Origin of the sequence: Sphingomonas ginsenosidimutans (assembly GCF_002374835.1) — a bacterium.
Lineage (GTDB): Bacteria > Pseudomonadota > Alphaproteobacteria > Sphingomonadales > Sphingomonadaceae > Sphingomonas > Sphingomonas ginsenosidimutans.
This window is the reverse complement of sequence record NZ_NWVD01000008.1, coordinates 111551-161460: the sequence shown is the minus strand read 5'-3', so window position 1 is coordinate 161460 and position 49910 is coordinate 111551. Positions and strand designations below refer to the sequence as shown.

General features: G+C 69.8%; 53 protein-coding genes, 2 tRNA genes, 1 other RNA gene and 1 riboswitch (1 of these 57 cut by a window edge). Of the genes, 22 read left to right on the top strand and 34 right to left on the bottom strand.

Annotated features, from left to right (window positions below; genetic code table 11):
• The first annotated feature begins 680 nt into the window (after positions 1 to 680).
• On the top strand, positions 681 to 887 hold the full coding sequence (locus tag COA17_RS15440; RefSeq protein ID WP_096613649.1) for a helix-turn-helix transcriptional regulator: 207 nt from the start codon (positions 681 to 683) through the stop codon (positions 885 to 887).
• A 171-nt stretch (positions 888 to 1058) separates the two neighbouring features.
• Here the strand turns inward: COA17_RS15440 and COA17_RS15435 are convergent.
• Positions 1059 to 1135: transfer RNA gene (locus COA17_RS15435), tRNA-Arg, on the bottom strand.
• 83 nt (positions 1136 to 1218) lie between these two features.
• Between COA17_RS15435 and COA17_RS15430 the strand changes: the two genes are divergently transcribed.
• A complete protein-coding gene (locus tag COA17_RS15430) occupies positions 1219 to 1728 on the top strand; it encodes a hypothetical protein (RefSeq protein ID WP_096613647.1) in 510 nt (169 codons plus the stop codon).
• Positions 1729 to 1734: 6 nt separating this feature from the next.
• On the opposite strand, the gene COA17_RS15425 is transcribed toward COA17_RS15430, so the two are convergent.
• Genes COA17_RS15425 through hemB form a run of 3 tightly spaced genes read right to left on the bottom strand, consistent with a single transcriptional unit; the run spans position 1735 to position 3802 of the window.
• Positions 1735 to 2286 (bottom strand): GNAT family N-acetyltransferase, encoded by a 552-nt coding sequence (locus COA17_RS15425; protein WP_096613645.1) that lies wholly within the window; start codon positions 2284 to 2286, stop codon positions 1735 to 1737.
• Positions 2283 to 2813 carry a GNAT family N-acetyltransferase gene (locus tag COA17_RS15420; protein ID WP_096613643.1) on the bottom strand — a complete coding sequence of 177 codons (531 nt, stop codon included), beginning with the start codon at positions 2811 to 2813 and terminating at the stop codon, positions 2283 to 2285. The genes COA17_RS15425 and COA17_RS15420 overlap by 4 nt, the downstream gene beginning before the upstream one ends.
• Entirely contained in the window at positions 2810 to 3802 is a 993-nt protein-coding gene (gene hemB / locus COA17_RS15415; RefSeq protein ID WP_096613677.1) for a porphobilinogen synthase, read from the bottom strand. The genes COA17_RS15420 and hemB overlap by 4 nt, the downstream gene beginning before the upstream one ends.
• A gap of 77 nt (positions 3803 to 3879) precedes the next feature.
• Here hemB and COA17_RS15410 point away from each other — a divergent pair, with 77 nt between their 5' ends.
• Positions 3880 to 4767 carry a diacylglycerol/lipid kinase family protein gene (locus tag COA17_RS15410; RefSeq protein ID WP_096613641.1) on the top strand — a complete coding sequence of 296 codons (888 nt, stop codon included), beginning with the start codon at positions 3880 to 3882 and terminating at the stop codon, positions 4765 to 4767.
• Positions 4768 to 4777: 10 nt separating this feature from the next.
• Here COA17_RS15410 and COA17_RS15405 read toward each other — a convergent pair whose 3' ends face one another.
• The 6 genes from COA17_RS15405 to COA17_RS15380 all read right to left on the bottom strand — a co-directional run bounded on the left by COA17_RS15405 (position 4778) and on the right by COA17_RS15380 (position 14307).
• Positions 4778 to 6250 (bottom strand): MATE family efflux transporter, encoded by a 1473-nt coding sequence (locus COA17_RS15405; protein ID WP_096613639.1) that lies wholly within the window; start codon positions 6248 to 6250, stop codon positions 4778 to 4780.
• Positions 6251 to 6518: 268 nt separating this feature from the next.
• Complete coding sequence (locus COA17_RS15400; RefSeq protein WP_096613637.1) at positions 6519 to 9311, bottom strand: valine--tRNA ligase; 2793 nt, start codon at positions 9309 to 9311, stop codon at positions 6519 to 6521.
• 65 nt (positions 9312 to 9376) lie between these two features.
• Positions 9377 to 11428, bottom strand: coding sequence for a S9 family peptidase (locus COA17_RS15395; RefSeq protein WP_096613635.1), 2052 nt, complete (start codon positions 11426 to 11428; stop codon positions 9377 to 9379).
• Positions 11429 to 11492: 64 nt separating this feature from the next.
• Positions 11493 to 12065, bottom strand: a complete 573-nt coding sequence (locus COA17_RS15390; RefSeq protein ID WP_176484934.1) for a DUF2497 domain-containing protein — start codon at positions 12063 to 12065, stop codon at positions 11493 to 11495.
• A gap of 46 nt (positions 12066 to 12111) precedes the next feature.
• On the bottom strand, positions 12112 to 13614 hold the full coding sequence (locus tag COA17_RS15385) for a TolC family outer membrane protein (RefSeq protein WP_245857853.1): 1503 nt from the start codon (positions 13612 to 13614) through the stop codon (positions 12112 to 12114).
• Between the two features lie 12 nt (positions 13615 to 13626).
• Positions 13627 to 14307, bottom strand: coding sequence for a protein-L-isoaspartate O-methyltransferase family protein (locus COA17_RS15380; protein ID WP_096613633.1), 681 nt, complete (start codon positions 14305 to 14307; stop codon positions 13627 to 13629).
• A gap of 174 nt (positions 14308 to 14481) precedes the next feature.
• On the opposite strand from COA17_RS15380, the gene COA17_RS15375 reads away from it, so the two are divergent.
• Positions 14482 to 14555 (top strand) — tRNA-Cys (locus COA17_RS15375).
• Between the two features lie 18 nt (positions 14556 to 14573).
• Here the strand turns inward: COA17_RS15375 and COA17_RS15370 are convergent.
• The 5 genes from COA17_RS15370 to COA17_RS15350 all read right to left on the bottom strand — a co-directional run bounded on the left by COA17_RS15370 (position 14574) and on the right by COA17_RS15350 (position 19836).
• Entirely contained in the window at positions 14574 to 15341 is a 768-nt protein-coding gene (locus COA17_RS15370; RefSeq protein WP_096613631.1) for an ABC transporter ATP-binding protein, read from the bottom strand.
• Positions 15338 to 16300 (bottom strand): FecCD family ABC transporter permease, encoded by a 963-nt coding sequence (locus COA17_RS15365; RefSeq protein ID WP_096613629.1) that lies wholly within the window; start codon positions 16298 to 16300, stop codon positions 15338 to 15340. Before COA17_RS15365 ends, COA17_RS15370 begins: the two co-directional genes overlap by 4 nt.
• Complete coding sequence (locus COA17_RS15360; RefSeq protein WP_096613627.1) at positions 16297 to 17136, bottom strand: ABC transporter substrate-binding protein; 840 nt, start codon at positions 17134 to 17136, stop codon at positions 16297 to 16299. Before COA17_RS15360 ends, COA17_RS15365 begins: the two co-directional genes overlap by 4 nt.
• A gap of 17 nt (positions 17137 to 17153) precedes the next feature.
• On the bottom strand, positions 17154 to 19091 hold the full coding sequence (locus COA17_RS15355) for a TonB-dependent receptor plug domain-containing protein (RefSeq protein WP_096613625.1): 1938 nt from the start codon (positions 19089 to 19091) through the stop codon (positions 17154 to 17156).
• A gap of 129 nt (positions 19092 to 19220) precedes the next feature.
• A riboswitch (cobalamin riboswitch) is annotated at positions 19221 to 19410 on the bottom strand.
• On the bottom strand, positions 19411 to 19836 hold the full coding sequence (locus tag COA17_RS15350) for a (deoxy)nucleoside triphosphate pyrophosphohydrolase (protein ID WP_096613623.1): 426 nt from the start codon (positions 19834 to 19836) through the stop codon (positions 19411 to 19413).
• Positions 19837 to 19874: 38 nt separating this feature from the next.
• On the opposite strand from COA17_RS15350, the gene COA17_RS15345 reads away from it, so the two are divergent.
• The 3 genes from COA17_RS15345 (at position 19875) to COA17_RS15335 (ending at position 20773) form a co-directional block, all read left to right on the top strand.
• Entirely contained in the window at positions 19875 to 20066 is a 192-nt protein-coding gene (locus tag COA17_RS15345) for a Flp family type IVb pilin (RefSeq protein ID WP_141397115.1), read from the top strand.
• Between the two features lie 139 nt (positions 20067 to 20205).
• A complete protein-coding gene (locus COA17_RS15340; RefSeq protein WP_066485634.1) occupies positions 20206 to 20385 on the top strand; it encodes a Flp family type IVb pilin in 180 nt (59 codons plus the stop codon).
• A 208-nt stretch (positions 20386 to 20593) separates the two neighbouring features.
• Positions 20594 to 20773: a Flp family type IVb pilin gene (locus COA17_RS15335; RefSeq protein ID WP_066485636.1), complete on the top strand. Its 180-nt coding sequence runs from the start codon at positions 20594 to 20596 to the stop codon at positions 20771 to 20773.
• An 85-nt stretch (positions 20774 to 20858) separates the two neighbouring features.
• On the opposite strand, the gene COA17_RS15330 is transcribed toward COA17_RS15335, so the two are convergent.
• From COA17_RS15330 to COA17_RS19470, 4 genes are read right to left on the bottom strand one after another with little or no spacing between them, the layout of a single operon-like run.
• Positions 20859 to 21809, bottom strand: a complete 951-nt coding sequence (locus tag COA17_RS15330) for an acetyl-CoA carboxylase carboxyltransferase subunit alpha (protein ID WP_096613619.1) — start codon at positions 21807 to 21809, stop codon at positions 20859 to 20861.
• Positions 21810 to 21818: 9 nt separating this feature from the next.
• Positions 21819 to 22739, bottom strand: a complete 921-nt coding sequence (locus COA17_RS15325) for a tyrosine-type recombinase/integrase (RefSeq protein WP_096613617.1) — start codon at positions 22737 to 22739, stop codon at positions 21819 to 21821.
• Positions 22736 to 24517 carry a hypothetical protein gene (locus tag COA17_RS15320; RefSeq protein WP_096613615.1) on the bottom strand — a complete coding sequence of 594 codons (1782 nt, stop codon included), beginning with the start codon at positions 24515 to 24517 and terminating at the stop codon, positions 22736 to 22738. The genes COA17_RS15325 and COA17_RS15320 overlap by 4 nt, the downstream gene beginning before the upstream one ends.
• Positions 24498 to 24635, bottom strand: coding sequence for a hypothetical protein (locus tag COA17_RS19470; RefSeq protein ID WP_169803574.1), 138 nt, complete (start codon positions 24633 to 24635; stop codon positions 24498 to 24500). The genes COA17_RS15320 and COA17_RS19470 overlap by 20 nt, the downstream gene beginning before the upstream one ends.
• Positions 24636 to 24748: 113 nt before the next feature.
• Here COA17_RS19470 and COA17_RS15315 point away from each other — a divergent pair, with 113 nt between their 5' ends.
• The 4 genes from COA17_RS15315 to mtgA all read left to right on the top strand — a co-directional run bounded on the left by COA17_RS15315 (position 24749) and on the right by mtgA (position 28034).
• Entirely contained in the window at positions 24749 to 25303 is a 555-nt protein-coding gene (locus COA17_RS15315) for a shikimate kinase (protein ID WP_066485043.1), read from the top strand.
• The gene (gene aroB / locus COA17_RS15310; protein WP_096613613.1) at positions 25300 to 26421 is read left to right on the top strand and encodes a 3-dehydroquinate synthase; all 1122 of its coding nucleotides are present in this window, start codon (positions 25300 to 25302) and stop codon (positions 26419 to 26421) included. The genes COA17_RS15315 and aroB overlap by 4 nt, the downstream gene beginning before the upstream one ends.
• A 62-nt stretch (positions 26422 to 26483) precedes the next feature.
• On the top strand, positions 26484 to 27308 hold the full coding sequence (locus COA17_RS15305; protein WP_096613611.1) for an alpha/beta fold hydrolase: 825 nt from the start codon (positions 26484 to 26486) through the stop codon (positions 27306 to 27308).
• A gap of 51 nt (positions 27309 to 27359) precedes the next feature.
• Positions 27360 to 28034 carry a monofunctional biosynthetic peptidoglycan transglycosylase gene (gene mtgA, locus COA17_RS15300; RefSeq protein WP_066485051.1) on the top strand — a complete coding sequence of 225 codons (675 nt, stop codon included), beginning with the start codon at positions 27360 to 27362 and terminating at the stop codon, positions 28032 to 28034.
• A gap of 129 nt (positions 28035 to 28163) precedes the next feature.
• Here the strand turns inward: mtgA and COA17_RS15295 are convergent, their stop codons facing one another.
• The 8 genes from COA17_RS15295 to COA17_RS15260 all read right to left on the bottom strand — a co-directional run bounded on the left by COA17_RS15295 (position 28164) and on the right by COA17_RS15260 (position 33768).
• On the bottom strand, positions 28164 to 28400 hold the full coding sequence (locus tag COA17_RS15295; protein WP_066485056.1) for a hypothetical protein: 237 nt from the start codon (positions 28398 to 28400) through the stop codon (positions 28164 to 28166).
• Positions 28401 to 28491: 91 nt separating this feature from the next.
• Entirely contained in the window at positions 28492 to 28815 is a 324-nt protein-coding gene (locus COA17_RS15290) for a YbaB/EbfC family nucleoid-associated protein (protein WP_066485058.1), read from the bottom strand.
• Complete coding sequence (locus COA17_RS15285) at positions 28812 to 30452, bottom strand: DNA polymerase III subunit gamma/tau (RefSeq protein WP_096613609.1); 1641 nt, start codon at positions 30450 to 30452, stop codon at positions 28812 to 28814. The genes COA17_RS15290 and COA17_RS15285 overlap by 4 nt, the downstream gene beginning before the upstream one ends.
• Positions 30453 to 30806: 354 nt before the next feature.
• An RNA gene (gene ffs / locus COA17_RS15280) (signal recognition particle sRNA small type) lies at positions 30807 to 30900 on the bottom strand.
• 63 nt (positions 30901 to 30963) lie between these two features.
• Positions 30964 to 31248: a hypothetical protein gene (locus COA17_RS15275; protein ID WP_096613607.1), complete on the bottom strand. Its 285-nt coding sequence runs from the start codon at positions 31246 to 31248 to the stop codon at positions 30964 to 30966.
• A gap of 68 nt (positions 31249 to 31316) precedes the next feature.
• On the bottom strand, positions 31317 to 31619 hold the full coding sequence (locus COA17_RS15270) for a 2Fe-2S iron-sulfur cluster-binding protein (protein ID WP_096613605.1): 303 nt from the start codon (positions 31617 to 31619) through the stop codon (positions 31317 to 31319).
• Positions 31616 to 32695, bottom strand: coding sequence for a cysteine desulfurase family protein (locus COA17_RS15265; RefSeq protein ID WP_070321842.1), 1080 nt, complete (start codon positions 32693 to 32695; stop codon positions 31616 to 31618). The genes COA17_RS15270 and COA17_RS15265 overlap by 4 nt, the downstream gene beginning before the upstream one ends.
• A complete protein-coding gene (locus COA17_RS15260) occupies positions 32692 to 33768 on the bottom strand; it encodes a cysteine desulfurase family protein (RefSeq protein WP_281253333.1) in 1077 nt (358 codons plus the stop codon). The genes COA17_RS15265 and COA17_RS15260 overlap by 4 nt, the downstream gene beginning before the upstream one ends.
• 83 nt (positions 33769 to 33851) lie before the next feature.
• On the opposite strand from COA17_RS15260, the gene COA17_RS15255 reads away from it, so the two are divergent.
• Positions 33852 to 34508 carry an alpha/beta hydrolase gene (locus tag COA17_RS15255; protein WP_066491109.1) on the top strand — a complete coding sequence of 219 codons (657 nt, stop codon included), beginning with the start codon at positions 33852 to 33854 and terminating at the stop codon, positions 34506 to 34508.
• Positions 34509 to 34725: 217 nt separating this feature from the next.
• On the opposite strand, the gene COA17_RS19465 is transcribed toward COA17_RS15255, so the two are convergent.
• Both COA17_RS19465 and COA17_RS15250 read right to left on the bottom strand, forming a co-directional pair.
• Positions 34726 to 34893 (bottom strand): hypothetical protein, encoded by a 168-nt coding sequence (locus COA17_RS19465; RefSeq protein WP_176484933.1) that lies wholly within the window; start codon positions 34891 to 34893, stop codon positions 34726 to 34728.
• A complete protein-coding gene (locus tag COA17_RS15250; RefSeq protein WP_096613603.1) occupies positions 34890 to 35852 on the bottom strand; it encodes a threonine ammonia-lyase in 963 nt (320 codons plus the stop codon). The genes COA17_RS19465 and COA17_RS15250 overlap by 4 nt, the downstream gene beginning before the upstream one ends.
• Positions 35853 to 36001: 149 nt before the next feature.
• Between COA17_RS15250 and COA17_RS15245 the strand changes: the two genes are divergently transcribed.
• The 4 genes from COA17_RS15245 (at position 36002) to COA17_RS15230 (ending at position 39096) form a co-directional block, all read left to right on the top strand.
• Positions 36002 to 37234: a type III PLP-dependent enzyme gene (locus COA17_RS15245; RefSeq protein ID WP_096613601.1), complete on the top strand. Its 1233-nt coding sequence runs from the start codon at positions 36002 to 36004 to the stop codon at positions 37232 to 37234.
• Between the two features lie 108 nt (positions 37235 to 37342).
• Positions 37343 to 38425, top strand: a complete 1083-nt coding sequence (locus tag COA17_RS15240; protein WP_066491101.1) for a 1,9-bis(guanidino)-5-aza-nonane synthase — start codon at positions 37343 to 37345, stop codon at positions 38423 to 38425.
• A gap of 60 nt (positions 38426 to 38485) precedes the next feature.
• Positions 38486 to 38911, top strand: coding sequence for an MAPEG family protein (locus COA17_RS15235; protein WP_096613599.1), 426 nt, complete (start codon positions 38486 to 38488; stop codon positions 38909 to 38911).
• Entirely contained in the window at positions 38911 to 39096 is a 186-nt protein-coding gene (locus tag COA17_RS15230; protein ID WP_096613598.1) for a hypothetical protein, read from the top strand. The genes COA17_RS15235 and COA17_RS15230 overlap by 1 nt, the downstream gene beginning before the upstream one ends.
• 7 nt (positions 39097 to 39103) lie before the next feature.
• Here COA17_RS15230 and COA17_RS15225 read toward each other — a convergent pair whose 3' ends face one another.
• A complete protein-coding gene (locus tag COA17_RS15225; RefSeq protein WP_096613597.1) occupies positions 39104 to 40510 on the bottom strand; it encodes a helix-turn-helix domain-containing protein in 1407 nt (468 codons plus the stop codon).
• 139 nt (positions 40511 to 40649) lie between these two features.
• On the opposite strand from COA17_RS15225, the gene COA17_RS19460 reads away from it, so the two are divergent.
• The 3 genes from COA17_RS19460 to COA17_RS15215 all read left to right on the top strand — a co-directional run bounded on the left by COA17_RS19460 (position 40650) and on the right by COA17_RS15215 (position 42951).
• Positions 40650 to 40805, top strand: coding sequence for a hypothetical protein (locus COA17_RS19460; RefSeq protein WP_169803552.1), 156 nt, complete (start codon positions 40650 to 40652; stop codon positions 40803 to 40805).
• Between the two features lie 110 nt (positions 40806 to 40915).
• A complete protein-coding gene (locus tag COA17_RS15220) occupies positions 40916 to 42511 on the top strand; it encodes an isocitrate lyase (RefSeq protein WP_096613596.1) in 1596 nt (531 codons plus the stop codon).
• A gap of 197 nt (positions 42512 to 42708) precedes the next feature.
• The gene (locus COA17_RS15215; protein ID WP_096613595.1) at positions 42709 to 42951 is read left to right on the top strand and encodes a hypothetical protein; all 243 of its coding nucleotides are present in this window, start codon (positions 42709 to 42711) and stop codon (positions 42949 to 42951) included.
• 166 nt (positions 42952 to 43117) lie between these two features.
• Here COA17_RS15215 and ald read toward each other — a convergent pair whose 3' ends face one another.
• Positions 43118 to 44203, bottom strand: a complete 1086-nt coding sequence (ald, locus tag COA17_RS15210; protein WP_096613594.1) for an alanine dehydrogenase — start codon at positions 44201 to 44203, stop codon at positions 43118 to 43120.
• 115 nt (positions 44204 to 44318) lie between these two features.
• On the opposite strand from ald, the gene COA17_RS15205 reads away from it, so the two are divergent.
• Complete coding sequence (locus COA17_RS15205; RefSeq protein ID WP_066488927.1) at positions 44319 to 44801, top strand: Lrp/AsnC family transcriptional regulator; 483 nt, start codon at positions 44319 to 44321, stop codon at positions 44799 to 44801.
• Between the two features lie 7 nt (positions 44802 to 44808).
• Here the strand turns inward: COA17_RS15205 and COA17_RS15200 are convergent, their stop codons facing one another.
• Together COA17_RS15200 and COA17_RS15195 are read right to left on the bottom strand one after the other, a co-directional pair.
• Entirely contained in the window at positions 44809 to 45564 is a 756-nt protein-coding gene (locus tag COA17_RS15200; RefSeq protein ID WP_066488934.1) for an SDR family NAD(P)-dependent oxidoreductase, read from the bottom strand.
• Positions 45565 to 45685: 121 nt separating this feature from the next.
• Positions 45686 to 46015, bottom strand: a complete 330-nt coding sequence (locus tag COA17_RS15195) for an SWIB/MDM2 domain-containing protein (protein ID WP_066488930.1) — start codon at positions 46013 to 46015, stop codon at positions 45686 to 45688.
• Between the two features lie 204 nt (positions 46016 to 46219).
• Between COA17_RS15195 and COA17_RS15190 the strand changes: the two genes are divergently transcribed.
• Positions 46220 to 47917, top strand: coding sequence for a LysM peptidoglycan-binding domain-containing protein (locus COA17_RS15190; RefSeq protein ID WP_096613593.1), 1698 nt, complete (start codon positions 46220 to 46222; stop codon positions 47915 to 47917).
• 43 nt (positions 47918 to 47960) lie between these two features.
• A complete protein-coding gene (locus COA17_RS15185; RefSeq protein ID WP_096613592.1) occupies positions 47961 to 48878 on the top strand; it encodes a hypothetical protein in 918 nt (305 codons plus the stop codon).
• Between the two features lie 22 nt (positions 48879 to 48900).
• Here COA17_RS15185 and COA17_RS15180 read toward each other — a convergent pair whose 3' ends face one another.
• Positions 48901 to 49910, bottom strand: the 3' portion of a protein-coding gene (locus COA17_RS15180) for a sensor histidine kinase (protein ID WP_245857850.1). It continues 346 nt past the right edge of the window; 1010 of the gene's 1356 nt are visible here — the last part of the coding sequence; the start codon falls outside the window, past its right edge — the gene reads right to left on this strand; it ends in the stop codon at positions 48901 to 48903.

The window sequence follows — 49910 nt, the reverse complement described above, 5'->3', positions numbered from 1 at the left end:
GTCCGCCTCCGGTGCCCGGATCGCCTTGCGCACCACCTTGCGCGACAGGTGCAGGTCCCGCGCTATCGCCTTGATGGCCTTCCCCGACGCGTGCTCGCGCCGGATCCTCAACACCGTCTCCAATACCAGCATCCCGCTCTCGCCGCCTGACACACCGCCAAGCGAACAGCCTAGACCACCGGGATGAGGGGTCCCTTTTCGACGCCGATCACCCCGCTACCGGGGTCCTTTTTCCACGCCGATCCACAGATATGGAAAGGAGCGCCCGCTTCAGTGCTCAGAATGCGAGGCGCAACTGGCGATCATCGTGCGCAATGTGGCGCCAACGAATATCTGCTTGCTGCGTCACCCGAACAAGCGGCTGCCTGACGAGACGCCGCTAGGAGCGGCTGGACCTTAAACGCCAAGCAGCCGTGTGATCTGCGGCTGGCGCATTCGCTGCGATACTAAGCAGCGCACAATCGCTCTTCTCGATTCACCGCGACAGCTGTCGCGGTCCTCACGCTCGGAGGAATGCCGCCTTCCTTTGAGATGCGACCTGCCGCGAGGGCCTTCGCCGTTGCCGCGACGGCAGGTTCTGAGAGGCGCACCGTGCGTTCCAACGCAGCCTCAAGGCTTCCAATTACGGATGCACGCGACTTACGCTCGAGCTGGAAGGGGTCATCCTGCTGGAGCAGAACATGACCAACGAAGTGCAAACGCCGACTCGACTGATCAGGCTGCCGGAGGTCAAGCTCCGCACCGGGCTTGCTCGGTCTTCGATCTACAGAATGATGGAGGATGGCTGCTTCCCTCGCCCTCGCAAGCTGGGGCCACGCGCCGTCGCGTGGATGGTAAGCGATATCGACCATTGGATCGACAGTCGCCCTTCGAAGCAGGTCCGATAGAACTCGAGGGCAGAGGAAAGAGGGCGTAAGATCGGTGAACTGGAGGCGAACGTGACCGAGTCACTCAGCAAAGCCGCGACACCTCATCTCCCCGCTGGAGGAGGTGTGTTACCTAGAATGTTACCTAGAGCCACTCGGGTGAGGGATGGCCCCTGCTAACCCGTTGAAAAATGGCGCGCCCGGAACGATTCGAACGTCCGACCCTCAGATTCGTAGTCTGATGCTCTATCCAGCTGAGCTACGGGCGCGTTGTGGAGCGGCGCTGTTAGACGGCGAATCGGAGGGGCGCAAGTGCGTTGCGTCATTTTTCTTCACCGCCTACGCCGTTTTCATGAACCGCTTGCCGCTTCGCCCGCTCGCCCCCGTGCTGGTCGCCATCCTGTTCGCCGGATGCGCCGCCGATTCCGCCGTCTATCCCTCGCTCGCGCCGCGTGCGGCCGAGAAAACGGGGTTCGAGGAGCCGGAGACGGCACCGGCACCCCTGGTCGCCGATCCCGCCCTGGATGCACGCATCGCGGCGGCGACGGCGAAGCGTGAGGGGGCGGAGCGGGCGTTCGACACGGCGGCGACGCGCGCGGAGCGGCTGGCGCGGGCAGCGCAGGGCGCGGCGGCGGGGAGCGACCGATGGCTGGACGCGCAGACTGCGCTGGCCGAGCTTGATTCGCTGCGCGCCGCACACGGCGAGGCGGTCGGCGAGCTGGAGGATCTGGCGGCACAGCGCGCGCAGGCGCTGCTGCCGGCCTATCCCGCGCTGGAAAGCGCGCGCGCCGCGGCGCAGGAGGCCGCCGCCGCGCAGACCCGGCGTATCGACGCGCTCACCCGCGCGCTGGCGCCCGCGTGACGCCCGCTACGACATCAGCGGCGACTTGACCGGCCGGGCGATGCGATAGCGGATGTGGTGGCGCAGCGGGTCGCCGCGTGCCATGTCGGGATGGTCGAAATCGCCGCCCGGATCGCGCAGCATCCCCAGCCGCTCCATCAGCCCTCGGCTGCGCCAATTGGCCGGCACCGTCACCGCGGTCGCCGCCGGGGCATCGAGATTGCGCCAGCCCCACGACAGGCTGGCGCGCGCGGCCTCCAGCGCCAGCCCCTGCCCCCATGCGTCGCGCGCCAGCCGCCAGCTGATCTCCAGCTCGCCGGCGATCGGCGTGCCCTTCCGCCCGCGCTTGAGCCCGCAGAACCCGATGAAGGCGCGGTCGCTGCGCCGTTCCAGCGCCCAGAAGCAATGGCCGTGGCGCGCCTGCGATTCGGTCATCCGGTCCTTCAGCCGGCGGCAGTCCGCCATGCTGTCGGGCGGGCCGAGGTAGCGCATGACCTCGGCATCCTGCCCCATCGCATAGAGCGAGGCGACGTCGGAGCGGCGCCACGGGCGCAGGATCAGGCGACGGGTGCCGATCATGCCGGGCGGTCGATGGCGTAGGTGACGCTGGCACGCAGCGGATCGCCCTCGGGACTGGCGGGGTGATCGAAGTCCATGGCGGGCAGATGGCGCATCCCCAGTCGCTGCATCAGCCGCCGGCTGCCCGCATTGATCGACGCGGTGATCGCGACGATGCGCGGTTCGCGGCGCTGCGCCCAGGCCCAGTCGATGCACGCGACCGCGGCCTCGTGCGCATAGCCCTGCCCCCAGCTGTCGGTGGTCAGCATCCAGCCGATCTCCAGCTCGCCCGCGATCGGCGTGTCGGGGGCGCCCGGCTTCAGCCCGCAGAAACCGATCGTCCGCCCGTCGGCGCGGCGCACCACCGCGCGGAAACCCAGCCCGTACGCACGATAGGCGGCATGGCGCGCGATCGTCGCGTCGCTGGCGGCGGTATCCTTGACCGGGCCGAGCTGCGCCATGACTGCCGGGTCCGCCCACATCGCGTGGAGCGGTGCGCGGTCCGCCGGCTCCGGCCAGCGCAGCAGCAGGCGCGGGGTTTCGATCACGCCCCCATCAGCCGCGCGGCATGGGCCGCGTGATAGGTCAGCACGCCCGAACAGCCCGCGCGCTTGAACGCCAGCAACGTTTCCAGCACCATCGCGTCGCGATCCGCCGCGCCGGCGGCCACCGCGGCCTCGATCATCGCATATTCGCCGGACACCTGGTACGCGAACACCGGCACCGCGAACCGGTCCTTCACCTGCCGGATGATATCCAGATACGGCAGACCGGGCTTCACCATCACGCTGTCCGCGCCCTCGGCAAGGTCCAGCGCCACCTCGCGCAGCGCCTCCTGCGCATTGGCGGGATCCATCTGATAGGTCTTCTTGTCGCCTTTCAGCAGCCCGCGGGTGTTCACCGCGTCGCGAAACGGGCCGTAGAAGGCGGAGGCATATTTGGCGGCGTAGGACATGATCTGGACGTTGACGAACCCCTCATCCTCCAGCGCGGCGCGGATCAGGCCGATGCGCCCGTCCATCATGTCGCTGGGTGCGATCACATCCGCCCCGGCGCGCGCCTGGTTGAGGCTTTGCGCCACCAGCGCCTCGACCGTCGCGTCGTTCAGTACGTAGCCGGAGTCATCGACCAGCCCGTCATGCCCGTGCGCGGTATAGGGATCGAGCGCCACGTCGGTCAGCACGCCGATATCGGGCACCGCATCCTTGATCGCACGGGTGGCGCGGCACATCAGATTGTCGGGATTGGCGGCCTCCGCGCCGTCGTGGCTGCGGCGATCGTGCGGGGTATTGGGGAACAGCGCGAGGCACGGGATGCCCAGGTCGCGCGCCTCCTTCGCCCGGGCGACGATGCCGTCCAGCGACCAGCGCGACACGCCCGGCAGCGTGGCGATCGGCTCCTCCACCCCCTGCCCGTCGGTCACGAACAGCGGCCAGATGAGGTCGGCCGGGGTCAGCGTGTTTTCGGCGTGAAGGCGGCGGCTCCAGCCGGAGGCGCGGGTGCGACGCAGGCGGAGTGCGGGATAGGCGGCGGTCATCCCGCGGCTTTCCCGCATCGCGCGCGCCGGTGCAAGCGTTACGGGTCCGAAACCGCCGATCATGCGTTGCGCCCGCCATGAGGGAAATCCGTTCCGCCGCCCTGATCGTCAACGCGCAGTCGCGCCGCGGGCGCAAGCTGTTCAAACATGCCTGTCGCCGGCTGCGCGACCTGCCGTTCAAGGTATCGCCCCATGCGGTGAAGAACCCCGCGCACCTCGACCGCACCGTTCGCCAGGCGCTGGAGGCGAAACCCGATCTGGTGATCCTGGGCGGCGGTGACGGGACGATCAGCGGGCTGGTCGACCTGCTGGTCGGGCATGACGTGGTGCTGGGCGTGCTGCCGTTGGGCACCGCCAACAGCTTCGCACGGACGCTGGGCCTGCCGCTCGACATCGACGGGGCGATCGACGTGCTGGCCAGCGGCGTTCCCCAACGCATCGACCTGGGGATGATCGACCGGGATTATTTCGCCAATTGCGCCGCAATCGGCATCAGCCCGCAGATCGCCGAAACCGTGCCGCACAGGCTGAAGAAGGTGGCGGGGCGCGTCGGCTATCTCGGCTGGGCGGCGTACCAATTGGGCAGGTTCCGCCCCTTCACCCTGTTCGTCGACGACGGCAGCGGCGAGAAGGAATTGCGCGTGGTGGAGGTGCGCATCTCGAACGGTCCCTATCACGGCGGCACCTGGCTGGTGGACGAAGCGTCGGTGACCTCCGGCCTTATCGTCGTGCAGGCGGTGCGCGGCCATTACAAGCGGCGGCTGGTGACGAACTGGGCGTGGAGCTTCCTTGGGCGGCCCGAACGGCATCACGATACGGTCAGCTTCACCGGCACATCGATCCGGGTGCGCACCGACCCGCCGCTGCCGATCTCGATCGACGGGGAAGTGCTGGCGCATACCCCCGTCACCGCGCATGTCGCGCCCGGGGTGATCGAGGTAATGGTGCCGCGCGCGGCGGGGTGACCCCGGCGCCTCACGCGGTCGGCTTCATCGCGCCGGCCGGCTCGACATCGGCGTGACTGCGCTCCTCGCACTCATGATCGTCGGGGACGACCAGCGCGCCCTTTCGCCACGTCCCGCGGGCGTGATAGAGCAGCGAGAGCGACATGCTGCTGAACAGGCTGACCGGAAAGCTCCACCACAGCGCATCGACGCCCAGCGCGGGATGGAGCAGCGCCACCACCCCCAGCCGGATCGGGAACATCGCGACGAACAGAATCGCGAGCGGCCCCCAAACCGCACCGTTGGCGCGCACCGTGCCGAACACCACCATCGTCACGCCGAACAGCACGAACGCCCAGGTGACGATGTGGTTGATATGCCGCGCGATCGGCAGTGCGGCGCTGTCGGCGCCGACGAACAGCGACAGGATCGCACGGTCGAACACCAGCGACAGCGCGATCGCCGCGCCGGTCAGCAGCAGGTTGAACAGGATGCCTGACCGGGTGATCGCGCCCACCCGGTCCCAGCGGCCCGCGCCGATATTCTGCGCGGTCATCGCGCTGACCGCTGCGCCGATCGCCATCGCGGGCATCTGGATATAGGTCCAGATCTGCTGCGCGATGCCGTAGGCGGCGGTCACCTCCACGCCGTTGCGGTTGACCAGCCCGACCATCGCCAGCCCCGCGCCGGAGATGACCAGCATCTGCGCGCCGATCGGCAATCCCTTCGACACGATCAGCCGGGTCAGCGCGCGTTCGGGCAGCAGATAGCGCCACTCCGCACCGCGCAGCCGCAACGGCACGTCGCGGTAGTACAGGTAGCCGAGCAGCACCGCGCAGGAGATCAGGTTGGCGAACAGCGTCGCCGCCGCCGACCCCGCGATCCCCCACGCCGGCGCCGGCCCCAGCCCGAGGATCAGCACCGGGTTGAGCGACGAATCGAGCACCACCGACAGGACCATGAACCACAAAGGCGTCAACGAATCGCCGATCCCGCGCAGCCCCATGAACACCAGCACCAGCAGCATCGACGGCGGCAGGCTGAGGAAGATGACGCGCAGATAGGCCAGCGCTTCGTCATAGGCGCGGCCCGGCGTCGCCAGCAGCGTCAGTATCTCCGGAGCGAAGACATAGCCAGCGATCGCGGTGACGACCGACGCCGCCAGCACCAGCCCGACCGCCGAGCCGAACGCGCGCCGCGCGCCCTCCACGTCGCGGCGCCCCCAGCTTTGCCCGACCAGGATCGTCGCGGCCATGCCGAAGCCGAACACCATCCCGAACATCAGGAACATGATGATATTGGCGTTGCTGGTCGCGGCCAGCGCGTCCTCGCCCAGGAAGCGCCCGACCCAGATCGTGTTGATCGAGCCGTTGAGCGATTGCAGGACGTTCGACCCCAGCGTGGGCAGCGCGAACGCCAGCAGCGTCGGCGCGATGGCGCCGGACGTGAGATCGCGGCCGCTTCGCTGGGGCCGCGAATGTTGCGAATGTTGAGGCGCTGGCATTGTATCCGTCATCTCCAGGCCTCACCGCTCGTCGTCATCGGCACCACCACGGATGTGGCACGACGGATGGGCCGTAGGACAGTTCCGCCGTGGTGGCGAGGGTTGCGCGCTGCAACCATGGGCTCCGGCCCTCGCCGGAGCCCATGGCGAGCGAGCCTCCGCCGCAAACGCCGCCGCGTTCCGGCGCAGGCCGGAAGCCAGGGTGACGGAACGTAACGGCCACCGCCCGCCGCAACCCTGTCCCCCAACCTAAGCCGGAGGACGCGGTTTACCCCAACCGCGCCAGCGCGGCGGTGAAGCGCTCGGCGTCGGCGGATTTTTCCGCATGGTCGGCGCGCGCCTTTTCCACCGCCTCGGGCTTGGCGCGTTCGACGAAGCTGGCGTTGCCGAGCCGGCCGGCGAGTGCGTCGCGCTCCTTCTCCGCCGCGGCCAGCGACTTGGTCAACCGCGCGCGTTCGGCGTCGAGGTCGATCACCCCGTCCAGCGCGAGCGCGAACGTCTCCGCGCCCCACAGGATCGGGGCGCGCGCGCCGCTCGCCTCACCCGCGGTCAGCGTGACGCGCGCCAGTCGCTCGACATAGGGCGCGATATCGGCGGGCACCGCACCCGCGCCGGTGTGGAGCGCGATCTTCGCGCCCGGCGGCACGTTCAGTTCGGCGCGCGCGGCGCGGACGCTCTCGACCAGTTCGATCAGCCGCTCGACCGCGCGGACCGCCGCCGGATCGAGCGCGCGCGCATCGGGCATCGGCCATTGCGCGACGATCAGCTCATGTTCGCGGGGTGCCAGCGCGTGCCACAATTCCTCGGTGATGAACGGCATGAACGGGTGGAGCAGGATCAGGATCTGGTCGAGCACCCAGCCCGCGACCGCCTTCGTCTCGGCGTCGATATTTCCTTTGATCAGTTCCAGATACCAATCGCAGAAGCGGCTCCACACGAACTGGTAGATGGCGTTGGCTGCGGCGTCGAAGCGATAGTCGGCCAGCGCGAGGTCGACCGCCTGCACCGTCGCGACCGTTTCCGCGACGATCCATTTGTTGACCGCCAGCGTCGCGGCGGGCGGCTCGATCGTGTCGGCGCCGCCGATGCCGTTGGCTTGCGCGAAGCGGCTGGCGTTCCACAGCTTGGTCGCGAAGTTGCGATAGCCCTCGACCCGCTTCTCATCCATCTTGATGTCGCGGCCCTGGCTTTCCATCGCCGCCATGAAGAAGCGCAGCGCGTCGGCGCCATAGGTGTCGATCAGGCCGAGCGGATCGACGGTATTCCCCTTCGACTTCGACATTTTCGCGCCGTCCGCCGCGCGGACGAGGCCATGGAGGTAGAGCGTGCGGAACGGCACGTCCTTCATGAAATGGATGCCCTGCATCATCATGCGCGCATCCCAGAAGAACAGGATGTCGAAGCCGGAGATCAGGACGTCGTTGGGGTAGCGGCCGTTCAGCCCCTCACCCAAACCCTCTCCCCCAGGGGGAGAGGGCTTATCCGCGTCCGGCCACCCGAGCGTTGCGAACGGCCACAGCGCCGAGGAGAACCAGGTGTCGAGGACGTCGGGGTCGCGCCGGAGCACAACGGTGTTGGACTCTGATTGACCTCGATCGCCCCAATCATCGGAGAAACGAATTGTGAGATTTTCAGGATAGAATGCTTTCGCCTGTTCCAAAGCCTGCTCATCAGTCTCCGCGACAAAGATTGCTTCGGAGATTGGCTGGCGCGTTGTTTCGCGAAAATTCTTGTCAACGCGAATGACATCTCCGGAAACCAAAGAGCCATCGTCCCGCAGTCCGGGCCCGAACCACGCCGGAATTCGGTGTCCCCACCACAATTGCCGCGACACGCACCACGGCTGGATATTCTCCATCCAGTTGAAGAAGGTCTTCTCCCACGTCTTCGGCACGATCCGGATCGCGCCGGACCGCACCGCCTCGATCGCGGGCTTGGCGAGCGTGGCGGCGTCGACATACCATTGGTCGGTCAGCCACGGTTCAATGACCACGCCGGAGCGGTCGCCATAAGGCGTCTGGATCGTACGGTCCTCGACACGGACCAGCGCGCCCACCGCCTCCAGCCGCTCGACGATCGCCTGGCGCGCGGCGAACCGCTCCATCCCGACCAGGTCGGCGGGGATCAGCCCGTCGGCGGTCTGGCACACATGCGCCTTGGCATCGAGCATGTTGAGCATGTCACGCGCCTCGATCCCGGCGCGGCGGCCGACCTCGAAGTCGTTGAAGTCATGCCCCGGGGTGATCTTCACCGCGCCCGATCCCAGTTCGGGGTCGGCATGGTCGTCGGCGACGATCGGGATCAGCCGGCCGGTGATCGGCAGGCGCACGTTCTTGCCGATCAGCGCGGTATAGCGCGCGTCCTCGGGATTCACCGCGACGGCCATGTCGGCCAGCATCGTCTCGGGCCGGGTCGTCGCGACCTCGATATGCCCCGATCCGTCCTCCAGCGGGTAGCGCAGGTGCCAGAACTTGCCGGCCACCTCGCGCGTCTCAACCTCCAGGTCGCTGATCGCAGTGCCGAGGCCCGGATCCCAGTTGACCAGCCGCTTGTCGCGATAGAGCAGCCCCTGATTGTACAGGTCGACGAACACCTTCAGCACCGCCTTGCTGAAGCCCTCGTCCATGGTGAACCGCTCGTTCGCCCAGTCCATCGAACAGCCCAGCCGGCGCAACTGGCCGGTGATCTGCCCGCCGCTCTCGGCCTTCCACTCCCATACCTTCGCGACGAATTCGTCGCGGGTGAAGTCGGTGCGCTTTTCGCCCCGGGCGCCCATCTGGCGCTCGACCACCATCTGCGTCGCGATGCCGGCATGGTCGGTGCCGACCACCCACAAGGCATCCTTGCCCTTCAGCCGCGCATGGCGGGTCAGGATGTCCTGCAACGTGTTGTCGAGCGCGTGGCCGATGTGCAGCGAGCCGGTGACGTTGGGCGGCGGGTTGACGATCGTCCACGGTTCCGCCCCCGGCCGGTCGGGACGGAACAGCCCCTTCTCCTCCCAATGGCGGTACCAGCGGGCTTCGATGGCGGCGGGGTCGAATGTCTTGGCGAGTTCGGTCATGGGACGGGTCCATAACGAACCCGTCCCGGCTGCGAAAGTCGGGGGGTGTAGCCGGTCCTAGCGCGTTACTGCGCGCCCTTCGTCCAGCGATCCATCCAGCCGATCACCTCGCCATACCATTGGCGCGAATTCTTCGGCTTGAGCACCCAATGGTTCTCGTTCGGGAACACCAGCAGGCGCGAGGGGATGTCCCGGCGCTGGAGCGCGGTGAAGGCGGCGATCCCCTGCGTATAGGGAATGCGGAAGTCCTTTTCGCCGGTGATGACCAGTTGCGGAGTCTTCCACTTGTCGACGTAGTTGACCGGGTTCCACTTCTCGAACGCGGCGGGGTCCTCGAAATAGGCCTTTCCGCCATGTTCCCATTCGTCGAACCACAGCTCCTCGGTTTCATAGGCCATGGCGCGCGCGTCGAACACGCCGTCGTGCTGGACGATGCACTTGAACCGGTCGGGCCAGCGCCCCTCGATCCAGTTCATCATATAGCCGCCGTAGCTGGCGCCGAGCGCGCAGGCGTTGTTCGCGTCGAGCCAGTCGAACTTCGCGGTCGCCGCGGCCAGCCCCTTTTGCAGATCCTCGAGCGGCCAGCCGCCCCAGTTGCTGCGAATCGCGTCGGTGAATGCCTGTCCGTACCCGGTCGAGCCGTGGAAATCGACCGCGACCAGCCCGTAGCCCGCACCCGCGAACACCGCCGGGTTCCAGCGGTACGACCAGCTGTCGTTGCTCGACCCCTGCGGTCCGCCATGGACCATGAAGGCGATCGGCAGCTTGCCGGTCGCGCCGAACGGGCGGACGGCATAGCCCCAGACGGTGTCGTCGTTCGCGCCCTTGAAGCTGAAGCGTTCGACCGTGGGCATGTCCACGCTCGCTAGCTTGGTCGCGTTGACATTGGTCAGCCGCAGCGGCGCGGCGCCGGGCGTTCCGGCGACGCGGTAGAAATCGCCCGGCGCGGTCAGGCTGTCGATCGCGACGATCACGCCCTTCGGCCCCACCGCCACCGCGCCGACGTGCCCGCCCTGCGTCAGCCGCGTCGCCTGCCCGGTCTGCGCATCGACGCGGAACAGCGGCACGTCCTGCACATCCTCCGCCGTGACGTAGAGTGCGCGCGAATCGGGCGCCCACTGGATCGACGCCACCGACCGATCCCAGCGCTCGGTCAGCGAGGTGAGCTTGCCGGTGCGCAGGTCGCGGATCGTCAGGACATAGCGGTCCGCCTCATAGCCCGGCCGGCGCATCGCCAGATAGGCCAGCTTCGTCCCGTCCGGCGATACCGCCGGCTGGGTGTCGGTGGCCTTGTTGACGGCGGTGAGGTTGGTCGGCGGCGCGCTGCCGTCCGCGGGGGTGGAGAAGATGTCGAGGTTGGTCGACAGCGGCTCGATCCGCCCCGCCTCGCGCAGCGCGAAATAGAGCGTGCGGCCGTCCGCGCCCCACGCCACTTCCTCCCCGCCGCCGAACGGCTTCGACGGCGTGTCGCCGACCAGCGCGCCGGTCACCGCCACGCCATTGCCCTTCGCCCCGGCAGCGGTCAGCGGGAGGACAAACAGTTGCGATCGGGTGCCGTCGGCCCATGTATCCCAATGGCGCACGAACAGCTGGTCATAGGTGCGGCCCGACCCGGCGTTCGCGTCCTTCTTCACCATCGCGGGTTCCAGGCTGGGCGCGCCGGGGCGGCGATCCGCCCAGACCGCGATCCGGTCACCGGTCGGCGCGACCTTGAAGCCGCCGAAGCCACCCTTGAAATCGGTGACCCGCCGCGGCGTGCCGCCGGTGACGGGCACCGACCAGATCGCGTCGTCGGCGCTGAAATACACGGTGCTTCCGACGATCTGCGGGTCGTTTTCGTCCAGCGCCGGATCGGCGGCGAGCTTCACCGGCGGTGCGCCCGGCACCGACAGGTCGAGCCGCCACAGGTCGTAACGACCGCGGTCGGCGGCCAGATCGGTTTCGCGCTGCGCCCAGACGAGCCAGCGCCCGTCCTTCGACAGCGTCGGCGTGCCGACGCGGCTGAGCATCGTCACATCGGCGATGGTCAGCGGGCGGGCGGCGGCGGGGGCGGCGATGCCGGTAGTGGCGGCAACGGCGGAAAGCGCGAGCAGACTCGCGAGCGTGATCCTCTTCATGAGGAAGCGTTACAGCAGATCGTCACGCGCGAAACAATCGCGCGTCTTCGGGACTGCCGGGGGGTCAGCTCTGGCCGTTGGTGATCTTCGCGATCTCGCGCGCGACCATTTGCTCGACCAGGCGCGGCAGGTTCTGGTCCAGCCATTCCGACAGCATCGGGCGCAGCATGTCGCGCACCAGCCCCTCCAGCGTGCCGTCGCTGTCGCCCTCCGGCTTCACCACCAGCCGCGACAGCGCGCCCAGCGCGCCGCGCGTCGCCTCGACGGTACGGGCGGATACCGCCGCGGCCTCGATCGCGGCGGCGGAGGCCGGCGGCGCAGCAGGTTCGCGATCCGGCTCCCGCTCCAGCATCGTCGGTGCGGGCACAGGCGCGGGGGAAGGCGCCGGTACGGGCGGTTCGGCCGCTACCTGTGCCGGAGCGGCGGGCGCGTAGGAGGACGGCGCGCCCACCTGCGACGCCAGTTGCTGCGCGCGGCTGAGCGGATCGTTGAGTTCCAGCACCGCATCGCGATCGTGCCCGCCCAGCGGGCGCGGGGCGGAGCGGCGCGCCGGCGCCTGCGCCTCGCCTTCCTTGATGACGCGCTTGATGGAGGCCAGGATGTCCTCCATCGACGGTTCGGCGCTCACATCCCCCATCGAACGCTCCTTACTGCGACCCACATTGCGACGTCGCCACATGCCCTCACGGACGCGGTCGATCGATACCTGTCGTCAACGCGGGCGTCCTGTCAACGTTGCTTTCGAGCAGCGGGTCGAGCGGACGAGTGACATTGGCGTCCTGCGCCGGGGTATTCGCGGTGCTGCCGGCGACGGGCTGCGCGGCCTTGCCGCCGTCGAAATCGGAGAAGCGCCCGCGCACGTCGCGGTAGTGGGTCGTCGGATCATAGAGCGCGCCGCCGTCCAGCCCGAGGTCGCGCGCCTCGGCATGGCCCATCGCCGCCAGCAGCGCGAAGCCCGCGACATAGGCGTCGCGGCGCGCGGTCACCAGCGTGACCTGGCTGTTGAGCAATTCCTGTTCGGCGTTGAGGATGTCGAGGATCGTGCGCGTGCCGACGCTGTTTTCGGCGCGGACGCCCTCAAGGCTGAGCTTGTTGGCGTTCACCGCGGTTTCGGCCGAGGCGATCACCTGAAGCGAGGACCGCCAGATCGCATAGGCGGAGCGCGTGGAGGCGATCACCTGCCGCTCGGTCGCGGTCGCCTGCTCGATCGCCTGCCCGCGCAGTTCCTGTGCCTGGCGGATCTGTGCGGCGGGGCGGCCGCCCTGGAAGATCGGCAGGCTGAGCGACAGGCCGACCGCGGTCGAGCTGCCGGTCTGTCCCACACCCAGCCCGGTGCCCGCGCCCAGCGTGCCGAGGTAGTTGACGTAATTCTGCCCGACCGTGACGCCGACCTGCGGCAGGCGCCCGGCCTGGGCGACGCGCACGTCATAGTCGCTGGCGCGGCGCAGCTCGCGCGCGGCCAGCAACGTCGGATTGTCGCGCAGCGCCACCGTCACCGCATCGTCCGCCGATGCCGGCAGCGCGGGGAGCGCGGGCGGCTGGTCCAGCGTGCCGGGCGCTGCGCCGACCAGCCGGACGTAATTTTCGCGGCTGGCGATCAGCGTCGCCTGCGCGCCCTGCAATTGCGCGCGGGCGAGCGCGAGCCGCGCTTCCGACTGGGCGACGTCGGTGCGGGTCAGGTCGCCGACCTCGAACCGATCGCGGCTGGCGCGCAGGTTGGTTTCCAGCACGCGCACGTTCTGCGCGTTCAGGCCGACGATCGCCTCGTCACGGATCACGTTGTTGTAGGCGCCGACCACGTCGGTGAAGGTATTGGCCTCCACCCCGCGCAAATTCGCCTGACCGGCGCCGACGCGGATCTCGGCCGCCTGCACGCCGTTGCGCACGCGGCCGCCCTGATACAGCGGCAGGGTGACGCCGACATTGCCCTGGAGCAGCCGTTCCGGGGTGGTGAAATTGTTGCCGCTGCGGATGAAATTCTCGTTGATGCCGGTGTTGGCGGACAACACCGGGCGGCCCCCGGCGCGCGCGATCGGCACGTTTTCGTCATTGGCGCGCTGTGCCGCGCGCTGCGCGGTCAGCGTCGGGTTGTTCTGATAGGCCTTGGCAAGCGCGTCGCGCAGCGTTTCGGCGGAGGCCGGAGCGGCCAGCGCCACGGAGAGCAGCAGAAAGGAACGCAGACGCACGCGAAAATTCCCTCAGAAGGTGAAGCGGCGCGGCCGCGCGAACCCGGGCAAGGGCACCGAATCGACGTCCGCAAAGGGGGTGAGCGCGAAGGCGGCGCCGCGGCGCGCGCCCGAAGCGAGGCGGTAGACGCCCTTGTCGATCAGCCCCGACACGATCCGCCCGCCATCGGCCAGCTGCGTGACCAGCGTCATCGGCAGTTCCTCGACCGCGCCGTCGACGATCAGCACGTCATAGGGCGCGCCGTCGGGATGGCCGTGTTCCAGCGGCCCCTCGACCAAAGTCACGTTGGGCGTGTCCGCGAGCACGGTGCGGGCCTGCGCGACCAGCGCGGGCGTCGATTCGACCGCGGTCACCTGCGCCACCAGCTTCGCCAGGATCGCGGCGGCATAGCCGGTCGCCGCCCCCACCAGCAGCACGCGGTCGGCCGGCAGCAGCCGCGCCGCGACGATCAGCCGCGCGGTCGCCAGCGGGGTGTTGAGCCGGCGCCCCTGCCCCAGGTCGATCGCGGTATCGCGATAGGCCAGATCGGCGGACGCGCCCGGCACGAACGCCTCGCGCGGGACCTGCGCGATGGCGGCGACGACGCGCGGATCGTCGACCGCGGCGGTGCGCAGCTGGCTGGCGACCATCGCCTGCCGCATGACGGCGAAATCGTCGGCGCGAACGGCGGGGGCGGTGGCGTGAGCGGTCATCGGCCTTCCTGTGGCATAGCTGTTATATGGATGCAACACACGTTGCTGCGCCGCGCTTGTATCGCGCGCATGGTGCTTTTGCCAACGCTTAGCGTGCGGTTTGGCGCATCGGCCGCGCGACAGGCGCTTGACAGCGCGCGCCGGCGCCCGCATCTGCGCCCCTCCCGACGTCGAGGCCCGATGGCGGAGTGGTGACGCAGAGGACTGCAAATCCTTGCACCCGGGTTCGATTCCCGGTCGGGCCTCCATCTGGAGCGATCGGCGAATCAGCCGCGCGGCAGGATGAACGTCGCGCCGTCCGGCGTCCGCCCGATCTCCACCGGCAGGCCGTAGGTTTCCTCGACCAGCGCGGGCGTCAGCACGTCCGCGGCCGGGCCGTGCGCCACCACCCGCCCGTCGCGCAGCAGCACGATATCGTCGGCCAGCCGTGCCGCCATGTTGAGGTCGTGGACCACCAGCACCACGCCGCGCCCGCCCGCCGCGACGTCGCGCAGGCGCGCGCCGACCTCCATCTGGTGCCGCGGGTCGAGGCTGGCGAGCGGTTCGTCGGCCAGCAGCCATTCCGGCTCCCCCGCCAGCACGCGCGCCAGCAGCGCGCGCGCGCGCTCGCCGCCCGACAGATGCTCCATCCCGCGCGCCGCCAGCAGGGCCATGTCGGTCGCCGCCAGCGCGCGGGCGACCGCAGCGCGATCCGCCTCGGTCTCGCTCCAGCGGCCGCGCCACGGCAGGCGCCCCAGCGCCACCAGCGTCGCGACGTCGACGTTCCAGTGGACGTCATGCCCCTGCGGCAGCAGGCCGATGCGGCGTGCGCGCGCCTGCGGGTCGATCGCGTCAACGTCTGCCCCGCCCAGCGTTACCCGGCCCGCATCCGGGCGGCGCAGCGCGGCGAGGCAGGCCAGCAGGCTGCTCTTCCCCGCGCCATTGGGGCCGAGCAGCGCGCTGACCCGGCCCGGCGCGAACGTGGCCTCGACCTTGTCGAGCACGCGCCGCCCGCCTAGCGTCAGCGTCACGTCATGGACCGCGAGCGCGTTCATGCCAGCCGCCGCCGCATCGCGACCAACAGGTAGAGGAAGAACGGCCCGCCCAGCATCGACATGGCGATCCCCAGCCGCAGCTCGGCGACGGTCGGCAGGACTCGCACCAGCGTGTCCGCCACCGTCAGCAGCAGCGCACCCGCCAGCGCGCTGGGCAGCAGGATCGCCGAGGGGCGGTGCCCCGCGAGCGGACGGACGAGGTGCGGCACCATCAGCCCGACGAAGCCGATCACCCCCGCCGCCGCCACCGATGCGCCGACCAGCAGCGCTATACCGGCGACCACCGCCAGTTGCAGGCGGCGCGGATCGACACCCATCGATCGCGCGGCGACCTCCCCCAGCGTCAGCGCGTCCAGCGCGGCGGCGGTGCGCGCCAGGATCACCGCGCCTAGCGCCATCAGCGGCGCGGCGACCAGCACATCGTCCCAACTGCGGTCGGTCAACGCGCCCATCAGCCACGTCACGATCTCCGACGCGACGAACGGCGTGGGCGCCAGGCTGATCGCCAGCGCGGTCAGCGATCCGGCGATGCTGGTCAGGATCATCCCCGCCAGCGTGAACAGGATCAGGCTGCCCGATCGCCCCGCGATCAGCGCCAACATCGCCATCGTCGCGCCCGCGCCCGCCAACGCGAAGCCGGGCAGCAGCCACGCCTGCGCGGCATAGCCGAAGAACAGCGCGCACACCGCGCCGAACGCTGCGCCCGCCGACACACCGAACAGCCCCGGATCGGCGAGCGGATTGCGCAGGTAACCCTGCATCACCGCCCCCGAAAACCCCAGCGCCGCGCCGACCGCGAGCGCCAGCACGGTACGCGGCAGGCGCAGTTCGACGATGATGAGCGAGCGCGGATCGGCGCTGCTCCAGGCGTCGAGCGGCACCCACACCTTCCCCGCCGCGACCGACAGGATCGCCGCGACCACCAGCCCCAGGCACAGCCACAGGTTGAGCCGGGTCATGCGCCCACCCCCTGCCGGCCCACCTTCTGCCGAATCGCGCGCAATCGCGCCATCGCGGCGATGATCGACGGACCGCCGCAGTTCATCAGCCGCGCGGCGAACGGCGCGACCGTGATCCGCGCGCCCAGCCGCCGCACCGCGCGATGCCGCGCCAGCCGCTCGCCACCCACGTCGGCCAGCCCGGTCGACAGCAGCACGCGCGGCGGGCGCGCCACCAGATATTCCAGCGGCAGTATGTCCCATTGGGCAAGGCCATAGGCCGCGCTGCTGTTCGAAAAGCCGGCGCGGCGCAGCAGTTCGTCGGGCAAGGTGCCGGCGCCGGGCACCAGCCCGCCCGCGCCCCAGATCAGCGCGGGCACCGGCCGCAGCCGCGCCGGGGCCGCCGCCGCTGCGATCCGCCGCGCCAGCGCCACGCCGCGCGCCGGATGCCCCGCGACCGCGGCGAGCGCACGGACCTGTGCGACGCTGTCATCCACGGTGGCCGGGACGGGATATTGCACCAGCGGGATGCGCATCCGCTTGAGCGCCGCGACGGTGGCGGGCGAGACATGCGCGCCCCCGATGACGATATCGGGGCGCAGCGCCACCACTTCCTCCGCGGTGCCCGACAGCGCGGTGAAGCGCCGCGCCACCGCCAGCGGGATCGAGGTGCTGCGCGGATCCTGCGAATAGGCGCTGATCCCGGCGATCTGCGCAGGATCGGCGACCTCGACCAGGATCGCGTCGAGGCAGGGATTGATCGAGACGATGCGGGGAAGGGGCGTAGGGCGCGGCACGTGTCGCGGCGTCGCGGACAGCAGCGCCGGTGCCAGCATGGCGACATACAGCGCGCGCATCGCCCCTTCCCCTTCCGTCAGTACCGCAGGCGGACGCCGCCATAGGCCGCACGGCCCGGCGTGCCATAGCCGGCGGCGGTCTGGTAGCGTTCGCCGAACAGGTTTTCGACCCGCCCGTACAGCTCGACGTGCTCGCCCAGCGGGAAGGACAGGCGCGCGTCGGCCAGGACATAGCCGTCCAGCCGCCCGCGCGGCGCCGACGGATCGAGGCTGTCGCCCACCGCGGTCACCGTCGCGCCGGTGGTCAGCCCGATCGGCCAGCGATAGTCGGCGTTCATCGTCACGCTCTGCGACGGCCGCCGCGCGAGCGCGCGCCCAAACGACGCCGATCCGGGCGAGCGGTTCTGCGCGTCCAGATAGGTATAGGCGCCCGACACCGTCAGCGCCTCGACCGGGCGCAGCGCCAGCGCCAGTTCCAGCCCCTGCGCCCGCGCGCGTGCGACGTTGTCATAGGTGCCGAACGGGCGATCGGTGCAGATGCCGCCCGCCCCCGCGGCACAGGACACGAAGCTGATGAGATCGGTGGAGGTGCGGTGGAACCACGTCGCGCTCGCCTCGACCGCCCCGTCCAGGGCGCGCTGCGTCACGCCCGCGTCCCAGCCGTGCGAGCGTTCGGGGCGCAGCGTGCGGTTCCCGTAATCGCCGAACAGCTGGTACAGCGACGGCACCTTATACCCTTCCGAATAGCTGGCGCGCAGCACCGTAGCGCCGCCGTTGGGGGTGTAGGCGCCGCTGGCCGAGGCGGTCGTCGCGCCGCCGAACCGGTCGTGGTCGTCGTGGCGCACACCGCCCGTCACGGTCAGCCCGGTCACCGGCATCACCGACAGCTGACCATAGGCCCCCCAGATGCGCGCGCGTGCGTTGCTGACCGCGCCGAACCCGGCGGTGAACAGCCGCGACACCTCACGCTCCGCGCCGAAGGTGGCGCGCACCATATCGCCCAGATCGACGTTGCCCTGATATTCCAGCCGCTCGTTACGCCCGCGCGCGCGGAAGGTTTCGGCCGGGGTCTGCGCCGGATCAAAGGTCGCGCGGTTCACCTGCGTGCGCGCATAGGCGAAGCGGTTGCGGAATTTCCCGGCGAACAGCGCGACGTTCAGCCCGCCATAGCCGACCCATTGTTCGGTCTCGCTATATTCGCGCGTATCGCCGAACGCATAGGTGGGCGGGGCGAAGCCGTCGTAATCGGCGCGCCCGTTCGAATAGAAGCCGCGCAGGTCGACCGACACCGCATCGGCGAGCGCGATGTTGACGCTGCCGTTCGCGCCATAGTTGCGATAGCCGTCCCGCTCGGTCCCGACCGCCGCGGCGGACGTGCCCTCGGTGGTGAAATAGCCGCCGCCGACACTCGCCGATACCGGGCCGACACGGCCCGCCACGTTCGCCACGCCCTGCCCGGTGCCGTGCCAGCCACCTTCGCCGCGCGCGTTGACGGTCAGCTTTTCGGTCGGCTGGCGGGTGATCATGTTCACCACGCCGCCGATCGCCTGGCTGCCCCACAGCACCGATTCGGCACCGCGCAGCACCTCGATCCGCGCGATATTGCCGATCAGCAACTCACCGAAGTTGAACCCGCCGCCCGGCGACGACGGATCGTTGATCTTCACCCCGTCGATCAGCGCCACGGTCTGGTCGCTTTCCGCGCCGCGAATGAACACGCTGGTCACGCCGCCGATACCGCCGTTGCGCGCCACCGACACGCCCGGCGTCTGGCGCAGCAGGTCGGCGACGGTCACGCTCTGACGCTGTTCGATCGTCGCGGTGTCGAGCACCGTGATCGCCTGCCCCACGGTGTCGATCGGGCGCGCGGTGCGATTGGCGGTGACGACGATCGCGTCGCCGGCGGCGGCCGCTTCCTCCAGCGCCGGGCCGGACTGCGCGCTCTGCTCGCTGGCATGGGCCGGCAGCGCCGCCGTCAGCAGCGGCAGCGCGATCAGCGAAATACGGTAGTTCATGTCCCCTCGGTCCCCATCACATGTGCGGGACGGCGACGGCGCGTGGCGATGCCACCCCCGCGTGCCGACCCCAGAACAGTCGTCACGCGAGGAAAAGACCTCGATCGCCCGGCACACCCCGTCCGCGCGAAGGACAACCACGGACAGGCAGGTCTCCTGGCTCCCGGGTCGACGCCTGATCCCGGCCTTCCCAGACCCGAAGGTCCAGTGGCGCGCGCGGGGATCGGCTCACCGGTCACAGTTGCGGGGGCAGCTCCGGATCGGTTCCGGATTCCCATTTCATCCCCGGCTAGGGGGAACCTGTTCGCTGCCCGCCCCCCTATGACAGCGGAGCGGGCACGGCAAGAGCCTGTCGCAGCGCGGCAAGCAGCGGCACGTCGACCGGCGGCATCGGCAGATCGGCAAGCGCGCACGGCAGGTCCCAGCGCAGCGCATCGGCCGCCAGCGGGCGGGGCATGCCGCTCCATTCGGTGCAGCGGTACAGCAGCATCACCAGCGCCGCGCCCGGCCTGGCGGGATCCACCGCGAACGACAGCGGGGCGAGCGCGGCGGGCGCGACCGCGATCCCCAGTTCCTCGGCCAGTTCGCGCGCCAGCGCATCGGCGGGCGCCTCCCCCGGCTCCACCTTCCCGCCGGGAAATTCCCACAGCCCGCCATGCTGCTTGTCGGCGGGGCGCTGTTGCATCAGGCAGCGCCCCTGCGCGTCGATCAGCGCGGCGGCGACGACCAGTATCGGCGACCCCATCGACCTTTCCTTAACCCCGCTGTGCCAAGCCCGGCGCCATGCCAGCCCCCGATCGCCTTGTCGCCCGTCTCCTGCGCCTCGTGCGCGACCGTCGCGGCGCATCGGCAACCGAATATGGCATCATCCTGGCGATGATTGCGATGTCGATGGTCGCGGCGGCGGGAAAGTTCGTCAATGCCAGCAGCGCGATGTACGCCTACGCCAACAACAACATGAATATCGCAAAGTAACCTTGCCGTTAACTATCAAATATTTGCGGCACGATGCTTACTTTAATCTTTCGTCAACCGCGGCATCATAAACGGGATGGGCTCGACGTCAACAGACGTCGGCCGGGTAGCTGAAGCTTTGGTACCACTGGAGATCGATATGCAGAAGATTCGTTCGTTCCTGAAGAACAGCAAGGGCGCCACCGCGATCGAGTACGGCCTGATCGCCGCGCTGATCGCCGTCGCCGCCATCGCCGCGATGAAGGGCCTGGGCAACCAGCTGGGCACCACCTTCAACTCGGTGTCGGGCAAGATGGCCACCGAAGCGACGCCGAAGTAAGCTTCGCGTCTTCGGACACGCACATCGGGCGGCGGAACTTCGGTTCCGTCGCCCTTTTGCTGCGTCCGGTTCATGTTTCCTTTACCACCATGCTTCGTTCTTCTCATTTTATCTTCAGTAAAGCCTGTGTGCGATACCGATGATGCGATTGGGGTCGAAGCCCCGTCGCCGGGTAACTGAAGCACAATAGCGAACGGGAGAATTTTCCATGCAGACCATCCGCGCGTTCCTGAAGAACAGCAAGGGCGCCACCGCGATCGAATACGGCCTGATCGCCGCACTGATCGCCGTCGCCGCGATCGCCGCAATGAAGGGCCTGGGCAACCAGCTGGGCAGCACCTTCAACGCCGTGTCGGGCAAGATGAAGACCGAAGCGACGCCGAAGTAAGCGGCGCACCCTATCGGGATGCACGAAGGGCGGCGGGATCACTCCCGCCGCCCTTTTCATGCGCCGTCGTCGCGTGGTGTGCGCGTCAGACGACGCGGCCCATCGCCAGGAACTTGGCCCGGCGATCGCGCGCCAGCGCGTCGGGGGCCAGCTTGCCCAGATCGGCCAGCGCCTTGTCGATCGCATCGCCCAGCGCGGCGATCGCCCCGGACGGATCGCGATGCGCGCCGCCCAGCGGCTCGGGGACGATCGTGTCGACGACGCCCAGCGCCTTCAGGTCCTGCGCGGTCACCTTCATCGCCTCGGCCGCGTCCGCCGCCTTGTCGGCGGTGCGCCACAGGATCGAGGCGCAGCCCTCCGGCGAGATCACCGAATAGACGGCATGTTCGAACATCAGCACGCGATTGCCGCTGGCCAGCGCGATCGCGCCGCCCGATCCGCCTTCACCCACCACCGCCGACACCAGCGGGACGCGCAGGCCCAGGCACGCCTCGGTCGAACGCGCGATCGCCTCGGCCTGGCCGCGCTCCTCGGCCTGGATGCCCGGGAAGGCGCCGGACGTGTCGACCAGCGTCACCACCGGCAGGCCGAAGCGGTCGGCCATCTCCATCAGGCGGATCGCCTTGCGATAACCCTCCGGCTTGCCCATCCCGAAATTGTGCCGCAGCCGGCTGGCGGTGTCGTCGCCCTTTTCATGGCCCAGCACCATGATCCGGTGCCCGCGGAACGTGGCGAAGCCGCCCAGGATCGCCTGATCGTCGCCGAACGCGCGGTCGCCCGCCAGCGGCACGAATTCCTCGAACAACCCGGCGACATAATGTTTGAAATGCGGGCGTTCGGGATGGCGGGCGACCTGCGTCTTCTGCCACGGGGTCAGCTTGGCGAAGGTGTCCTTCAGCAGCTTGTCGGACTTGCCCTGCAGCTTGGCGATCTCGGCGGAGATATCGACGCCGCCGTCGGCGCCCGTATCGCGCAATTCGTCGATGCGCGCCTGCAGCTCGGCAATGGGCTTTTCGAAGTCGAGGAAACTGGCCATCGCGCGCCGTTACGGCGGTGTCGCCGATGCGTCAACGAGCGCCTCCGCCAGCGGATGGCGTTCGTTGACCAGTTCGACCAGCCGCCGCGTGTCGACATGGGTGTAGATTTCGGTGGTCGCGATATCGGCGTGGCCCAGCATCGTCTGGAGCGCGCGCAGGTCCGCCCCGCCCTCCAGCAGGTGGGTGGCAAAGGCATGGCGCAGGACGTGCGGGCTGATCCGGTCGGGCGCGATCCCCGCCTCCCCCGCGATCGTGCGGACCAGCTGGAACAGCCGCACGCGCGAGATATGCGTCGCGCCGGACGGGAACAGGAACGCGCGGTCGGTCGCGACATGCGCGCGCCACGCCGCGATCGCCGCGCGCGCGCGGTCCGACACCGGCACCAGCCGCTCGCGCCCGCCCTTCCCCTTGAGGATCAGGAACGGGCGGTCGGGATGGATCGCGTTGCGCGGCAGCGACACCAGCTCGCTGGCGCGCAGCCCCGATCCGTACAATAGTTCGACCAATGCGGCGAGGCGCAGGTCGGTGGGGATCACCGGATCGCGCGCCAGCCGAGCGCCCAGCGCGGCGAACAGGCGGTCGACATCGCCATGGCCCAACGTGCGCGGCAGCGGGCGGCGCGTGGCCGGGCGCGGCAGCGCCGGCGAGGGGTCGTCGGCGCGGTCGCCCTCCTCCGCCAGGAAGCCGAAGAAACGGCGCAGCGCCGCCGCCTTGCGCGCGACCGTCGCGCCCGACAGGTCGCGCCAGCCGTCCGCCAGCCGCCCCAGCGCGGCGGCATCGGCGCGCGAAAGGCCGCCGTCGAGATCCGCCGACGCCAGCGTCAGGTCGCGGCGATAGGCGGCCAGCGTGTTCGCCGCCGCCCCCGCCTGCGCCGCCATCATCTCCAGAAAGCGGTCGATCGCATCGCGGTCACCGACCGCGGTCGTCATGCCAGCCGCGCGATCGCCTCGGCCGCGATCATCCGCGCCTCGCCGTCCAGCCCGACCGCGCGCAGGCTGCGCAGCGCGCGGTACAGCGCGGCCGGCGGGACCGCGCGCCAGTTCCCCGCCTGCATCCCCGTCGCTGCCAGCAGCAGGACGGTGCCCGCCTGCCCCTCCGCCGCCGCACGGTCGATCGCGCGGGTCCAGCCGTTGGGCGATCCGATCCGCACGTCCAGCGTCGCGGCATTCTCCTCGACATCCGCGGCCGACAGCCGCCCCAGCCCCGCCAGCGCGGCGAAGAACATCTGCTTCCGGCGCTGCGCCGTCGCGCCCTCCGGCGCGTAATCGCCGATGATGCTGCCGGGGCGGATGCCGCGCGCGTCGGGATCGGCGAGCAACAGCATCGCCCAGGCATCGCCGCCGACGCGGACATAGGGTTGCCAGCGCAGCGCGGTACGATCCATCCCCGCCGACAGCATAGCGGCGACCAGCCGGTCGACCTGGTCCACCCCGGCGCGCGGGATGACGCGCGCGGCGGCATGGGCGGTCAGGATCAGCCGGGCATAGCGCCCCGCCTCGTCCGACGCCCCGTCCCACAACGCGCCCAGCGCCGACAGCCGCGCGCCGTCGTCCGCGGCGACATAGGCATCGCGCAGGCCGTTGGTGGTGCGGGTCAGCGCACCGGGCACGTCATCGGCATCGGCCAGCGCGGAATACAGGTCGACCAGCGCCGCACTGCTGACGACGCCCATCGCCGCCGCGCGGTCCACCGCGGCCGCGCGCTGGATCAGCGGGATGCCCGGCGCCAGCGCGCGCCAGCCGTTCACCTGCGCGCCGACCGTGGCATAGAGTTCGTCGGGCACCGTCGCCCCGGTGGCAACGGCCAGCCCGAAACGCCACGCGGTCAGCTGCACCACCGGCGTCCAGTCGACGGTGATCGCCTGACGGCTGTCGACGCCCGCGCCCATCACCTTTTGCGCCAGTTGCAGGTCGATCCCGCTCGCCACCCGCTGCCGCCGCGCATCGGCGATCAGCGCGCGCGCGCGCGCGTCGCCGGTCAGCCCGGCGCACATCGCGCGCGCCACCACCCAGCCGCGCTCGGCATTGCCGGCGATCGGCGCCAGCGGACACAGCCCGCCCGGATCGCCGTTCGCCAGCGCGGCCTGCATCCACACCTGGCGCAGCTTGGGCGTGACGCGATCGGTATCGACCGCCTGCACGACCGCCCGCGCGCCGACCGACTCGCCCATCCGCAGCAGCAGCCACGCGCGCTCGGCCGCGAAATCGGCGCCATTGAGCCCACGCGGCGTATCGACCCGCGCCACCAGCATCCGCCGCAGCGCGATCGACAGCCAGCGCGACGGCAGCGGCGCCGACAGCCGGCGCATGACGATTTCCAGATAACGCCCGTCCGCCGTGCCGAACGCATCGCGCCGGAACGAATCCGCCGCGCCGACCAGCGCGAGCGACCGGCGCGCGGAGGCGGGCATGACGTAGCGCGGCGTCGCCACCGCCGTGGGGCTGACGCTGGGCGACGGTTCGGGCAGCGGCGTCGCGGCCACGCCGGGCAGCGGCTGGATGAACGCGCCGGTCGCGCCGGCGGTGGGTGCCGCCGCCGGGCGCGCGGCGGTGGGCGCCGGCGCCGGGGCGGGCGCGGGATCGCCGAAGCCGGGGGGAAGAAGCGATTCCGGCCGCTGCTGCTGCTGTTGCTGCGCCAGCGCCGCCGCGCCGAACGCCAGCGCCGCGCCGCCGGCGACCAGCGCCCGCTTAATTCGCGAGGTTGCCAAGCTCGACCACCTTTTCCACGCGCGTGGTGGGACGTTCGGTGGCGCGGCCCGCCAGGAAGAACAGCGCCCCCAGCACGACGACCAGCAAGACGATCAGGGAGACGAGCAACCGGGACATGGACTTCACCTAACAACGTGCCAGATACCGGGCCGGACACCAGCCCGGCGCCCGGCAACGGGTGCGCACGGTCTGTTGCCGCGGCCGACGTGCGCTGTATAGCCCGGCGGACGATGTTGCAAAGCCCGCCCGTTCCCCGTTCCCCGGAAAAGCCGCGATGGACCGGCCAGCCGATCGTGCTGGTGGGGCTGATGGGCGCAGGCAAGTCCACCGTCGGGCGGCGGCTGGCGGCGCGGCTGGGGCTGGCGTTCGTCGACGCCGATCACGAGATCGAACATGCCGCGGGGATGACGATCAGCGATATCTTCGCCAAGTTCGGCGAGGCGCATTTCCGCGACGGCGAACGCCGCGTGATCCAGCGGCTGATCGACGGGCGGCCAAAGGTGATCGCGACCGGCGGCGGCGCGTTCGTGAATGACGAGACGCGCGCGCTGATCCTGTCCGACGCGCTGTCGATCTGGCTCGACGCGCCGGTCGAGGTGCTGGTCGACCGCGTCGGGCGTCGCGACACCCGCCCGCTGCTGCGCGGGCGCGATCCGGCGCAGGTGCTGCGCGATCTCGCCGCGGTGCGCAATCCGCTCTACGCCCAGGCGCACCTGCGGGTCGCCAGCGGCAATGCGCCGCACGACATCACCGTGCGCGCGATCATGAAGGCCATCGGCAAATGACGAATATCGCGATCGACAAGGGCATCACCGTGCCCGTGGCGCTGGGCGAGCGCAGCTACGACGTGCGGATCGAGGCGGGATTGCTGGCGCGCGCGGGCGACCTGCTGGCACCGATCGCGCGCGGGCGGACGATGCCGATCGTCGCGGACGAGAATGTCGCAGGCCATCTGGCGACGCTGCAGACATCGCTGGACGACGCGGGCGTGCCGCACCGCGCGATCGTGCTGCCCGCGGGCGAGGGATCGAAGAGCTGGGCGACGCTGGAACGTCTCACCGACGAACTGCTGGCGCTGGGCGTCGAACGCGGCGACCATGTCATCGCGCTGGGCGGCGGGGTGATCGGCGACCTGGTCGGGTTCGCCACCGCGATCCTGAAGCGCGGCTGCGGGTTCGTACAGGTGCCCACCACGTTGCTGGCGCAGGTCGATTCGTCGGTGGGGGGCAAGACCGGGATCAACGCGCGGGCCGGCAAGAACCTGATCGGTGCGTTCCACCAGCCCGCGACGGTGCTGATCGACCCCGACGTCCTCGATACCCTGCCAGCGCGGCAGGTACGCGCCGGCTATGCAGAGGTGGTCAAATACGGGCTGATCGACGATCCGGATTTCTTCGCCTGGTGCGAGGCGAACGGCGCGGCGCTGCTGGCGGGCGACGCGGCGGCGCGCACCTATGCGATCGCGCATTCGGTCGCCGCCAAGGCGCGGATCGTCGGCGAGGACGAATTCGAGACGACCGGGCGGCGCGCGCTGCTCAACCTGGGCCATACCTTCGGCCATGCGCTCGAGGCCGAGGCGGGCTTTTCCGACCGGCTGCTGCATGGCGAGGCGGTGGCGGCGGGCTGTGCGCTGGCCTTCGCCTTTTCGGCCGAAACCGGGCGCTGCCCGCCGGAGGACGCCGCGCGGGTCGCCGCGCACTGGCGCGCCAGCGGGCTGCCCGACGGGCTGGCCGCCGCCGGGATCGACGCGCCGCCCGCGCGGCTGGTCGAGCATATGCGCCACGACAAGAAAATGGCGGCGGGCACGTTGCCGTTCCTGCTATCGAACGGCATCGGGCGCACCTACCTCGACCGCACCGTCGCGCTCGACCAAGTCGAGGCGTTCCTGGCGAGCGCCCGCTGACGGGAACGGGCGGGGAAGCGCCGCGTTCGGGTCGCTTCTGACCTCGATCGGCGGAGTTTCCCATGCCTTACGTCAAGACGCGCGACGGCACCGACATTTACGTCAAGGACTGGGGCGAAGGGCGCCCGGTCGTCCTGATCCATGGCTGGCCGCTGTCGTCGGACAGCTGGGACCCGCAAATGAAGGCGCTGGCCGATGCGGGCTTTCGCGCGATCGCCTATGACCGGCGCGGGTTCGGTCGCTCGGAGCAGCCGTGGCGCGGCTATGATTACGACACGCTGACCGACGATCTGGCCGACGTGATCCAGGCGGCGGGGGTCGGCAGCGACCTGACGCTGGTCGGCTTTTCGATGGGTGGCGGCGAAGTGGCGCGCTACATGAGCCGCTACGACGGCAAGGGCGTGATCGCCGCCGGGCTGGTCGGATCGGTGGTGCCCTACATGCTCCGGACCGAGGACAATCCCGATGGCGTGCCCGAAGAGACGCTGCAACAGATCGCCGACGGCATCGCCGAGGACCGGCCGGAGTTCTTCCGCAATTTCTTCAAGGACTTCTTCGGCGTCGGCTATATCACCAGCCCGGTCAGCGACGCGACGCTCGACTGGGCATGGCGGCTGGCGATGCAGGCCGGGCTGCAACCGACGCTGAAATGCGCCGAAAGCTTCGGCCACACCGATTTCCGCGGCGACCTGCCCGCGTTCCGCGTCCCCACGCTGGTGCTGCACGGCACCGCGGACAAGACCGTGCCGATCGATGCCAGCGGGCGCGAGGCGGCGCGCGGGATCGCGCACTCGCAACTGGTCGAATATGACGGCGCGCCCCACGGCCTGTTCGCCACCGAGGGCAAGCGGCTGACTCGCGACCTGCTGACGTTCCTGGGCCAGTAAGCGCTTCCCCCCGCTGACTTGGCCGTCGCAATCGGCTAGCGAAGCGCGATCATGCTGTTCGCGCTTCGCCTGCTGCTCAAGGTCGTCATCGGCTTCGTCATCGTGTCGGTGCTGTGGGTCGCGATCTATGCGGTCGTCCCCCCGCCCTTCACCTTCACGATGGCGGGCGACCTGATCGCCGGCCATTCCGTCACGAAGGACTGGACCCCGCTGTCGCGGATCGACCCGGACATGCCGCGCGCCGCGATCGCGGGGGAGGATTCGCGTTTCTGCTCGCACCATGGCTTCGACTGGCGCGGGATCGCCGCGGCGGCGAAGAGCAACATGGAGGGCGGGCGCATCCGCGGCGGATCGACGATCAGTCAGCAGACCGCCAAGAACGCCTTCCTGTTCCAGGGCGGCGGCTATCTGCGCAAGGCGCTGGAGGCGTGGTTCACCGTCCTGATCGAGACGATCTGGGGCAAGAAGCGGATCATGGAGGTGTACCTCAACATCGCCGAGACCGGGATCGGCACCTATGGTGTCGAGGCCGGCGCCGAACGGTATTTCGGCCATTCCGCCGCGACGCTGACCCCAATGGAGGCGGGCCGGATCGCCGCCGTCCTGCCGCTGCCCAAGAAGCGCGAGGCGGTCGACCCGCGCGGTTTCGTGCGACGGCACGGCAACGCACTGTCGCGCTATGTCGGGGTGGTGAAGCGGGCGGGGCTGGACAGCTGTCTGAAGTGAGGGGAGCAGGCCGTGACGACGCCGCCTGCCCTCCCCGAAACGTCGCCCCAGCGCAGGCTGGGGCCTCGCGCGGCTACTGCCACCGGGAGATCCCAGCCTGCGCTGGGATGACGTCCCGCGCGAAGGTCGTTACTTCGTCGCGCTGTCGATCGCGCCGCCGGCCTTGTCGGCGGTCTTCTCGACGCTCTGCGCGGCCGAGGTGATCGCATTGTTCTTCGCGGTTTCGCTGTCGCTGCGCATCAGCACGAAATAGGCCGCGACCAGCACCGCGACCAGGATCGCGGCACCGATCAGCAACCCGCCACCGCCGCCGCGGCGTTCGATGATCGTCGTATGCGGCGTCTGCGTTACCCGGTCGTCCGTCATGGCATCCTCCTGTCATGGATCAGCCAAAAATCGACGCACGGCCGGATTGTTCCGCTATCGCAAGCAGTTCGCCCGGAAAACCGGCCGGCGATCAGAACGGCAGCTTGAACCCCGGCGGCAGCGGCAGCCCGCTGGTCATTTTGGCCATTTCGGCGGAAGAGGCGGCGTCGGCCTTGGCGCGTGCGTCGTTGAACGCGGCGGCGACCAGATCCTCCAGCATCTGCTTTTCGGACGGGACGATCAGCGAATCGTCGATCGCGACCGCGATGATCCTGCCCTTGGCGGACGCCTTGACCTTGACCAGGCCGCCGCCCGCAGCGCCCTCCACCTCGATCGTGTCTAGGCTGTCCTGCGCCTTTTGCAGCTCGTTCTGGACGTTCTGCGCCATGGCCAGGATGTCGTTGATATCCTTCACGTGATACTCCGCTTGGCTGGTTTGGGTTCGATCAGTTCGGCATCGGGAAACGCCCGGAACGCGGCATCGACCACCGGATGCGTGCGCGCGGCATCATGGCGCGCCTGCACCACGTCCTGCTCCGCCTCGAACACGGTCGGCGCTCCGGGCAGGTCGGCCATCGAAATCTGCCACGGCTTGCCCGTCGCCTCGCGCAGCACCGCCGCCAGATCGCCCAGCGTATCGGTTGACAGCGGGCGGTTGCCGCTCAGCACGATCTCGCCCGGCTTGTAGCTGACCAGGCTGGCGCCGCGCTTCAGCCGGACGAGCAGGTCGAGCTTCCCGATCTCGTCCAGCAGCGCCAGCACGCCCGCGAACTCGCCGGGCATGCGATCGGCGGGCGCGGGCGGTGCGGGCGGCGGCGGCGACGCGGATGTGGCGGCGGCGGGCAACGGCCCGCCCTGCGCCAGCCGCCGCGCCAGATCGGCCGGATCGGGCAAGGTGGACGCGTGGATCGCGCGCAGGATCGCCATCTCCGCGGTTTCGATCGGCAGCGCGGCGCGCGCCACCTCCTCATGCCCCTTCAGGAACAATTGCCACAGGCGGTGGAGCGCGGGGAAGGACAGTGTCCCCGCCCAGTCGCGATAGGCGGCGCGCTCCTCGACCGGCTGCGCCGGATCGTCGGCGGCGCCGACCTTCACCTGGGTGATGCCGTGCACCGCCTCCATCAGCGCGCGGATCACGCCCAGCGGATCGACGCCCAGGTCGTACTGCCGGCGGATCGCCGCCAGCGCGCCGGGCGCGTCGCCGGCCAGGATCAGCGCCAGCAGGTCGCGCACGGCATTGCGATCCGACAGGCCCAGCATGTCGCGTACCGCATCGGCGCGCACCCCGCCGCCGGCCATGTCGGCATGGGCGATCGCCTGATCGAGGATCGACAGACCGTCGCGCGCGGACCCTTCCGCCGCGCGCGCGATCAGCGCCAGCGCCTCCGGCTCCGCCTCGGCCCCCTCCGCCGCGACCACATGCGCGAAATGCTTCGCCAGCAGTTCGGCGGGAATGCGGCGCAGGTCGAACCGCTGGCAGCGCGACAGCACCGTCACCGGCACCTTGTTCACCTCCGTCGTGGCGAACAGGAACTTCACATGCGCGGGCGGCTCCTCCAGCGTCTTGAGCAGGCCGTTGAACGCCGCCTTCGACAGCATGTGGACTTCGTCGATAATGTAGATCTTGTAGCGCGCCGACACCGCGGCATAGCGCGACGCCTCGATGATCTCGCGGATGTCGTCGATGCCGGTGTGGCTGGCGGCGTCCATCTCGATCACGTCGATATGGCGGCCCTCCGCGATCGCGCGGCACGGCTCGCACACCCCGCACGGCGCGATCGTCGCCCCGCCCTGCCCGTGCGGGCCGATGCAGTTGAGCGCCTTTGCGATCAGCCGCGCGGTGCTGGTCTTGCCCACCCCGCGCACGCCGGTCAGCAGGAAGGCATGCGCGATCCGGTCACGCTTGATCGCATTGGCCAGCGTCTGGACCATCGGTTCCTGCCCGATCAGCGCGTCGAACGTCTGCGGGCGATATTTGCGCGCCAGCACGCGATACGGCTGCGCGCCGGCCGGTGGCGCAGGGGGCGCGCCCAGATCGAGGGAGTCGGACATTGCGTTGCGATATAGGCACGCCAACGCGCGCTGTCGAAGGCGGAGATAATCGTCGCGCGATCCGGGCGAATGCCCGGCGTCAGGCGGGGTTCGCCGGTAACGGTGGTAGTATGCTGTCGTCCTGGGTTCCGGCGTTCGCCGGAACACGGTTGAGCCGCCGCGGTCGGCGTGCTCCTGCGCAGGCAGGAGCCCAGGGTTATGTCGCGCGACGGGTGATGCCGCACGTTTCCGTGATGGTCCAAGACGGGCTAGATGCGCCGCGGCGAAGCCGCGTCGTCGGACGGGTTCGGCCTTTACCCGCCCGTCGGCCGCGCTGGCGCGTCGTGCGGCGAGGATCGCCGCCTGCGCTCGGCGCGGTGGGAGCCGGGACGACCCGCGGCGAAATCGTTGTGGCTGCTTCCGTCAGGACCTGACCAGGTTGGCGACGACCACGTCCGCCCGACTCCCGCGCGCCATATGGCCGAGCCGGGCGGCGGGTTCAAGACCCATCGCCCGGCGGCCGGTCACGCCGTCACCAGCGCGCGCGATAGCAGCGGCGCACCGGGCCGTAATAGCTGTCCTGCCAGCGACATACCGTCCGCACGTCGCCCCACTGACGCCCGCGGTTCCAGCGCGGGCCGCGATCCCAGCGCGTGCCGCGGTTCCAGTGGCGGCCGCGATCCCAATGCCGTCCCGGTCCACGATCCCAGCCGGGGCCACGGTCCCAGCCCGGCCCGCGCGGATGCGCCGCGGCGGCGGTGGGGGTCAGCGCGCTCGCCGCAACGACGCCGGCGATGCTCAGTGCGATCAGTTTCATGTGCACCTACTCCTGCTCATGGTCTGTGTTGACAGACTAGGGCCGGGGCGCTGCACCTCCCCTGAACCTCACGGTAATCTCACGGTCAGCTTCCCCAGCGCCGCGTCGATCTGCACCTGGCACGCCAGCCGGCTGGTGCGGCGCGCGCCGGGGACGAGGTCGAGCATGTCCTCCTCCTCCTCGCCCGGCGGGGGGAGAAGATCGAAATCGGCGGCCTCGACGATCACATGGCAGGTCGCACACGCCAGATCGCCGCCGCACGTCCCCTCCAGCGGCTGGCCCGCGCGCTGCGCCACGTCCAGCAATCGCTCGCCTTGGGTCGCGGCTTCTTCCCGCACCGTGCCATCCGGCGCGACGAAGACGACGTTCATGCCGCCACCCGCTGCGCATCCGCCGCCGCGACGATCCGGTCGAGGGCGCCGCCAAGCTCGTCCACGGTCGTATAGCGCCCGAAGCCGATGCGGATCGAGGAGCGCGCCGCCGCCTCCGACAGCCCGATCGCGCGCAGCACGTGGCTGGCGCGTCCCGATCCGCTGGCACAGGCGGATCCGGCGGAAAAGGCAACATCGCGCAGGTCGCTCATCAACCGGTTGACGTCCAGCCCGTCGCGCCGGACGTTGATGTTACCGCGATAGCGATGCGCGCGCGATCCGTTGACGGCCCAGCCCGCCAGCCGTGCGCAAGCCACATCCCACAGGCGACCGACATGATCCGCGTCGGCCGCCGCGCGTTCCCTCAGAAGTTGCGCCGCCACCCCGAACCCCGCGCACAACGCCGGGGACAGCGTGCCCGACCGCCCGCCCTCCTGATCGCCGCCATGCAGCAGCGGGGCGGGCGCGATCCCGTCGCGCCGCCACAAGGCCCCGATCCCCTTGGGACCATGGACTTTGTGCGCGGAGATCGCGATCAGATCGACGCCATCGGGGATCGGCACCCGGCCATAGCCCTGCACCGCATCCACCAGCATCCATGCACCCGCATCACGCGCGAGCGCGGCCAGCTCCGCGACCGGCTGGATCACGCCGATCTCGTTGTTGACCAGCATCACGGCGACCAGCGCGGTGCCGGGCAGGATCGCGCCGCGCGCCGCGTCCATGTCGACTAGCCCATCCGCGCCGACCGGCAACACGACGGTATCGCCACCGCGCGCCGCGACCGCATCCAGCACCGCGGCATGTTCGGTGGCGATCGTCACCACCCGCCCGGCGGGCGCGCCCTTGATCGCCCAGTTGAGCGCCTCGGTCGCACCGCCGGTGAAGGCGACGCGGCCGCCTGCGGGCAGCAGCGCGGCGACGCGATCGCGCGCCACCTCCACCGCGGCGCGCGCGGCGCGGCCGGCGCGGTGCGGCGAATGGGGGTTGGCGTGCTGGTCGCGAAGCCACGGCAGCATCGCCTCGAATGCCTCGGGCGCCAGCGGGGTGGTCGCCTGGTAATCGAGGTAGGTCACGCCGCGACCCGCCGCGCATCCTTCGCCACGGCGCGCCATGCCGCGACGAACCGCTCCACCTCGTCTCGGGTCGTCGTCCGGCCGAAGCTGACGCGCACCACCTCGCGGGTCGACTCCTCGTTCCACCCCATCGCGCGCAGGACGTGGCTGGGCTTCAGGCTGCCGCTGGCGCAGGCGCTGCCCGCCGAGACCGCGATCCCGCTTATGTCGAAGCGGATCAGCTGCGCCGCCGCCGCGACGCCGGGCATCCGGTACGATCCGATCGCGGCATGACGCGGCGCGGCATCCGCCACCACCTCGCCCCCCGAACGGCGGATCGCGTCGTCGAGGTACGCGCGCAGTTCGGCATGGTCCGGCTCCGGCTCGGCCAGCGCGGCGGCATAGCCGAGCACGCCCGGCAGATTCTCGGTCCCGGGGCGATAGCCGCGCTCCTGCCCGCCGCTGGGGCTGAGCAGCGCCAGATCGCGGACCAGCAGCGCACCGACGCCGGGCGGGCCCCCGCGCTTGTGCGCGGACACCGCGACCAGATCGGCATGCTCGGCCAGCTCGGCCGATGCGGGCATCTGCGCCGCATCGACCAGCAGCACCCCGCCCTGCGCATGGACCGCTGCGGCGATCGGCGCGATCGGCTGTTTCACGCCCGTCTCGCTGTTACACCATTGCACCGCGACCAGCGCGTCGCCGACATCCGCCAGCGCGGCCATGTCGACCAGTCCGTCGGGCCCGACCGGCAGCACCGGCGCGCTGCCCGCCGCGCGCAGCGCCGCGTCATGCTCCACCGCCGACACGAACCGGCGCGCCCGCATCGCGCGCCCGATGCCGATCGCCAGCGATTCGCTCGCCCCGCTGGTGAACAGCAGTTCGTGGCGCCAGCCATAGGCGGCGGCGACCGCGCCGCGTACCGCCTCCAGCCGCGCGCGCGCGGCACGCCCCTCCGCATGGGGCGACGACGGATTGGCCCAGTCGCGCAGGCCCTGCGCCACCGCGTCGCGCGCGGCAGCGGTCATCGGCGTGGTGGCGGCATGGTCCAGATACAGGCGCCCGTCCGGGTTCGGGCCAGCGGTTGCGGTCAAGAAACGTTCCCTTATCGCACGGCGACCCTATATAGCGCGCTTTCCGCGCGGCCCAACGCCCGCCCAAAAGAACAAGAGTGACCATGCCCGAAGTCATCTTTCCCGGACCCGAAGGCCGCATCGAAGGCCGCTTCGCCCCCGCTCCCAAGCCGCGCGCGCCGGTCGCGATGATCCTGCACCCGCATCCCAATGCGGGCGGCACGATGAACGACCGCATCGTCCAGAACCTGTACAAGACGTTCCAGCGCCGCGGCTTCGCGACGCTGCGCTTCAACTTCCGCGGCGTGGGCAAGAGCCAGGGGACGTTCGACAACGGCATCGGCGAACTGTCCGACGCGGCTTCCGCGCTCGACTGGGTGCAGAGCTTCCATGCCGAGGCGTCGTCGACATGGATCGCGGGCTTCGGCTTCGGCGCGTGGATCGGGATGCAGCTGCTGATGCGGCGCCCGGAAATCCGCGGCTTCATCTCGGTCGCCCCGCCCGCCAACATGTTCGACTTCAGCTTCCTGGCGCCGTGCCCGTCGTCGGGCATCATCATCCAGGGCGCCGAGGACGAGGTGGCGACCCCGCTGGCGACTCAGAAGCTGGTCGACAAGCTGCGCACGCAGAAGCACATCACGATCCACCACGACGTGATCCCGCGCGCCAACCACTTCTTCGAGCATGAACTGGACGACCTGATGAAGTCGGTCGACACGTACCTGGACATGCGGCTGGATCCGAACAGCCCGATCAAGTGACGCTGGCGTGAGCGGATCGGCACCGCTGATCCGCGCCTCGCGCGCCAGCGCGGCCGGCGACGCATCGCGCCGTCCGACGACGCGGGCGTTGCCCGCGGCGCGCCGCCTGGAGGTGCAGCAAGAGCCGACAGCGGCCCCAGCCTGCGCTGGGGCGACGAATTCCCGGCCGTCACCCCCAGCGAAGGCTGGGGTCTTCCTCCGCCAGCGCGACGCCCGCTCACATCGTCCCGATCAGCACGTTGCCCACCAGCACCGCGGCCATCACCAGCATCAGCGCGCCCTTCTTCCGGTCGCGGCCGGTGGCGATCAGATAGCCGCCGCCGATCAGGCAGGCGATCGCGCCGAGCATCGCGATCGCGGGCGCAGCGCCGGCGATCGCGTTCATGCCACGTCCCCCGCCAGCGCGCGGGCATAGGCATCCATGTCGACATTGCCCCCCGACAGGATCACCAGCATCCCCGGCTCGGGCGGCACCTTCCCCGCCAGCACCGCCGCCAGCGCCGCCGCGCCGCCCGGCTCGATCACCAGCCGCAGCCGCTGCGCGGCCCAGCGTTGCGCCGCGGCGACCTCGCGCTCGCTCACCGCCACGCCGGTCGCGTCGCGGCGCGACAGCACGTCGAAGGTCAACGGCGAGACCTGCGGGGTCTGGAGCGAATCGCATGCGGTCGGCGGCGGATTGGGGCCGACCGGCTCGATCCAGCTCGCCTCCAGGCTGCGGCGCATGTCGTCCCAACCCTCCGGCTCGACGACGGTGATCCGCGCCTCCTTCAGCGCCAGCGCGATCCCCGCCGACAGGCCGCCACCGCCGCACGGCACGACGACATGGGTTGGTGCGCCCAGCCCCGCGTCGATCATCTGCCGCTCCGCCTCGATCCCGGCGCTGCCCTGCCCCTCGATTACCCAGGGGTCGTCGAAACTGGGGACCAACGTCGCGCCACGCGCCGCCGCCAGCTGGCCAGCGATCGCCTCGCGGCTTTGCGTCGCGCGGTCGTAGTCGACCACCTCGGCACCGAGCGCCAGCGTCGACTCGCGCTTCGCGCGCGGCGCGTCGGCGGGCATTACGATCGTTGCGATCATGCCCAGCCGCCGCGCCGCCCAGGCGATTCCCTGCGCGTGATTCCCCGACGAAAAGGCCACGACCCCCTTCGCGCGCGCCGAGTCGCTCATCGCGGTCAGCCGGTGCCACGCGCCGCGAATCTTGAACGCACCGATCGGCTGTAACGACTCCACCTTGAAGACGATCGGTATCCCACTGATGTCGTGGGTGAAAATCGGGGTCGGCGGCAGGATTTGCGCGATCTTGGCCGCGGCGTCCCGTACCCCAGCGCGCGTCGGCTGTCGCATAAACGTCACATTTGCACCTTTCGTCGCATCAGCCACTTTACAAGGCCGAACGTCGATCATATTTCGCGCCTCCGCTGCCCCATGGGACTTCCAACCGCAAGGCAGCTTTTTGTCACCGTATGCCGCAAGGCAATTGGAGGTCCCTTGAGTTGCACCAGCATCATCGCGCGCTGGGGCTAGCTGCCCCCTCGACCGCTTCCGCCACCTCCATCGGTGGAGCGATCGACATCGCCGCCCGTCGGCCGGTTCAGCCGGTGACGATCGTCCGTCCGCACGCAGCGGCACGGGCCGCCCGCTTCTTCACGGAGAAGTTTCCGGGCCGCTCGATGTACGCGGTGAAGGCGAACCCGTCGCCCGACCTAATCCGCATCCTCTACGACAATGGCGTGACGACGTTCGACGTCGCGTCGATCGCAGAGGTGCGTCTGGTCGCCCGTACCGTGCCCGACGCCACGCTCTGCTTCATGCACCCGGTCAAGGCCGAGGAAGCGATCGCCGAGGCGTATTTCACGCACGGCGTGCGCACCTTCTCGCTCGACAGCATGGAAGAGCTGTCGAAGATCGTCCGCGCCACCCGCGGCGCGACCGACCTGACGCTATGCGTCCGGCTGCGCGTGTCGTCGGAACATTCGAAGCTGTCGCTGGGCGCCAAGTTCGGCGTCGCGCCGGATGAGGCCAAGGAGCTGCTGCTCGCTACCCGCCAGGTCGCCGATGCGCTGGGCATCTGCTTCCACGTCGGGTCGCAGGCGATGACGCCGAACGCCTATGCCGAGGCGATGGAGCGCGTGCGCCAGGCGATCGTCGCGGCCGCCGTCACGGTGGACGTGATTGACGTGGGCGGCGGGTTCCCGTCGGCCTATCCGGGCATGGTGCCTGCGCCGCTGGAGCTGTATTTCGAGACGATCCACCGCGCCTTCGAAAGCCTGCCGATCAGCTATTCGGCGGAACTGTGGGCGGAGCCGGGCCGGGCGCTGTGCGCGGAATACAGCTCGGTCGTGGTGCGCGTCGAGCGTCGCCGCGGCGAGGAACTGTATATCAACGACGGGGCCTATGGCGCGCTGTTCGATGCCGCGCACATTGGCTGGAAATATCCGGTGGCGCTGCTGCGCGAGCCGGAATCGACCGTCCGCGATCATCCGTTCAGCTTCTGGGGTCCGACCTGCGACGATCTGGATCACATGCCGGGGCCGTTTCCGCTGCCCGCGGACGTGACCGTCGGCGATTATATCGAGATCGGGATGCTCGGCGCCTATGGCGCGGCGATGCGCACGGCGTTCAACGGCTTCACCTCCGACGAGACGGTGGTGGCCACCGACGAGCCGATGGTGTCGCTGTATCTCGCGGCGGCGCCGCGGGTCGCCAGCAACGTCGTCACGCTGTAACCGAACGACTTCACTGATTCGGCGGCGGTGCGGGACGATCCCCGCGCCGCCGCCGTGCGGGTTTTCGCGTCCCCCTCAACGACGTGCGTTACCCTGTGGGAGCCACCCATGACCGACACCCTCACCAAGACCGCGGCCGCCAACGCGCCGATCAACGACACCCGCAAGGCGGAACTGCTGTCGAAGACGGTCAAGCACATCGACATCAAGAGCTTCGACGCGCGCCCGATTGTCGATGCGATGGCCGACATGAGCTTCACCAGCCGCGACCTGGGCCGCGCGACGAAGATCTACAACCAGATGCTGGCCGACAAGGACTGCACGGTGTGCCTCGTCATCGCCGGCTCGACCTCGGCGGGCGGGTGCATGGACCTGTATGCCGATCTGGTGCGCAACAACATGGTCGACGTGATCGTCGCCACCGGCGCCTCGATCGTCGACATGGATTTCTTCGAAGGGCTGGGCCACAAGCATTACCAGGCGCTGGAGATCCCCGACGACGACACGCTGCGCTCGCTGTATATCGACCGCATCTACGACACCTACATCGACGAGGAGCAGCTGCAGGACTGCGACTTCACGATCAACAAGATCGCCGAGTCGCTGGAGCCCAAGCCCTATTCGTCGCGCGCGTTCATCCGCGAGATGGGCAAGTACCTGGCCGAGCACGGCAAGAAGGAGAACAGCCTCGTCAAGCTTGCCTATGAGCATGACGTTCCGATCTTCTGCCCGGCGTTCGTCGACAGCTCGGCCGGGTTCGGGCTGGTCAAGCATCAGGTCGATGCCGCGAAGGAAGGCCGCCCGTACATGGTGCTGGACGCGATCGCCGACTTCCGCGAGCTGACGCAGATCAAGATCGAGGCGGGCGTCACCGGCCTGTTGATGATCGGCGGCGGCGTGCCGAAGAACTTCATCCAGGACACCGTCGTCTGCGCCGAGATCCTTGGCCACCACGACGTCGAGGTGCACAAGTACGCGGTGCAGATTACCGTCGCCGACGTGCGCGACGGCGCCTGTTCGTCCTCCACGCTGCAGGAAGCGGCCAGCTGGGGCAAGGTGAACACCGCGATCGAGCAGATGGTGTTCGCGGAGGCCGGCTCGGTCATGCCGCTGCTGGCGTCGGACGCCTATCACCGCGGCCTGTGGAAGGACCGCCCGGTGCGCAAGTGGGCGTCGATCTTCCCCGCCTGATAGCGCCCCCGATCGAAATGTGAGAAGCCTCCCTCGTAACGGTACGGGGGAGGCTTTTTCATGCACGCGGAGATTCTGCGCCCGGTGGTGGTGCTGATCGGCTGGTCGCTGGTCATGCTGGCATGGGTGATCGCGACGCGCCTGCCGGCGATGCGCGCGGCGGGGGTCGACTTGGCGCGGCTGGTGGGATCGAAGGCAAGCGACGCCGATGCCGCGCTGCCGCCGCACATCCAGTGGAAGGCGCATAACTACAACCACCTGATGGAGCAGCCGACGCTGTTCTATGCGGTGTGCGGGGTGATCGCGTTGACCGGCACCGGCAACGGCGTCAACGCCTGGATCGCCTGGGCCTATGTCGCATTGCGGATCGCGCACAGTCTGGTGCAGACGACCGTCAACCGGGTACAGCCGCGTTTCATGCTGTTCCTCGCCTCCACGCTCGCGCTCGCCGCGCTGACGCTCCACGCCGCGCTGGCGGTATTCTGATGGCCAGGGGCGAGACGTTCGAGCGCCACCGCCAGCCGTGGACCGCAGACGAAATCCAGAAGCTGCATACGCTCGCCAAGAAGGGCATGGCGCTGAAGGCGATCGCCAAGGCGCTGAAGCGCAGCGAGGAATCGACCAGGGACCGCGCCAAGGCCGACGGACTGTCGATCGCCAAGCTGCGCTGACCGTGCCCTAGTCGCCGGCAAATCCCCAGGCGGAAACCCCGCGTTCGCGCTCGTTGACCAGCAGCGCGCGGCCGGCGGGCGGCGCCGACCGCTGCGGGCAGGCGCTGCGGTGGCACATCCGGCACCCCGTGCCGATCGGGGTCGCGGCGCCGTCCAGATCGACGCCGCGCGCCGCCGCCAGCGCGCCGGCCTGCGCCGTCGCGACGCCCAGCCCGATCGCGAATTCGGCGGCGACGATATTGGCCCCCGCCCCCACCCCGCCGCCCTGCGCCGCGACCGCGCGCGCGATCGTGAACCAGCGCGCACCGTCCTCCAGCTCGACCAGCTGCGTCACCGGATGCCCGGCACGGTCGAAGGCGTGGTGCAGCCGCCATAGCGGGCAGCGCGCCTCCCCCTCGACCAGCGGCGACTGGCTGGCCCCTGCGAATCGCTTCGACGGCTGGCCCGCGCGGTCGATGCGGATCATGAAGAAGGCCAGCCCGCGCGCGCCGACGCGCTGGAGCGTGGTCAGCCGGTGCGCGACCTGTTCGAACCCCACGCCGAAGCGGCGTTGCAGGATATCCAGGTCATAGCCGGTCGCCTCGCACGCGCGCAGGAAGCGGGCATAGGGCATCATGATCGCGGCAGCGAAATAGCTGGCGAGGTGGCGGCGGAACAGCCGCTCCGCCGCGCGATCCTGGAAGCCCGCGCCGCGCGCCAGCGCTTCGATCTCGGTACGCGCCTCCAGTTGCGCCAGCTGGACCGCCAGCGCGAAAGTACGCGCGGACGGGTCCAGCCGCTCGCTCAGCTGCAATTGCCGCGCGTGCAGGTCCAGCCGGCGGAGCAGGTCGGGCATCACCTCCACCGGCAGGATGCGGATCGCCAGCCCGTGGCGGACGCGCAATCGCTCGACCAGCGCGCCGTACAGGTCGGCCGCGACCAACCGCAGGTCGTCGGCGACCGCTTCCGCCGCGGCGTCCAGGTCGGGGAAATGGTTGCGCCAACGTTCGATCTCGCGGCGCACCGCGCCGGACGGGTCGTCGCCGGTGGCGGCCGGTGCGGGGCCGGTCCCGCCGCCGCCGATCCGGTCGAACGCGCGCGCGAATGCCTCCACCCCGCCCGGCGCGGCGGCCAGCCATTCCTCCACCTCGGCACGGTCGATCTCGATATCGGCGAACATCGGGTCGCCCAGCCGGCGGCGCACCGCGTCGGCCCCGCCGCCCGGTTCGCCCGCGGCCAGCGCGCGCGCGTCGAAATCGTAGCGTTCGGCCAGCTCGACCAGCAGCCCGGCCGGCAGCGCCCGCTGATTGCGTTCGATCAGGTTCAGATAGCTGGCGGAAATGTCGAGCGTCTCGGCCATCGCCGCCTGCGTCAGCCCCAGCCGGCGGCGCAGTCGTTTGACCGCATGTCCCGCCAGCACCTTCTCCCGCACCATCGCCAATCCTGTAAATACTTTACAATATGACGCTCATTTATCTCGTTTCCACTAACGATGCGACACGAAAGCGCATGAAATTGTCTCATCGCCCGTCGATTCGTGGATTACACACGTCTCACACGGAAGGAGACACCCGATGACCAACGAACCCGCCCGCAGCCGCGCCGTCTTCTCCACCGAAGACTTCGGCCTGATGAAAGAAGCCGTCGCGCATTACGTCCGCCAGATCGCCGACGATCCGCGCTCCTCGAAATTCTCCGCGCTCTACCACCGCCTCGGCCGGCTCGGCTGAGGCCACCCGCTTATCGCTTCCTGGGGAGGAAGGGTGTCCCGCCGGTGCTGCAACGGTGCCGGCGGGCACTTCCGCAGCGCCCCGACCCCAAGCAAAAGGACATTCCGCACGTGACCTATCAGGACAACATCGCCTCCGCCGCGCAAGCGATCGGCGCCCGCAACGGCACGTGGGACGGGATCGACGCCGAAGCGGTGGCACGCATGAAGCTGCAGAACCGCTTCAACACCGGGCTGGATATCGCGAAATACACCGCCGCGATCATGCGCCGCGACATGGCCGCCTATGATGCGGATCCCGCCAGTTACACCCAGTCGCTGGGCTGCTGGCACGGCTTCATCGGGCAGCAGAAGCTCATCAGCATCAAGAAGCATTTCGGTACCACCAAAGGCCGCTACCTGTACCTGTCGGGCTGGATGGTCGCCGCGCTGCGCAGCGACTTCGGCCCGTTGCCCGACCAATCGATGCACGAAAAGACCAGCGTGCCCGCGCTGATCGAGGAGCTGTACACCTTCCTGAAGCAGGCCGACGCCCGCGAACTGGGAATGATGTTCCGCGATCTGGACAAGGCGCGTCAGAGCGGCAACGAGGTGGAGGCGCAGCGGCTGATCCACGCGATCGACCACTACGAAACGCATGTCGTGCCGATCATCGCCGATATCGATGCCGGGTTCGGCAACGCCGAGGCGACCTACCTGCTCGCCAAGAAGATGATCGAGGCGGGCGCCTGCGCGCTCCAGATCGAGAACCAGGTGTCCGACGAAAAGCAGTGCGGCCACCAGGATGGCAAGGTCACCGTGCCGCACGAGGACTTCCTCGCGAAGGTGCGCGCGTGCCGCTACGCCTTCCTGGAACTGGGCGTCGACGACGGCGTCATCGTGACGCGCACCGATTCGCTGGGTGCCGGCCTGACCAAGCAGATCGCCTATTCCAAGGAGCCGGGCGACATCGGCGACCAGTATAACGCCTTCCTCGATTGCGAGGAGGTGACCGACGTCACGCAATTGCGCGGCGACGTGGTGATCGAGCGCGACGGCAAGCTGATGCGGCCCAAGCGGCTGGCGTCGAACCTGTTCCAGTTCCGCGAAGGCACCGGAGCCGACCGCTGCGTGCTCGACTGCATCACCAGCCTCCAGAACGGTGCCGACCTGCTGTGGATCGAGACCGAGAAGCCGCATATCGAGCAGATCGCCGGCATGGTCGACCGTATCCGCGCCGTCGTTCCCGACGCGAAGCTGGTGTACAACAACTCGCCCAGCTTCAACTGGACGCTCAACTTCCGCCAGCAGGTGTACGACCGCTGGGTCGAGGAGGGGCGCGACGTCGGCGGCTATGACCGGGCGAAGCTGATGAGCGCTGACTATGACGCGACCGAACTGGCGCGGCAGGCGGACGAGAATATCCGCACGTTCCAGAGGGATGCGTCGGCGCGAGCCGGCATCTTCCACCACCTCATCACGCTGCCGACCTATCACACCGCGGCGCTCAGCACCGACAATCTGGCGCGTGAATATTTCGGCGACGCGGCGATGCTGGGCTACGTCAAGAACGTGCAGCGGCAGGAGATCCGCCAGGGCATCGCCTGCGTGAAGCATCAGAACATGTCCGGCAGCGATATCGGCGACGATCACAAGGAATATTTCGCCGGTGACGCCGCACTGAAGGCGGGCGGGGTCCATAATACGATGAACCAGTTCGCCGCCTGATCGGCCGGCATCTTCATCGCGACACCCGCGGATCGCACGGTCCGCGGGTGTATTTTCTTGCAATACGACGCTCGACTGTCGCGGCCATGCCACAAACCGTCGCGGCGATGCGCCTGGGGCCGAACATCTTGTCGCTTCGCGGTTGCAGTATCGCGCGCTTCATGAGATGCCGCGATCTCCTATCCAGGGAGTATCGTATGAAGCTTCGTACCTATCTCGCTGCCGCTGCCGCCGCGTCGCTCGCGGTCGCTCCGGCGATGGCCGCTCCGGCCAACCCGGCTGCCAGCCTGTCGGTCGCCAAGTCGGCGCGCGCGTCGACCGCGTCGGTCAAGAAGAACGACGTCGCCGGTGGCGGCGTGATCGTCGCGATCCTGGCGGCGGCGGCGGTTGTCGCCGGCATCGTCATCATCGCCGACGACAACGACTCGGACAGCAACTAAGCTGACCGGACGGGGGAGGGAGCGGCCGGCCGCCCCTCCCCTGCCTACTTCTTCCGCCTCTCCGTCGTGTCGAGCGATGCTCCGCGACGCCGACAGGCCCCGCCAGCCGCGCCGCCCGGTCCGGGAAGAGGCCGGCACGCCGCCGTGGAACGGCGCACCCAACCGATCACGCTTCGCCCAGCGCCTCCGCCACGACGCGGTTGACGATCTTGCCGCCGCGCACGTTCACGCCCTCCATCAGCCCGGCATCCGCCTCGGCCGCGGCATAGCCGCGATCGGCGAGCGCGAGGCCATAGGGCAGCGTCGCATTGTTGAGCGCGTGGCTCGACGTCAGCGGCACCGCCCCCGGCATGTTCGCGACGCAATAGTGGATCACGCCATCGACCTCATAGGTCGGCTCGGCATGGGTAGTGGCGTGGCTGGTCTCGAAACAGCCGCCCTGATCGATCGCGACGTCGACCAGCACCGCGCGCGGTTTCATCAGCTTGAGCATCGGGCGCGTCACCAGCTTGGGCGCCGACGCGCCGGGGATCAGCACCGCGCCGATCACCGCATCGGCCTCCGACACCTCATGCTCGATCGACTCCAGCGTCGACACGCGCGTGCGCACCCGGCCCTGGAACAGCTCGTCCAGTTCGCGCAGCCGCGGGATCGAGCGATCGATGATCGTCACCTCCGCGCCCAGGCCCACCGCCATTCGCGCGGCATGGGTGCCGACCACGCCGCCACCCAACACGACGATCCGCGCCGGCTGCACGCCCGGCACGCCGCCGATCAGCACGCCGCGCCCGCCGTTCACCGCCTTCAGCGCGGTGCCCGCGGCCTCGATCGACAGCCGCCCGGCGACTTCGCTCATCGGCGCCAGCAGCGGCAGGTGCCCGCGCCCGTCGGTGACGGTTTCATAGGCCACGGCGGTAACGCCCGACGCCTGGAGCCCGCGCGCCTGCTCGGGATCGGGGGCGAGGTGCAGGTAGGTGAACAGGATCTGGTCCTCGCGCAGCTGCACCCACTCGCCCGGCTGCGGCTCCTTCACCTTCACCACCATCTGCGCGGTGGCGAACACCTCCGCGGCGGTATCGACGATCCGCGCGCCGGCGGCGCGATAGGTGTCGTCGTCGGCAGCGATCCCGGCACCGGCTTTCGTTTCCACGATCACCTCATGCCCGCGCGCGACATACTCGCGCACCGCGCCGGGCGTCAGGCCGACGCGATATTCATGGTTCTTGATTTCCTTGGGAACACCGACGCGCATCGTCTCTCTCCGTCTTCGCGATGAAGACGATCGTATCGCAATCCGCGCGCACGATCCGCGCGAAGTGCGCGCACGCTACTTGCGATGCCGTGATATTTCTGCGCCAATCCGCGTCATGACGCAGGAATATCCCGCCATCGACCGGATCGACCGGCGACTCATCGCGCTACTGCTCGCCAATGCGCGCGCCACCGCCTTCATGCTCGCGGACGCGATCGGGCGCTCGGCGAGCGCGGTCGGGCGGCGACAGCGCGCGCTGGAGGAAGCCGGCGTCATCACGGGCTACGAAGCGCGGGTCGATCTGGCGCGGCTCGGCTATCGCACGATCGTCCACATCAAGATGACGCTGGAAAGCCAGCGCAAGGACGTGCTGGAAGCGTTCGAGGCCGCGATCGTCACCAGCCCGTCGGTGGTGCGCTGTGACCTGATGTCGGGAAACGACGATTATCTGGTGACGGTGCGCGCGCGCGACCTGACGCATTTCGCCGCGATCCACCGCGAGGAACTGTCGCGGCTGCCCGGCGTCACCCGGATGGAATCGGGCTTCGTACTGCGCGAGGTGGTCAGCCCGCGCCTCCCCCTCGCGCTGCTCGACTAGCCGCGGGTTACAGCGACTGGCCGTCGTCCACGTCGATCACCGAACCGGTGACCATCGCGGAGGCGTCGGACGCGAAATACAGCAGCAGGTCGTCCAGCCCGTCGATCGGCATCAACCGGCGGCGGTGGAACCCTGCGATATGCGCCTTGCCGCCGTCGGTGTCGAACCAGTCGCCGTTGATGTTGGTGCGGATATAGCCGGGCTGGATCACGTTGACGTTGATCCCCGAACGTACCCATTCGCGCGCCAGGTTGCGGCCCAGATGCGCGACCGCCGCCTTCGACGCGGCATAAGCGCTGTCGCCGGTGCCGGTCTGATGCGCGGTGATAGACCCGATCAGCACGATCCGCCCGCGCCCGGTGTCGCGCACGCCCGCCGCGACCAGCCGCCGCGCGCCTTCCCGCGCGGTCAGCAGCACGCCGGTCAGGTTGACGTCGATCGTGGCGCGCAGCGCCGCGGCGGCGACGTCGGTGGAGCGGCCGGCATTGCTTTGCCCGGCGTTGGCGACGACGGTGTCGATCGTGCCGAACTGCGCCTGCCCCGCGTCGAACGCCGCCGCGATCGAGGCATCGTCAGTCACGTCCATCGCCACCGCCAGCGCCCGATCGCCCAGCCGTTCCGCCAGCCGCTGAACCGCGTCCAGGCGCCGCGCAGCGACGACCACCTTCGCCCCCGCGGCGACGAATCGCTCCGCAAAGTGCGCGCCCAGCCCGGACGATGCGCCGGTCACCAGCGCCACGCGTCCCGTCAGATCGAACGCCATCATCCCCTCCCCGCCTGTTTCGCCACGCCCGTTTCACAAAAACGCGGGTGTTTCAACCGTGCGATCAAGGGACAGGAACGGTCCGCGGGCGGTATGCCCGCCCGCCGACGGCGTCCCCGCGTTATGCCTTCGGCGCGGTCAGATGCGCGCTGAGGTGTTTGTTCATCTCGAACATCGAGACGGACTTCTTGCCGAAGATCTTCTCCAGCTTGGCATCGCCGTTGATCTGGCGCCGGTCCTTGGCGTCCTGCAAATCGTGCTTCTTGATGTATTCCCACACCTTGCTGACGACTTCGCTGCGCGGCAGGTCCTTCTTGCCGACGATCTCCGCCAGGTCCGCGGACGGGGTGACCGGCGCGGTGATGCCGCCACGTGCGCCGCCGGCGGGCTTCGCCTTCTTGGCCGTGGTCTTGGTGTCGCTTTTGGCCTTCTTTTCCGGTGACTTCGCCATCGCTGCTCTCCAATCGTTACCCCGTTCCGATCGAGCAGCGGCGGTTGTGACACCGCCGCGACTCCATGGACGCGACCCCTTGCGTACCAACAGCGTGGCGCGACCGCTACCGTGACGGTGGCATCGTGCGCCTAATCGATCCGCTTACAGACGCGACGGGCCTATCCGCCGTAGTGTGACGCGGCATCACGGTGGAGTGGATCGATGGTCGGCGTGGAATCGCGGGTGAGTGTCGCCGGTACGGCGCGGTCGTCGCTGGATAGCGCGGGGAGCACGCCGGGCACCGCCCCGGGGCCGCTGGACCGGTTGATGGCCGGCGGCCGCGCGCTGTCGCAGTTCCGCGGCGATACCGGCGTCCATGTGGTCAAGGCCGGCGAGACGCTGTCGCAGGTCGCGCGGGCGGCGGGCACCGACTGGCAGACGCTGGCGCGGATCAACGGCCTGCCCGACCCCGACCGGCTCCGCGTCGGCCAGCGGATCGAGCTGCCCGATGCGCCGCGCGTCCATGTGGTGCGCAGCGGCGAGACGCTGTCGGGCATCGCCAGGGACGCCGGCGTCAGCGCCGCATCGCTGGCACAGCGCAACCATATCGCCAATCCCGACCTGATCCACCCCGGCCAGCGGCTGTCGATCGCGGGCAGCCCCGCCCCGGGTGCGCGACCGGTCACAGCGCCGGTTACCGCCGCTCCGGCCAGGCCGGCGGCGGCGGCGGGCGCAACGCTGACGCCCGGTGCCGCATCGCTGCGCGCAGCGGATATCGCGGCGGCGCGCGCAGCGGGGCACCAGTCGATCGGCAAATGCTACGCCTGGGTGAAGACCGCGCTGCAGCAGTCGGGCGCGGTCCCCGATTACATGCCAGGCGTCGCTGCGAAGGATGCCGGCCCGACGCTGGAACAACGCGGCTTCGTCAACCTGACGAACCAGCCCGGCAATACGATCCGATCGCCGTATGACGCGCCCAAGGGGGCGGTGCTGGTCTATGGCGCCGCACCGGGCGCGGTGGATAGGAATGCCAGATACGGCCATATCGAGATCCGCACCGGCACCGGCTTCGCCAGCGACTATGCCTCCGCCAACGCGCGCACCGGCAGCGCGGCGAACGGGCTGGAGGGGCGTGGGCGCGTGCTGACCGGCGTCTATGTGAAGCCGGATGCGGCGGCGTCCAGCGCGGCGGGGGCGAGCGCGGCCGCCGCCGACGGCGCCTATGCCCCCGCCAACCTCAAACTGGGCGCCAACGATCGCTATCGCGACGCGATCGTCGAGGCCGCGACGCGCACCGGCATGACGCCGCAGACGGTCGCGGCGATCATCGATGCCGAAACGCTGAAGGATGCCGATGGCGTGTGGCGCGACGATGCCGCGGCGGGCACGTCGAGCGCGGTCGGCATGACGCAATTCCTGAAGGGCACGTGGATCGGCGAGGCGACCCGCGCCGGCGGTATCCTGAATGCCGAGGCGAAGGCGGCGGGGATGGTGGATGCGAACAACCGCGTCGTCGACGAACCGGGGCTGCTGGCGCTGCGCACCGATGCGCGGCTGTCGATCCTGGCCGGTGCCGATTATGCGCGGCAGAACCTGTCGTCGCTGACGCGCAGCGGCGCGATCCCGGCGGATGCCGATCCGGCGGCGCTCGCCAAATATGCCTATGTCGCGCATCACGAGGGGTTGGGCGGGGCGCGCGGATTCCTGTCGGGCGACATGCGCTACCTGCGCGATGCCACGTTCGAGGCGAACGTCCCCGCCGCCAGCCGCCAGCGGTATCTGGATGCGGCAGGCGGCAGCGAACCGCTGGCGTATCGCAACTGGCTGTCCGACTATATCGACCGGCGCATCGACGTGACTCGGTTCATGAACGACAGCACCGGCGTCGCGGTGCCGGCGATGCGGTCGCTGCTGCGGTGAGCGGGCTTTGGACGCGGCGCCGGCTGCGCTAGGGGCATCGGCCATGTCATGGAAGCCCGTCGCCCCCGCCGCCCTGCTGGCGCTTGCTGCCTGCGGCGCGGCTCCCGCCCCGTCGCCCGACCCGTCGCCCCGCCCCTCGGCGTCGACGACGACGCAGGACGGCGCGTTCGCGGCGTGTCGCACCCGCGCCGATGGCGATGCCGCCGCGATCCAGGCCTGCGCCGACACCGAGCTGGCGCGGATCGCCCATGCGCTGCCCGATCATCCGGAGGCAGCGACCCGCCACGCCGCCGCGCTGCGCGCGCTGGGTGACGACGCGATCGCGCGCGGCACCTTCGGTCAGGGGGCGGCGGCGCAGGTCGCGGTCGCCGATGCCGCGGTGCGCCTGTCGCAGCAACGCGCCGCATGGCTGGCGGGCGGCACGCCACCGGCGGGGCGCGGCGATCCGACACGGCTGGGCGACGCCGCGCGCGCCGCCTGGTCCGCCAGCCGCGCCGCCGCCTGCGCCGCTTATCGCGTCACGGATTGCGCCGCGCGGTACGACGCGCTGCTCAACACCTATCAACCCGCAGCGGAGCCGACCCCGATGCCCGAACCTGCGACCACCAACGCCGGCCTGCCGCTGCCCGATTGCGCCGAGGTGAAGGCCGCCGGGCTGGTCGGCGGCGCGCTGGGCGATGCCTTCTATCGCCGCTATCCCACATCGCTCGCCGATCCGAAGGGGGTCGACCACGTCACGCTGGACGGCGCGGCGATCGACAATGTCGTGGGCTATCTGGCGTGCGTCGCGACGCTGACCGATGGCGACCCGACCGTCGCGGACAATGCCGCCGCGCTGTTCGCCAGCCCGCGCCACGGCGTCGCCGCCTTCGCCGCGCTGACGACCCGAGCGAAGGCCGAGACGCCCGAGGGCAAGGGCGCCGCCCGGTTCCTGCAACAGATGAAGGCGATGGTCGACTGACCTGGAGCGGTTTGCGACCGCTCTAACCGGCGGCGTGCGGCAGGGCGATCGCTACGCTCAGCCCGCCGCCGGGCGCCTCGCCCAGCGCCATCCGGCCGCCGCACAGCGTCAACAGCTCGCGCACGATCGCCAGGCCGAAGCCGTCGCCGGACGGCCCCTCGTCCAGCCGGATGCCGGGTGCCATCGCCTGTTCGCGCAACTCCGCCGCGATCCCCGGCCCGTCGTCGGCGATCGTCAGCAGCACCGCGTCGTCCCGCGCCGCCGCGGACATCGCCACCCGGCCGGCCGCATGGCGCGCGGCATTGTCCATGACGTTGCCGACGATCTCCGCCAGATCATGCGCATCGACCGCGACGATCAGGCCGGCGGGCACGTCGACCGCGATCGCCGCATGGCGGTGGAGCGCCCCGATCGCGCCCGCCACGTCCGCGACGGTGACGGACAGGTCGGTCCGCGCGCGGCGGGCGATCGCGGCGGTGCGCGCGCGCGCCAGGTGGTGGCGGATTACCCCCTCGATCCGCGCCAGCTGCGCCGCCGCAGCGCCATCCGGCGGCAGGGTGAGCGCCAGCGTGGCAACCGGCGTCTTGAGCGCATGGGCGAGGTTCGCCGCCGATCCGCGCGCCGCCGCAAGCGCCGCCGCGCCCTCCGCCGCCAGCGCGTTGAGTTCCGCCGCCAGCGGGCGCAGTTCGTCGGGCTGGTCCTCGTCCACCTGTTCGCGCACGCCGTGGCGGATCGCCGCGACCTGATCGCGCAGCGCCAGCACCGGGCGGAGTACCCAGCGCCACTGGACGAACGCGGCGACGGCGAAGATTGCCGCCAGCGCCGCGATCACCGACAGCAGCGGGAACAGCGCAGCGCGGATCGGCTGGGCGATCACCCGTGCAGGCGCGGCGGCGGTCAGCGTCACCGTGCCCGCAGCGGTCGCGATCGTCGCCTGCCGGGCGTGGATTGGCCCGTCGGCATCGACGCCCTGTTGCGGCCTCGGCCCACGCCCCGCACCCGGCGGCGGGGGCGCATCGGGCGGCGGTGGGG

Excerpts from the sequence above, each read along its gene's own strand:
- COA17_RS15430 (WP_096613647.1), top strand. The coding sequence starts at position 1,219 with ATGAACCGCTTGCCGCTTCGCCCGCTCGCCCCCGTGCTGGTCGCCATC.
- COA17_RS15350 (WP_096613623.1), bottom strand. The coding sequence starts at position 19,836 with ATGGGGTCGCCGATACTGGTCGTCGCCGCCGCGCTGATCGACGCGCAG.
- COA17_RS15340 (WP_066485634.1), top strand. The coding sequence starts at position 20,206 with ATGCAGAAGATTCGTTCGTTCCTGAAGAACAGCAAGGGCGCCACCGCG.
- COA17_RS19465 (WP_176484933.1), bottom strand. The coding sequence starts at position 34,893 with ATGAACGCGATCGCCGGCGCTGCGCCCGCGATCGCGATGCTCGGCGCG.
- hemB (WP_096613677.1), bottom strand. The coding sequence starts at position 3,802 with ATGACCGCCGCCTATCCCGCACTCCGCCTGCGTCGCACCCGCGCCTCC.
- COA17_RS15330 (WP_096613619.1), bottom strand. The coding sequence starts at position 21,809 with ATGGCCAGTTTCCTCGACTTCGAAAAGCCCATTGCCGAGCTGCAGGCG.
- COA17_RS15190 (WP_096613593.1), top strand. The coding sequence starts at position 46,220 with ATGGTCGGCGTGGAATCGCGGGTGAGTGTCGCCGGTACGGCGCGGTCG.
- COA17_RS15370 (WP_096613631.1), bottom strand. The coding sequence starts at position 15,341 with ATGAACGCGCTCGCGGTCCATGACGTGACGCTGACGCTAGGCGGGCGG.
- COA17_RS15295 (WP_066485056.1), bottom strand. The coding sequence starts at position 28,400 with ATGACGGACGACCGGGTAACGCAGACGCCGCATACGACGATCATCGAA.
- COA17_RS15325 (WP_096613617.1), bottom strand. The coding sequence starts at position 22,739 with ATGACGACCGCGGTCGGTGACCGCGATGCGATCGACCGCTTTCTGGAG.
- COA17_RS15405 (WP_096613639.1), bottom strand. The coding sequence starts at position 6,250 with ATGCCAGCGCCTCAACATTCGCAACATTCGCGGCCCCAGCGAAGCGGC.
- COA17_RS19470 (WP_169803574.1), bottom strand. The coding sequence starts at position 24,635 with ATGTCCCGGTTGCTCGTCTCCCTGATCGTCTTGCTGGTCGTCGTGCTG.
- COA17_RS15365 (WP_096613629.1), bottom strand. The coding sequence starts at position 16,300 with ATGACCCGGCTCAACCTGTGGCTGTGCCTGGGGCTGGTGGTCGCGGCG.
- COA17_RS15185 (WP_096613592.1), top strand. The coding sequence starts at position 47,961 with ATGTCATGGAAGCCCGTCGCCCCCGCCGCCCTGCTGGCGCTTGCTGCC.
- COA17_RS15335 (WP_066485636.1), top strand. The coding sequence starts at position 20,594 with ATGCAGACCATCCGCGCGTTCCTGAAGAACAGCAAGGGCGCCACCGCG.
- aroB (WP_096613613.1), top strand. The coding sequence starts at position 25,300 with ATGACGAATATCGCGATCGACAAGGGCATCACCGTGCCCGTGGCGCTG.
- COA17_RS15200 (WP_066488934.1), bottom strand. The coding sequence starts at position 45,564 with ATGGCGTTCGATCTGACGGGACGCGTGGCGCTGGTGACCGGCGCATCG.
- COA17_RS15380 (WP_096613633.1), bottom strand. The coding sequence starts at position 14,307 with ATGACCGCTCACGCCACCGCCCCCGCCGTTCGCGCCGACGATTTCGCC.
- COA17_RS15195 (WP_066488930.1), bottom strand. The coding sequence starts at position 46,015 with ATGGCGAAGTCACCGGAAAAGAAGGCCAAAAGCGACACCAAGACCACG.
- COA17_RS15355 (WP_096613625.1), bottom strand. The coding sequence starts at position 19,091 with ATGAACTACCGTATTTCGCTGATCGCGCTGCCGCTGCTGACGGCGGCG.
- COA17_RS15440 (WP_096613649.1), top strand. The coding sequence starts at position 681 with ATGACCAACGAAGTGCAAACGCCGACTCGACTGATCAGGCTGCCGGAG.
- COA17_RS15255 (WP_066491109.1), top strand. The coding sequence starts at position 33,852 with ATGCCCGAAGTCATCTTTCCCGGACCCGAAGGCCGCATCGAAGGCCGC.
- COA17_RS15215 (WP_096613595.1), top strand. The coding sequence starts at position 42,709 with ATGAAGCTTCGTACCTATCTCGCTGCCGCTGCCGCCGCGTCGCTCGCG.
- COA17_RS15205 (WP_066488927.1), top strand. The coding sequence starts at position 44,319 with ATGACGCAGGAATATCCCGCCATCGACCGGATCGACCGGCGACTCATC.
- ald (WP_096613594.1), bottom strand. The coding sequence starts at position 44,203 with ATGCGCGTCGGTGTTCCCAAGGAAATCAAGAACCATGAATATCGCGTC.
- COA17_RS15410 (WP_096613641.1), top strand. The coding sequence starts at position 3,880 with ATGAGGGAAATCCGTTCCGCCGCCCTGATCGTCAACGCGCAGTCGCGC.
- COA17_RS15345 (WP_141397115.1), top strand. The coding sequence starts at position 19,875 with ATGCCAGCCCCCGATCGCCTTGTCGCCCGTCTCCTGCGCCTCGTGCGC.
- COA17_RS15395 (WP_096613635.1), bottom strand. The coding sequence starts at position 11,428 with ATGAAGAGGATCACGCTCGCGAGTCTGCTCGCGCTTTCCGCCGTTGCC.
- COA17_RS15250 (WP_096613603.1), bottom strand. The coding sequence starts at position 35,852 with ATGCGACAGCCGACGCGCGCTGGGGTACGGGACGCCGCGGCCAAGATC.
- COA17_RS15235 (WP_096613599.1), top strand. The coding sequence starts at position 38,486 with ATGCACGCGGAGATTCTGCGCCCGGTGGTGGTGCTGATCGGCTGGTCG.
- COA17_RS15230 (WP_096613598.1), top strand. The coding sequence starts at position 38,911 with ATGGCCAGGGGCGAGACGTTCGAGCGCCACCGCCAGCCGTGGACCGCA.
- COA17_RS15360 (WP_096613627.1), bottom strand. The coding sequence starts at position 17,136 with ATGCGCGCGCTGTATGTCGCCATGCTGGCACCGGCGCTGCTGTCCGCG.
- COA17_RS19460 (WP_169803552.1), top strand. The coding sequence starts at position 40,650 with ATGACCAACGAACCCGCCCGCAGCCGCGCCGTCTTCTCCACCGAAGAC.
- COA17_RS15390 (WP_176484934.1), bottom strand. The coding sequence starts at position 12,065 with ATGGGGGATGTGAGCGCCGAACCGTCGATGGAGGACATCCTGGCCTCC.
- COA17_RS15400 (WP_096613637.1), bottom strand. The coding sequence starts at position 9,311 with ATGACCGAACTCGCCAAGACATTCGACCCCGCCGCCATCGAAGCCCGC.
- COA17_RS15275 (WP_096613607.1), bottom strand. The coding sequence starts at position 31,248 with ATGAAACTGATCGCACTGAGCATCGCCGGCGTCGTTGCGGCGAGCGCG.
- mtgA (WP_066485051.1), top strand. The coding sequence starts at position 27,360 with ATGCTGTTCGCGCTTCGCCTGCTGCTCAAGGTCGTCATCGGCTTCGTC.
- COA17_RS15270 (WP_096613605.1), bottom strand. The coding sequence starts at position 31,619 with ATGAACGTCGTCTTCGTCGCGCCGGATGGCACGGTGCGGGAAGAAGCC.
- COA17_RS15285 (WP_096613609.1), bottom strand. The coding sequence starts at position 30,452 with ATGTCCGACTCCCTCGATCTGGGCGCGCCCCCTGCGCCACCGGCCGGC.
- COA17_RS15425 (WP_096613645.1), bottom strand. The coding sequence starts at position 2,286 with ATGATCGGCACCCGTCGCCTGATCCTGCGCCCGTGGCGCCGCTCCGAC.
- COA17_RS15315 (WP_066485043.1), top strand. The coding sequence starts at position 24,749 with ATGTTGCAAAGCCCGCCCGTTCCCCGTTCCCCGGAAAAGCCGCGATGG.
- COA17_RS15305 (WP_096613611.1), top strand. The coding sequence starts at position 26,484 with ATGCCTTACGTCAAGACGCGCGACGGCACCGACATTTACGTCAAGGAC.
- COA17_RS15240 (WP_066491101.1), top strand. The coding sequence starts at position 37,343 with ATGACCGACACCCTCACCAAGACCGCGGCCGCCAACGCGCCGATCAAC.
- COA17_RS15225 (WP_096613597.1), bottom strand. The coding sequence starts at position 40,510 with ATGGTGCGGGAGAAGGTGCTGGCGGGACATGCGGTCAAACGACTGCGC.